Source organism: Planococcus salinarum, assembly GCF_007004625.1.
Classification (GTDB): Bacteria; Bacillota; Bacilli; order Bacillales_A; family Planococcaceae; genus Planococcus; species Planococcus salinarum.
The window spans coordinates 1-57,671 of record NZ_VIFV01000016.1; the positions used below are offsets into that span (position 1 = coordinate 1).

Below are 57,671 nucleotides of genomic sequence, written 5' to 3' on the forward strand. Positions count from 1 at the left end.
CGTTTATCCAGTTTTGAGGGCGCAAGCACTCAAAAAAACCAGTCCAGTGACGATGGCAAAGAGGCCACACCCGTTCCCATCCCGAACACGGCAGTTAAGCTCTTTTGCGCCGATGGTAGTTGGGGGTTTCCCCCTGTGAGAGTAGGACGCCGCTGGGCACACACAATGAAAGGCCGTTACCGCGAAAGCGGTGGCGGCTTTTTTTAATGATTCTAATGTGCACCTCAAGTAATCGCAAAAGTTTCTTCTATATAACTTATGAGAAATCATATGAGAGATGAATAGGTTCGTCCGCTAAGGGCTAAAATGTGCTTCATTGCCAACCATATTTTATTCAACTCAGAGGTGACCGGGTATGTGAAATAAGCTATCCGGGATCTATGGTATTTGAGTAGTCTTGGAAGACCTTTCATCCTTGCTTTATATGGAAAGTTCGACTAATATGAAATTTAATTCTTATGGGGAAATGAAAGGGTGTACGAAGTGGAAATAAATCCTTGGTTAATGGTAATCATCATTTTCTCAATCAATATTGTCTATGTCACGTTTTTTACAATTCGGATGATTATGACTTTAAAAGGCTACCGTTATTTGGCGGCCGTGGTTAGTATGGTAGAAGTAGTAATTTATATAGTAGGTCTTGGCTTGGTACTGGATAACTTGGACCAAATCCAAAATCTTGTGGCTTATGCACTCGGTTACGGTTCCGGAGTAATAGTCGGTTCCAAAATAGAAGAGAAGATGGCCCTGGGCTACATTACGGTAAACGTTATAACCAGTGAGCAAAATCAACATCTTCCCAACGCGCTGCGTGAAAAAGGCTATGGTGTTACTGATTGGGCAGCCAATGGCAAGGATGGCGATCGTCAGTCGATGCAGATTTTAACGCCGAGAAAAATGGAATTGAAACTATACACCACTATAAAGGAAATTGATCCAAAAGCATTTATTATCGCTTACGAACCCAAGTCTATACACGGTGGATTCTGGGTCAAGCAGGTCAGGAAAGGAAATCTGTTTAAATGAGCAAGAAAACAATATGGTTTGAAGTCCACCAGGAAGAAACTGTTGCAGAGTGTTTGGAACGTATGAAAGCAGAAGGATATATGGCTGCAGGCAGAAAAGAAGAGCCATTATTTGAAGAGAAGGATGGAAGACCGGTCCCTGTTAGGCAAATGATAAAATTTAAAGGCATTAAAATGGATGAATAATATATTTCAAGACTAAAAACCGAACTATAATATATTCTGAAAAATTATTGTTCGTATTTATATCTTGACTAGAAAATACTGAGTTGTTATGATTAATGAGGAAACCCCATATATGCAGGAGAATTGGCTTCTGCGTTTCTACCAAGACACCGGAATGTCTGGACTATGCGGGAAAGCAACTTTTGGAAATGACGCGAGGGATGTGCATATATGCCATCAGTCTATATTTCGTTGATTTTGAGGTCCTTAAGTAAACTGCTTTTCACGTAAAAGTGAGCAGTTTATTTGAGGGCTTTTTACTTTTTAAAAGGAGAGATTCGATGAATCCGAGAATCGGTGTAATCATGGGAAGTTCAAGCGATTGGGAAACAATGAAAAATGCGTGCGATGTATTGGATGAGCTGAAAATCGCTTACGAGAAGAAAGTCATTTCTGCACATCGGACCCCAGATCTGATGTTCAGCTATGCTGAAGAGGCGCGAAGCCGGGGGCTTAAGGTGCTTATTGCCGGTGCTGGTGGCGCGGCTCATCTTCCCGGAATGGTTGCAGCAAAAACCACATTGCCGGTTATAGGTGTTCCAATCCAATCCAAAGCGTTAAACGGCTTGGATTCACTGTTATCAATTGTTCAGATGCCCGGTGGAGTGCCAGTCGCTACTGTTGCTATCGGAAAAGCAGGAGCAATAAATGCGGGACTCTTAGGGGCTCAGATTCTCGGAACTACTGACGATGCAGTGGCTGAAGCGCTGCAGGCACGCAGGGACCACATTGAAGCTGAAGTTCTTAGAAGCACGGAGGATCTGATATGATGAAAACGATTTTGCCCGGACAAACCGTCGGAATCATCGGAGGAGGCCAATTGGGCCGTATGATGGCTTTGGCTGCCAAAGAAGCAGGTTTCAAAATTGCCGTCCTGGACCCAGCCATGGACTCTCCGACAGGCCAGATAGCCGATGTGCAGTTGATTGCCTCCTATAATGATCTGGAGGCATTGGAGGAACTGGCTGCTATAAGTGATGTCATCACTTATGAGTTTGAAAACATCGACGTTGAAGGGCTGAGCCATTTATGCAGCATCGCATATGTTCCCCAAGGGTCGGAACTGATCAGAATAACGCAGAATCGAGTTTATGAAAAAGAGGAAATTGAAAAAGCGGGTGTTCCGGTAGCCCAATATATCGTTGCGGCTAGTTATCAGGAGCTGCTTGAAAAAAGTACAACACTCAGCTATCCACTCGTCGTCAAAACGGCAAGAGGCGGCTATGATGGAAAAGGCCAGCAGACGATTCGGTCTGAGCAGGAGCTGCCACTTGCTGAGCCATTGTTCAGCAATGGTGAATGCGTAGCAGAAGAATTTGTGGCATTTATGAAAGAAATTTCCGTAATTGTTCAGCGAAACGGGTTGGGTGAAACGGCAATACTTCCGATAGGGGAGAATATACACAAAGATCACATCTTGCATGAAACGATTGTTCCGGCACGGGTGGAAAGTTCGACGATTGAAAAAGCAACGAAGGCGGCAGTAGCAATTGCTGAACATCTCAAAATGGTCGGCACATTGGCGGTTGAGATGTTTGTGCTGCAAAATGGCGACATCATGGTCAACGAACTTGCGCCCCGTCCACATAATTCAGGGCATTACTCGATAGAAGCGACAAACAGTTCGCAATTTCACCAGCACATCCGGGCAATCTGTGGATGGCCGCTGCGCTCACCCCGATTATGGTCAGATGCGGTAATGGTTAATGTACTGGGTGAACATGTGGCTCCGCTGACTTCCAAAATCGCGCATTATCCGAATTGGTCGATTCATTTATACGGAAAAGACGAAGCAAAATACAAAAGAAAAATGGGCCATGTCACCATATTGACGGCTGATATAGAAGGCACCCTTGAAGAAATAGAAGCGTCTGGCATTTGGGCGGACAAACTGGAGGAAATTTGATGATAGCACGTTATACAAGACCTGAAATGGGCACGATCTGGACAGAAGAAAACAAATACCAAGCCTGGTTGGAAGTCGAAATACTGGCTTGTGAAGCCTGGTCGGAACTGGGGGATATCCCGAAGGCAGATGTGGCGTTGATTCGAAAAAATGCTTCATTTTCAGTGGATCGCATCCTTGAAATTGAGGAAGAGACGCGCCATGATGTGGTGGCATTTACCCGTGCAGTATCGGAAACACTGGGTGAAGAACGCAAATGGGTGCACTACGGCCTGACATCGACAGACGTTGTGGATACTGCATTGTCTTACTTGTTGAAACAGGCAAATGAAATCATTTGCAAAGATTTGACAAATTTTATTGAGATTTTAGCAAATAAAGCAAAAGAACATAAAATGACTGTAATGATGGGCCGTACGCACGGTGTCCATGCGGAACCGACAACATTCGGGTTGAAATTGGCCCTATGGCATGAGGAAATGAAGCGCAACCTGGAACGTTTCGAAGCAGCGGCAAAATCAATCGAAACCGGCAAGATGTCCGGCGCAGTAGGCACGTACGCCAACATTGATCCGTTTGTTGAAGAATATGTCTGCAAAGAGCTTGGACTTGCAGCTTCGCCGATTTCCACACAAACATTGCAGCGTGACCGCCATGCGCAATATTTGAGTGTACTCGCATTGATCGGTTCATCCATCGAGAAATTCGCGACGGAAATCCGCGGCCTTCAGAAATCGGAAACGCGTGAAGTGGAAGAGTTTTTCGCCAAAGGGCAAAAAGGTTCGTCGGCGATGCCGCATAAACGCAATCCGATCGGTTCTGAGAACATGACGGGTCTTGCCCGTTTGATCCGCGGCTATATGTTGACTGCCTACGAAAACGTTGCCCTATGGCACGAACGCGATATCTCGCATTCATCCGCAGAACGCGTAATCCTGCCGGATGCCACGATTGCCTTGAACTATATGCTGAACCGCTTTGGCAATATCGTGAAGAACCTGACGGTGTTCCCGGAAAATATGAAGCGCAATATGGATTCGACACTTGGACTCATTTATTCACAGCGCGTCTTGTTGACGTTGATCGACAAAGGCATGGCACGCGAAGCAGCCTATGATACGGTGCAGCCATGCGCAATGGAAGCGTGGGAAAACCAGACGCATTTCCGCAAAGTCGTGGAAGCGAACGACACCATAACTTCCCAGCTGTCTAAAGAAGAATTGGACGATTGCTTTGACTATAACCATCACTTGCAGCAAGTGGACATGATTTTCAACCGACTTGGATTAAACTAAACGGGGGCTTCTAACATGGAAAAAGGTCAGTTATTGTACGAAGGCAAAGCAAAACGCTTATATGCAACGGACGAACAGGATATTTTATGGGTGGAATACAAAGACTCAGCTACAGCTTTTAACGGTGAAAAGAAAGCCGAAATCGCCGGCAAGGGCATGCTGAACAATAGGATTACATCATTGATTTTCGAAAAATTGCAGGCGGCGGGCATTGCTTCCCATTTCGTCAAACAATTGTCTGACCACGAACAGCTTGTGCGGCAAGTTTCAATCATTCCGGTCGAAGTGGTGACACGGAATGTTGTTGCCGGCAGTATGGCAAAGCGGCTCGGTTTGGAAGAAGGAACGGTTTTGAAGCATCCGATCGTTGAGTTCTATTACAAAGATGATGCACTTGGCGATCCGATCATTACAGAAGACCATATTGAGATGCTTCAATTGGCATCTGAGCAGGAAGTTCAGGAGCTGCGCAAGAAAGCTTTGCACGTGAATGAAGTGCTGATTGGATTCTTCAAGGAAGTCGGTGTGGATCTGGTGGACTTTAAGATTGAATTTGGACGCGACGGGCAGGGCAATGTTTTATTGGCCGATGAAATTTCACCGGATACTTGCCGGCTGTGGGATGCAAAAACGAAACAGAAACTTGATAAAGATGTATTTCGCCGGGACCTTGGGGATTTAACAGAAGCATATCAACTCATTTTGGCTAAACTGGGAGGACAACATTCATGAAAAAGGTAAAAATCTACGTCACTTTGCGCGAAAGCGTATTGGATCCGCAAGGGTCTGCGGTAATGGGTTCTCTTCATAAAATGGGATACGGCGATGTTGCAGATGTTCGCATCGGCAAATACCTCGAACTTCTGATCTCAGACGATACACGTGATATTGATGCTTATGTAAATGAAATGTGTCATAAGTTGTTGACGAACACGGTAATTGAAGATTACCGTTTCGAAATTGAGGAGGCTGTTTCGCAATGAAATTCGCAGTAATCGTGTTTCCGGGATCAAACTGTGACTTGGATATGTATCATGCGGTCAAGGATGAACTGGGTGAAGAAGCGGATTATGTATGGCACGATTCAACAGATTTGAGCAGCTATGACGGCATCCTGTTGCCAGGTGGATTTTCTTATGGGGATTACTTGCGCTGCGGAGCAATCGCCCAGTCATCGCCGGTAATGGATGAAGTGAGAAAAGCGGCTGAAGCAGGAAAACCGGTTCTCGGCATCTGCAACGGATTCCAGATTCTTACGGAAGCGGGCATTTTGCCAGGTGTGCTGCTGCGCAACAAAAACCTGAAATTCATGTGCCGCACTGTCAGTTTGAAAGTTGAAAATGCCAACACACAATTCACCAATGAATATGCTGAAGGGGAGGAAATCCGGATTCCGATTGCTCATGGCGAAGGAAATTATTATTGCGACGATGCGACTTACGAACAATTGAAGAAAAACAATCAAATTGTCTTTTCATATGCCGATGATTTTAACGGCAGCCGCAACAATATTGCAGGGATCATCAATGAACGCGGCAATGTGCTGGGCATGATGCCCCATCCGGAACGTGCTGTATCCGATTTGATCGGCGGCAGTGATGGCTTGTCTTTATTCAAATCAATCGTCAAACAGTGGAGGGAAGCAAATGTCAGTCACGCTTGAGCCAAATACTGAGCAAATCAAACAACAGAAGATATATCAGCAGATGGGATTATCCGATTCAGAATTCGCCATGGTCGAAAAGATTCTGGGCAGAACGCCGAATTATACGGAAACAGGCCTGTTTTCTGTCATGTGGTCGGAGCATTGCTCTTATAAAAACTCCAAGCCCGTACTGGCAAAATTCCCGACAAAAGCGCCGCGCGTCCTCCAGGGACCTGGCGAAGGTGCAGGGATTGTCGACATCGGCGATGGCCAGGCTGTCGTTTTTAAAATGGAATCGCATAATCATCCTTCAGCAATCGAACCTTACCAGGGAGCTGCAACAGGTGTCGGGGGCATTATCCGCGACGTTTTCTCGATGGGTGCCCGTCCGGTTGCTCTGTTGAATTCACTGCGCTTTGGTGAATTGACAACCCCCCGCGTCAAGTACCTGTTTGAAGAAGTGGTTGCCGGTATTGCCGGATATGGCAATTGCATCGGCATTCCAACAGTCGGCGGAGAAGTTCAATTTGATGCGTCCTACGATGGCAATCCATTAGTGAATGCCATGTGTGTCGGCTTGATAGACCACAAGGATATCCAGAAAGGCATTGCTTCAGGTGTCGGTAATCCAGTGATGTATGTGGGAGCCAAAACGGGCCGCGACGGTATTCACGGAGCGACATTCGCTTCTGAAGAATTGACGGAATCCTCGGGTGACAACCGTCCGGCCGTTCAAGTGGGTGATCCATTCATGGAGAAATTATTGCTTGAAGCGTGTCTCGAGCTGGTGAAATCCGATGCATTGATCGGCATACAGGATATGGGAGCGGCAGGGCTGACTTCTTCGTCTGCTGAAATGGCTTCAAAAGCCGGATCCGGAATCGAAATGGATCTGGATCATATCCCGCAGCGCGAAACAGGGATGACAGCTTACGAAATGATGCTGTCAGAATCCCAGGAACGCATGCTGATTGTTGTGAAAAAAGGACGCGAACCTGAGATTGTTGAGTTGTTTGAGAAGTACGGACTGGACGCTGTCACGGTTGGCAAAGTGACGGACGATTCAACTTTGCGCCTCCTCCATAAAGGCGAAGTGGTAGCAGAAGTACCGGTTGATGCACTGGCGGAAGATGCGCCGGTTTACCACAAACCTTCAAGTGTGCCGGCTTATTTCAAAGAGTATCAGCTGATGGACAACGTGGAACCGGCAGTGGAAGACTTCGGGGGAACGCTGACGGCTTTATTGAAACAGCCGACCATCGCTTCGAAAGAATGGGTTTACGATCAATACGATCATCAGGTCCGCACGAGCACAGTCGTCAGTCCCGGATCGGATGCAGCAGTCATCCGTGTGCGCGGAACGAACAAAGGGCTGGCCATGACGACGGATTGCAACTCGCGCTATATTTACCTCGATCCGGAAACCGGCGGGAAAATCGCAGTGGCGGAAGCGGCGCGCAATGTCGTGGTATCAGGTGCAAAACCGCTCGCCATTACCGATTGCCTGAACTTCGGAAATCCGGAAAAACCGGAGATTTTCTGGCAGTTGGAAAAAGCGGCAGATGGCATGTCGGAAGCGTGTACGATTCTCGATGCGCCGGTTATCGGCGGCAACGTTTCTTTATACAATGAAACAAACGGCACTGCAATTTACCCGACACCGACAATCGGTCTGGTGGGCCTTGTCGAAGACCTTGCGCATGTAACTACGCAAGATGCGAAGGATGCCGGCGATCTGGTTTACCTGATCGGTGAGAGTTTTACGGAATTCGGCGGCAGCGAACTTCAGAAAATGGTAGAGGGACGCATCTTCGGAAAAGCACCGTCCATCAATTTAACTATAGAAGCACAGCGCCAGCAGCAAATTCTGGCAGCGATTCAAAAAGGGCTTGTTGCCTCCGCTCATGATGTGGCAGAAGGCGGTGTCGCAGTAGCGCTTGCAGAAAAAGCATTCGGCAACGGCTTAGGGTTGGATATTGCACTAACCGGTTCAGCCACTACAGCCCTTTTCAGTGAATCGCAATCACGCTTCATCCTTACAGTTTCCCCAGGCAACGCGTCACAATTCGAAGAGATCGTTAGAGATGCCAGACAAATCGGAACAGTCACAGACACTGGAGAATTAACGATCAAAAGTGAAGACGGCGACGTCTGGATCAATGATTCAGTCGAAACGCTTCGCTCAGCTTGGAAAGGGGCAATACCATGCTTGCTGAAATCAGAAGTTTAAACGAAGAATGCGGCGTCTTTGGAATCTGGGGCCATGAAAATGCATCACAGATTACGTATTACGGCCTTCATGCACTCCAGCACCGGGGGCAGGAAGGGGCTGGAATCGTAACGACAGATGGAGAAACCCTGAAACCGGTAAAAGGGGAAGGGCTTGTCAATGAAGTTTTCACACCGGAGAAGCTTTCGAAAATGGCGGGGAACGGAGCAATCGGACACGTCCGTTATGCGACGGCTGGAGGCAGCGGGATTGAAAATGTCCAGCCGCTGCTGTTCAATTCCACTACCGGCAGCCTGGCAATTTCCCATAACGGCAATCTTGTGAACGCAAATCACTTAAAAGAGCACCTTGAACGCCAGGGCAGCATTTTTCAGACGACTTCGGATACAGAAGTATTGGCCCATCTGATCAAACGGAGCGGTTATGAAAATTTCGAGGAAAAAATAAAAAATGCTTTGTCTCTGCTGAAAGGGGCATTTGCCTGTGCAATCCTGACGGAAGAAGCGATGTATATCGCTCTCGATCCGAATGGCCTGCGTCCGTTATCAATCGGCAAACTCGGGGATGCCTGGCTGGTGGCTTCGGAAACTTGTGCATTTGATATTGTCGGAGCAGAATTTGTCCGGTCGGTAGAACCGGGAGAATTTATAGTAGTCGATAAAGATGGCATGCGTGCTGATCGGTTTGCCTATCCGAACGAACGCTCGATCTGCACAATGGAATATGTATATTTTTCGCGTCCCGATTCGGATATCGACGGCATCAACGTTCACTCTGCACGGAAACGCCTGGGCAAACAATTGGCCAAAGAAATTCAAATTGAAGCGGATGTCGTAACAGGTGTTCCCGATTCCAGCATTTCGGCTGCCATCGGTTATTCCGAAGAGAGCGGCATTCCCTACGAACTCGGTTTGATAAAAAACCGCTACGTGGGCCGGACCTTTATCCAGCCTTCACAGGATCTGCGGGAGCAGGGGGTCAAGATGAAATTGTCGCCGGTTCGCCAGGTTGTAGCGGGCAAACGTGTCATCATGGTCGATGATTCCATCGTGCGAGGCACAACTTCACGGCGGATTGTCAGGCTCTTGAAAGAAGCAGGAGCAACGGAAGTACACGTGGTCATCAGTTCTCCCCCAATCAAAAATCCTTGTTTCTACGGCATTGATACGAGTACATCAGGTGAGTTGATCGCCGCCAATAACACAGTGGAAGAAATGCGGGAACAGATTGGGGCGGATTCGCTGACTTTTCTGTCCGTGGATGGAATGGTCCAGAATATCGGACGCACCGATCCAGGTTCCAAATGCGGCCATTGCCTGGCTTGTTTTACAGGGGAATATCCTACGGATATCTATCCTGATACTGTTCTGCCGCACCAAAAAGAATTCAGCTGATAGGAGGAACCGATTTGTCTAAAGCATACGAACAAGCAGGGGTTAATATTGAGGCAGGCTATGAAGCTGTTAGCCGAATGAAATCCCACGTGGAACGAACTGCAAGAAAAGGCTTGATGGGAACTTTCGGCGGCTTTGGCGGCATGTTCGATTTGTCCCAGTTGAATTTGAAGGAACCGGTTCTGATTTCTGGAACGGATGGAGTCGGCACAAAGCTGAAGTTGGCATTTCTGGCAGACCGGCACGACACAATCGGCATCGACTGTGTCGCGATGTGCGTCAATGATATTGTTGCTCAGGGAGCGGAACCGCTTTTCTTCCTGGATTATATTGCAGTCGGCAAGGCAGTTCCTGAGAAGATTGAGAGTATCGTAAAAGGCGTTGCGGATGGCTGCGTTCAAGCGGGAGCTGCGTTGATTGGCGGGGAAACGGCTGAAATGCCGGGCCTTTACGAAGAAGATGAATACGATATCGCGGGCTTTGCGGTTGGCGCGTGCGAAAAATCAAAAGTAGTCACCGGTGAAAAAATTGCCGAAGGCGATGTGTTGATTGGTCTTGCTTCAAGCGGCATCCATTCGAACGGCTATTCGCTGGTCCGCAACATCGTTTTCGAGCAGAATCATTTCCAGCTCGATCAAATTATTGAAGGATTTGAAGACCTCGGTCCACTTGGCAACGAACTGCTGACACCTACAAAAATTTATGCGAAGACTGTCGCGGCCATTGCGGAAAACACAGAAATCCATGGCATGGCCCATATCACGGGCGGCGGTTTTATTGAAAACCTGCCCCGTATGATGCCGGAAGGTTTGGGAACCCAAATTGAACTTGGCAGCTGGCCGGTTCTGCGCGTTTTCGAAATGCTGCAGGAAAAGGGCGGGTTGACAGATCGCGACCTGTTTTCCGTTTTCAATGCGGGCATCGGTTTTGTGCTCGCGGTATCACCTGAAGATGCCGGACAGGTATTGGCTTCAGCTGAAGCGTGCGGCGACCGGGCGTATGTGATTGGCCGTGTATCCAATCAGACCGGGGTTCAATTCGAAGGTGAACAGGATGGAACACTCAATGAAGAATAAGACAAAAATTGCCGTTTTCGCTTCTGGAAACGGCTCTAATTTTCAGGCGATTGCCGATGCAATCCAGGCAGGGCAATTGGATGCGGAAATCATGTTGGTGGTAACGGACCGACCCAATGCTTTTGTTCTCGAACGTGCAAAAATCAAAGGGATCAGTTGTTTTGCTTTTCAACCAAAAGACTATGATTCCAAAAAATCGTATGAAACAATGCTGAAAGAAAAGCTGCGAGTCCTGGAAGTGGATTGGATTGTCCTGGCCGGTTTCATGAGGCTGATTGGGCCTGTTCTTTTGGAGGCTTATGATAATCGCATCGTTAACATCCATCCCTCAATGCTGCCCGCATTTCCAGGGAAAGATGCCATTGGCCAGACAATGGCGTCCGGTGCAGAAACAGCCGGAGTGACGGTTCACTTTGTTGACGCGGGCATGGATACCGGAAACACCATCATCCAGCAGTCGTTTTCCGTAAATGGCCGTGACCGTGAGGCTGTGGAAAAAGAAATCCATGCAATTGAGCACCAACTTTATCCGGCAGCGTTGCAGCAATTATTCAAAGGCGAACGCACTTGAATCGGATTTTTGGCCGCAGTCGGCAACAGGTTTAAAAAGCAATTCATTCATTACTTCTGTACAATAAAAATTATCTGCAGTATTCCATAGGAGGATTCAACTTGAAAAAGAGAGCTTTGCTAAGTGTATCGGATAAATCAGGCATTTTGGAGTTTGCTCAGGAATTGGCAAAATTGGATTATGAAATCCTGTCGACAGGTGGCACGAAACGCTTTTTGGAAGAAAACGGCGTTGCCATTACAGCAGTAGATGAAATCACGAAATTCCCCGAAATACTGGGTGGGCGCGTAAAAACCCTGCATCCATTAGTCCACGGCGGTCTTTTGGCTAAACACGACGATGCGGAGCATCAGCGTGAAATGGCCGAAAACGGCATCTCCCCGATTGATATTGTCTGTGTCAATTTATACCCTTTCCGTGAAACAATTTCAAAGCCGGACGTTACGGCTGACGATGCCATTGAGAACATCGATATCGGCGGCCCGACAATGCTTCGTTCCGCTGCAAAAAATCATGCATACGTCACAGTCATCGTCGACGCTGAAGATTATACGCAGGTTGTAACCGAGTTGCGCGGAGAGCAAGGAGCCACTTCATCGGAAACAAGACGGCGTCTGGCAGCGAAAGTTTTTCGCCATACGGCAGCTTACGATTCCTATATCTCAAATTATTTAACGGAACTGACCGGTGAAGAATTCCCGGCTCAACTGACGCTTACATACGAGCTTCAGCAACCACTCCGCTATGGTGAAAACCCGCATCAGAAAGCGGCCTTCTACCGGAGCCCCCTTGGATCGGATTTCTCCATTGCCAGTGCAGAACAACTGCACGGCAAGGAAATGTCGTATAATAATATACAGGACGCGAATGCCGCGCTGCAGATCATCAAAGAATTCAAGAATCCGGCAGCAGTTGCCGTCAAGCATATGAACCCATGCGGTGTCGGGACAGGCGAAACGATCGCTGATGCGTTCAATAAAGCCTATGAAGCCGACGCCACTTCCATTTTTGGGGGCATCGTAGCGCTGAACCGCGAGGTGGATGCTGCGACAGCGGAAAAGCTGGCTAAAATTTTCCTTGAAATTATAATTGCACCAGCGTTTTCACAGGAAGCGTTGAACATTTTAACGCAGAAGAAGAACATCCGTTTATTGAGGATTCCGTTTGACCAGGTGAAACAGGAAAAATGGAATACGGTTACTGTAGAAGGCGGCTTGCTGGTTCAGCAGCCCGACACCTTAGGTTTTAAAGATGCTGACCTGCAAATTGCCACAGACCGCAAACCAACAGCACAGGAAATGGAAGCCATGAAACTTGGTTGGAGCGTAGTGAAGCATGTGAAATCCAATGCCATCGTTGTCTGCGATCCGGCTATGACCCTTGGAATCGGAGCAGGCCAGATGAACCGTGTCGGATCCGCTAAAATTGCGCTGGAACAAGCAGGCGCACGCGCCGCGGGAGCAATCATGGCTTCGGATGCATTTTTCCCGATGTCTGATACGGTCGAAGCTGCGGCCAGAGCCGGGATCAAAGCGATTGTTCAGCCCGGTGGTTCGAAAAGAGATCAGGAGTCCATCGAGAAAGCTGATGAATACGGCATAGCCATGGTCTTTACCGGCATCCGTCACTTTAAACATTAAGCCGGAAGGGGAAGAAATATGAAAGTTTTAGTTGTTGGAAGAGGCGGGCGTGAACATGCCATCGTGCGACAGTTCTCAAAATCCGCTTCAGTAGAGACAGTATACGCTGCACCGGGGAATGACGGAATGCGGCTGGAATCGGAACTTGTATCCATTGATGAAATGGACTTTGCTGCTCTTGCCGATTTTGCAAAAGAGCAAGGGGTGGACTGCACTTTTGTGGGTCCCGAGCAACCATTGACCGAAGGGATTGTTGACTTTTTTGAAAGCAAGGGCCTGCGGGCGTTTGGCCCTTCAAAAGCAGCTGCGCAAATTGAAGGAAGCAAAACATTCGCCAAGGAATTGATGGAAAAGTATCACATTCCGACAGCAGCATATGAAACATTTTCAGAAATTTCTCCTGCGGTTGATTTTATCCGTCAGAAGGGAGCTCCGATTGTTATCAAAGCGGATGGCCTGGCCGCAGGCAAAGGAGTTGTCGTGGCAAAGACTGAAGAAGATGCCATTGCCGCAGTGCAGGATATGCTGGGAGATCGGATGTACGGAAAATCGGGCTCCAATATCGTAATAGAAGAGTTCTTGGATGGCGAAGAATTTTCGTTCATGTCGTTCGTCTACAAGGGAGCCATTTATCCGATGGTGATTTCCCAGGATCACAAACGCGCCTATGATGGCGATCGGGGTCCAAATACGGGCGGGATGGGTGCCTATTCACCCGTACCGCAGATTTCCCGGGAAATAATCGACAACACGTTAAATACAATCGTGAAACCGGCAGTCGAAGCGATGGCTGCAGAAGGAACGCCATTTAATGGAATTCTTTATGCCGGAGTTATTTTGACGCCGGAAGGGCCAAAAGTCATTGAATTCAATGCCCGTTTCGGAGACCCGGAAACCCAGGTCGTACTGCCTCGCATGAAATCGGATTTCGGTAAATTCATGAACGCTCTTCTGGAAGGGAATTCCTATGAATTGGAATGGAACGACCAGGCGGTATTGGGCGTTGTAATCGCTGCTGAAGGGTATCCCAATCAACCCCTGAAGGGCCAAGTACTGCCGAATCTGGCGGGGCTATCGGAAGTGGATATATTCCATTCGGGTACGAAAGCGACAAGTGAAGGTTTTGTTGCCAATGGCGGCAGAGTGCTTTTTATATCTTCTGACGGGGCAACTGTTGAAGAGGCACAAAAAAAACTTTATGCGCAGATCAATTCATTGTCGTGGAGCGGTTTTATGTACCGAACTGACATCGGATGGCGTGCATTAGGCTAAATTACATGGTATAATAACTAATGACACAAATTCGACAAGAACTGTGTCATTTTTTCTTTCCTTGCCGTTAAATTGGATAAAAGAAAAGAAGAGGATTTTCAACAGCCCACGTTTACCTCTATTTAAACTCCAGAATCAAAGATTCATCATTACCCCGTCAACAAAATCAGCAGGGCATTCAAAATTCGAAAGGAGAAATATTCATGAATTGGTACGAAAAGTTAAATCAGTATTTTCCGATTGAGGAAATGAAGTCAAAAGAGCACATGGATACCTTATTAAAGGAAAAAGGCAGTGTCTATTATAAAGACGAGGGGCCGTATCATGTGTTGATGTATGCCGAATTCCCGAATTTCACATTCGTGGATTACCTGTTTGTTTCGAAGGAATCCCGCGGCATGGGCCTCGGCAGCAAGACACTTCAAATGCTGAAGGACAAGAACAAGCCGATCATCCTGGAAGTCGAGCCGGTAGACTATGAAGACACAGACTCGGAAAAGCGTCTGCGCTTCTATTCACGTGAAGGTTTCGAACATGCGAACTCCATCGGCTACAACCGCCGTTCGATAGCGACCGGAGAAGAAAATTCGATGGAGATCCTTTACTGGACACCGAACAATGAAACCGAAGAAGAGATCTTCGAAGCGATGAAAACAATGTATGAAAACATCCACACTTACAAGGATGAGCATTTCTATGGCGAATCCTATGATTCGGTTGATGATGTGCTGACATTCAAAGAGAATGAGAAGAAAGATGTTCTCGAACAATTCAATAAACCTGTGAACAATTAATCACAGCCATTCCAAAACCCTCAATAAAGCAGAAAAGCCGGGATTGATGAAAGTACTGCACCTTTCATCCCCGGCTTTTTTCTGCTTTATTTTTAGAGGTTAAAGTATCAGAATGTTCCATTTACTCGCCGGCGCGGCTGTATTTAAAAGCATTACTATGCTAGTATATAAAGTATTATATATGCAACGGAAAGGAGCGGGCTCATGGATAATCCACTCTGGAAAAATATCGAATTGCGCAATCAGCTGAAAATCATCACGAAGGAAAAGGCGCCGGATCTCGTTCTGAGCAATGCCTATTATTTGCATGGCATCTATAAAAAATGGATGACCGGCAATATCTGGATCCACGACGACCGGATTGTCTATGCAGGGCAGGAGATGCCACTGATCGGTGAAGTGACGGAAGTTGCAGACATGTCAGGGAAATTCATCGTTCCCGGTTATATTGAACCTCACGTACATCCCTTCCAGCTTTATAACCCTCAATCATTCGCGGATTATGCAGCACAATTGGGAACCACCACATTCATATCGGATAATCTGACCTTGTTTTTATCACTGGAAAATGAGAAAGCGTTTTCAATTCTTGACCAGTTCAATAAATTGCCGTTTACATTCTATTGGTGGACGCGCTTTGATTCACAAACAGAGTTGACGGACGAGGATATGCTGTTCACTTCAAAGTCGGTCGGCGAATGGCTGGACCGCCCTGAAGTATTGCTCGGCGGCGAATTGACCGGCTGGCCGAAGCTGATGGACGGCGATGACCAGATGCTTTACTGGATTCAAAAAGCGAAAATGACGCGCAAGAAAATCGAAGGCCATTTCCCGGGAGCTTCGGAAAAAACGCTTGCCCGCATGAAATTGCTCGGAACCGACGGCGATCACGAAGCGATGACCATTGATGAAGTTGAAATGCGGCTGCTGCACGGCTATGGCGTCACCTTAAGACATTCGTCGATCAGGCCCGATTTGCCGAGCCTGTTGAAGGGCGTTGTCGAACGCGAATTGAATGTCTATGATAAATTGATGATGACAACAGACGGTTCGACGCCTACTTTCCATAAGGATGGCGTCATGGACCTTTGTATCCGCATTGCATTGGAAGCTGGAGTCCCGGCAATCGATGCGTACATGATGGCTTCCTATAACGTGGCAAGGTATTACAATATGACCGCGCTGCACGGCCTGATAGCAACAGGGCGCTATGCCAACCTCAATATTCTTGATTCGATTGAAAATCCGGTTCCGTCCGGCGTCATTTCAAAAGGGAAATGGCTGAAGAGAGACGGAGAGAAAGTGCTTGCACTGCCGAAAATAGATTGGTCCGTATTGCCGGATCTGGAATTGGAGTTTGATCTCACAGAAGACGATTTTCAATTTTCAATGCCGTTCGGGCTTGACATGGTGAATGATGTCATCATCAAACCTTATTCGGTCAATATTGATACCCACGACGGCACATTGTCGAAAGAACATGACGAAAGTTTCCTGATGCTGATCGACAAGAATGGCAAATGGCATGTGAATACTCTGATCAAAGGATTTACAAGCGGAGTGGAAGGATTCGCTTCTTCTTATTCAAATACAGGCGATATCATCCTGATCGGCAAAGACATCAGGCAGATGTGGCTGGCTTTCGACCGATTGAAGCAAATGAAGGGCGGCATCGTGCTGGTGGAGAAGGGTGAAACGGTTTGTGACATCCCTCTTCAGTATGGCGGCGGCATGTCCAACCTTCCGATGGAACAGATCATGGAGCAGGAAACCGTCATGAAACAGGCGCTGAAAGAACGGGGATACAAACATGGCGACGCCGTCTACACGCTTCTGTTTTTGCAGGCGACCCATCTGCCGTATGTGCGGATCACGCAAAGAGGAATTTATGACGTTATGAACAAAAAAATCCTGTTCCCCGCATTCATGAGGCAGTAGCCATGAAAAGGTGGACACTCGCAATCATAGTTTTGTTGCTGGCAATCGGGGCAGCCGGCGCTTACTGGATGATGCAACTAGAACCGGACCCAGAACCGGGAAATGGACAGGAAGAGCCTGCTGAAAGGGGCGAAGAGCCGGGCGTGCAGGCCTTTGCGCCGTTCACGGGAGTAACAGAGGGAGGTTCGTTCACAAGCCGGCCGGTGCTGGCAGTTATTAATAATCATCCGGATGCGCGGCCGCAAACCGGCTTGAATGAAGCGGACATCGTCTTTGAATTCATCGTGGAATACAACATCACGCGTTTTGCGGCTTTATATCAAAGTACTTTCCCGGAAGAAATCGGGCCGATCCGCAGCGCCCGCGATTATTTTGTCGAATTGGCCGCAGCATATGACGCCTTTTTTGTCGCACACGGCTATAGTCCGGAAGCATACGCAATGCTCGAGTCCGGTATGGTTGATCATATCAACGGCATCGACTACGACGGCTCGTTATTCCAGCGCTCGACCGACCGGATTGCTCCGCATAATTCCTATATCACATATGAGAATATTAAAATCGGAATGAAAATGACAGACACTTCACCCGATTACAGCACTAAAGCGCCTTATGCTTTCTTGAAAGGTGCTGGAAATGGTAAAATATCGGAACAGGCATCGACGCTTGAAGTGAAATACGGGCAAAACCCGAATTTCACAAGTTCCTTTACGTACGATGAAACAGCTCAGCGCTACAAGCGGTCTTCGGGAGGACTCCCGACAGTCGATAAAGAAACGCTGCAGTAAACCGAAGTTGCTAATGTCCTGGTGTTCGAGACGGACCACGAGACGATTGACGCCAAAGGGAGGCAGTCAATAGACCTTGAAAGCGGAGGAGAAGCGCTGCTTTTCCAAAGCGGCGCTGTCCGTGAGATAAAGTGGATTTCACAAGGCGGCATGCTCATCCCGACCGCTGACGGCGAGACGATCGAACTCGTTCCGGGGAAGACGTGGATTCACATCGTGCCGACGAATCCCGGAATGGGACAATCGGTCAGCTACACGCCTTGAAAAAAGAACAGAAATGAAAGGACGGTAAAGCTGAATGCAAGTAGATAAAATCCGAGGTCCACAAACTGATCAACTGATTGATGCTATATTGGCATTGAAAGACCGGGAAGAAGCTTATCGCTTTTTGGATGATCTTGCCACGATCAGTGAAATCCAGTCATTATCCCAACGGTTTGAAGTTGCGCGCATGCTGCGGCTGAAAAAAACGTATGAAAAGATAAAAAATGAAACCGGCGCAAGCACCGCAACAATATCCCGCGTCCGCCGCTGCCTGAACTACGGCAATGAGGGGTATGATGAAATGCTTGGGCGACTGTATCCGGAGGAAAAACCATTTCAATTGCCGAAAGATTGACTTCGGTTTAGTGGCTGACAGGGCCGGATGAATTTTCTTTTATGGCCCCGTAAAGTGAAGACTGTCCATTAAGTCTGTGATAAGGCTTAATGGACAGTCTTTTTCTGTCCAGACTCCAGCCCTTGTCGGTGCTGGATGTGCGCTTGCGCTTTTCTTTGTTATAATGAAAAGATGAAAATGATATGAAGTCAGGTGAAGCGAAGTGGAGTATCAATCATGGCGGCATGTGTTCAAATTGGACCCGGCCAAGGAAATTACCGATGGACATTTGGAACGAATTTGTAAATCTGGGACTGATGCCATCTTGATAGGCGGCAGCGATGATGTCACACTCGAAAATGTACTCGATTTAATGGCACGCGTCGACCGTTTCACCGTTCCGGTCGTCCTGGAGATTTCTACAGTCGAATCGGTGGCACCGGGGTTTGATTTATATTTTATCCCGACAGTTCTGAACAGCCGGGATCCAAAATGGATCAAAGGCCTTCACCATGAAGCAATCCGTGAATACGGTGATCTGATGGATTGGGAAGAGCTGATTCCGGAAGGCTATTGCATATTGAATCCTGACTGCAAGGCGGCACGGTTAACCGATGCCGACACTTTGCTCAATGACGACGATGTGGTGGCATATGCCCGGCTGGCTGAGCATTTTTTTAAATTGCCGATTTTTTACATGGAATACAGCGGTATTTACGGCAATCCGGAATTAGTTAAAGAAGTAAAGGGGCATTTATCCGGTACCCGCCTGTTTTACGGAGGCGGCATCGACTCCGCGGAAAAAGCGCGGGAAATGGCGAAGTTCGCTGATACAGTCGTTGTAGGGAATGTCATTTACTCAGATATTGAACAAGCGATTAGAACCGTAGAAGCGGTTGCGGAAACTGTTGATCAATCGTTATAATAAGAACAAACGTTCGAGGTGGTGCACAATGGAATTAATAACTAAGAACCTGCTTAAAGGGATGAACCCGGAGCAGGAACAAGCGGTCAAATCGACAGACGGCCCATTGCTGATCATGGCTGGTGCCGGTTCAGGGAAAACAAGGGTGCTGACGCACAGAATCGCTTACCTGGTGCTGGAGAAAAAGGTGTATCCTTCCAATATCCTGGCGATTACATTTACAAACAAAGCGGCGCGCGAAATGCGCAACCGGATTGATGGCCTGTTGGGGCATGGAACGGGCGAGCGGATGTGGGTTTCGACTTTCCACTCGATGTGCGTGCGTATTTTGCGCCGGGATATCGACAGATTGGGCTTTTCAAAGAATTTCTCAATCCTCGATATGACTGATCAATTATCGGTTATCAAAAACGTTCTGAAACAGCAGAACCTTGATCCGAAAAAATATGAACCGAGAACGATCTTAAACGCCATTTCTTCGGCGAAAAATGAATGCATCACTGCGGGTGAATTTGCAGCAAATGCCAATCCCCACAATCCTTACGAAAAAACGATAGCTGAAGTGTATGAAGGCTATGAAAAAAGACTTCAAAAAAACCAGTCACTGGATTTTGACGACCTGATTATGACAACACTGACGCTATTCAATAAAGTGCCGGAAGTATTGGAGTTTTACCAGAATAAATTCCAGTATATCCACGTGGATGAATACCAGGATACGAATAATGCACAGTATCAGCTTGTCCAGAAACTGGCAAGCAAATACAAGAATATTTGCGTGGTTGGAGACTCGGATCAGTCCATTTATCGCTGGCGCGGAGCCGACATCACCAATATTCTGTCGTTCGAAAAGGATTACCCGAATGCAAAAGTTATCATGCTCGAACAGAATTACCGTTCGACGAAACGGATTCTGCAGGCGGCGAATGATGTCATCAAGCGTAACACCAGCCGCTACCCGAAAGAACTGCACACCGATAATGCCGACGGACCGGCAATCACCCTCCATAAAGCGGGCGATGAACGCCAGGAAGCACAATATGTCGTGCAGACCATCCAAAAACTGATGGAAGAGGAAAATTACAAGACATCTGATTTCGCGATTCTTTACCGGACCAATGCCCAGTCACGGATCATGGAGGAAATGTTTGTAAAATCAAATATGAATTATACAATCGTGGGCGGAACGAAGTTCTATGATCGCAAGGAAATCAAAGATCTGCTCGCTTATTTGCGGCTGATTGCCAATAATGATGACGATCTGTCGCTGGCGCGCATCATCAATGAACCGAAGCGCGGCATTGGGGCAACTTCCTTTGAACGAATGGCCCGTTTTGCCATTGATCAGGACCGTACAATCATGGATGCGCTGCAGGAAGTTGATTTTATGGGCGTTTCACCAAAAATTGCCCAGACAGCACTCGAGTTCCGCAATATGATTGCCGGATTTACTGAAATGCAGGAATATCTGTCAGTCACTGAATTAGTGGAGGAAGTTCTGAAGAAATCCGGTTACCGCCAGATGCTTCAGAATGACAAGACCATCGAAGGCGAAAGCCGCCTTGAAAACCTGAATGAGTTCCTGTCGGTCACACAGGCTTTCGAGAAGCAGAGCGACGACAAATCGCTTGTGGCGTTCCTGACGGATCTTGCGCTGATTTCTGATATTGACTCGCTGGATGACGAAGAAGAAACGGACGGTCCGATTATCCTGATGACGATGCACGCGGCAAAAGGCCTGGAGTTTCCGGTCGTCTTTATCATCGGACTGGAGGAAAACGTCTTCCCGCATTCGCGCTCCAATAACGACGAAGAAGAAATGGAAGAGGAACGGCGTCTTGCATATGTCGGGATTACCAGAGCCGAACAAAGACTGTATCTGACGCATGCGTCTTCCCGAACCCTGTTCGGCAAGAGCAACTGGAATATGCCTTCACGTTTCATCAACGAAATCTCAGAGGAATTGATTGAACAGACGATAGCACAGCACCGCGCCGGAGCGTCCACGAACTACAAGCAGGCACCGAGGCGCGCTGCGGTATCCCGTCCGGCATATGAACAATCGGGCGGAGATAAACTTGGCTGGAAGCCCGGCGATAGAGCGAAACACAAAAAATGGGGCACAGGGACGGTTGTCGGCGTCAAAGGCGACGGCGAACAGACAGAACTGGATATTGCATTTCCGAGCCCTGTCGGCATCAAACGGCTGCTTGCCAAATTTGCGCCGATTGAAAAAGAATAACCGGGAGGTATATTATGGACCGTATCAAAGCGGAACAACGGGTGAGTGAATTGAATGAATTGCTTGGCACCTATGGCCACGCCTACTATGTGGAGGACAAGCCGGTGGTTCCCGACGCGGTTTATGATCAATTGCTCAATGAATTAATAGAATTGGAAACTCTCTATCCTGATTTGGTATTTCCCGATTCTCCCACGCAACGTGTCGGGGGAGCGGCAATCTCCAATTTTGAAAAAGTGACCCATGCCCGGCCGATGCTGAGTTTGTCGAATGTATTCGGGGAAGAGGACCTGCGTGAGTTTGATAAACGTGTACGAAACGGTGCTGGAGATGAAGTTGACTATGTCTGTGAACTGAAAATCGACGGTCTCGCCGTTTCACTTATTTATGAAAATGGCAAGTTTGTCCGGGGGGCAACCCGCGGCGATGGCCGGGTCGGGGAAGACATCACCGTCAACCTGCGGACCATCAAGTCCATTCCGCTAAAATTAAAAGAGCCGGTTTCGTTGGAAGTACGCGGCGAGGTATTTATGCCGGAAAAATCATTCCATGATCTGAACGAGCAGCGCGGCGCTAAGGGCGAGGAAGTTTTTGCCAACCCCCGCAATGCCGCTGCCGGTTCATTGCGCCAACTCGACCCAAAGATTGCGGCAAGCCGCAATTTGGATGTTTTCATCTATGGCATCGGAGGGGACGCTGAAAATTACGGCCTAGATGAGCACGATGGATCATTGACCTATTTAAGCAAACTGGGTTTCAAGACAAATGATGAACGTAAAGTTTGCCGCAGTGTCGAGGAAGTCCTTGAATATATTGACATGTGGACCGAGCAGCGCGAAAAGCTGTCCTATGAAATCGACGGCATTGTCATCAAGGTCAATCGCTTTCTTCAGCAGCAGGAGCTTGGTTTCACGGCAAAAAGCCCTAAATGGGCCACTGCCTACAAATTCCCTGCTGAAGAGGTAATGACGAAAATCCGCGATATCGAACTCAGTATCGGACGCACAGGGGCAGTGACACCCACCGCCATTCTGGATCCTGTATCGGTCGCAGGATCGACCGTTCAACGGGCCTCGTTGCATAATGAAGATTTGATCAAGGAAAAAGATATACGGATCGGAGATAAAGTCATCATCCGCAAAGCGGGGGATATCATTCCGGAAGTGGTCCGGGCTTTAACTGAACTCCGGACCGGCGACGAAGAACCGTTCCATATGCCGGAAAATTGTCCGGCTTGCGATTCGGAACTTGTGCGGATTGAAGGGGAAGTGGTGCTCCGCTGCGTCAACCCGAAATGTCCGGCACAAATAACGGAAGGGTTGATCCATTTCGTTTCACGCAATGCCATGAACATTGAAGGACTGGGCGAAAAGGTCATTGAACAGCTTTATCACGAAGGATTGATCGCAGATATTGCAGACATTTACAAATTGACAAAAGAACAGTTGCTGGAATTGGACCGGATGGGCGAAAAATCAGCATCCAACCTGGTGGCAGCGATTGATGCTTCACGCAGCAATTCAATGGAAAGATTGCTGTTCGGGCTGGGCATCCGGCATGTCGGCGAAAAAGTGGCCCGCATACTTTCTGAACATTTCGGTTCGATGGAAGATCTGATGAAAGCATCCATCGAGGAATTGAAAGACATTCATGAAATCGGCGATAAAATGGCGGATTCCATTGTTACTTATTTCGACAGCGAAGAAATGCGGGCTCTGGTGGAACGTCTGGCGAATGAAAACGTCAACCTTACTTATACCGGCAAACGGATTCAAGTGGAAGAGGGGTCCAACGCTTTTGCAGGCAAGAAGATTGTCCTGACCGGCAAACTTGAGCAGCTTACCCGGACGGAAGCGACTGAGCGCATTGAAACAATGGGCGGTAAATTATCCAGCAGTGTCAGCAAGAAAACCGATCTGCTGATTGCCGGCAAAGAAGCGGGATCCAAATTGGACAAAGCAACAGATTTGAAAATTGAAATCTGGAACGAACAGCAATTGATCGAGGAATTGAACAAATGAGGAGTTTGTTGAACATGAAACGCATTTGGTGGATCCCTGCCAGCATCCTGCTGCTTACAGCCTGTGTGCCGACTGAGACGAATGAAACCGAAGTGATCGGCACAGAAGAAGTGGAAACAGCAATTATTCCAAGCATGCAATTGGATGAACAATTTTACCGCACCCTGTTGCCATATAAACAAAGCGCCACCCGGGGAAAAATTGTCAATCGGATGAACTCGCGCTACGATATTGAAGAAGCGGAAAAAGGCCTTCTCCGCTTATCTCAAAATCAATTCTCGCCTGACGATTATTATTTTCAGGAAGGCCAGAAAATAACGGATGAAGAAGTCACTTCCTGGCTGCGCCGCTATGATGCAGAAGAAAACCCGACTGGATTGAACGCGGAAGACAACCGGAAGGCGTCCTCGGAAGAGGGGGATAAAGCAGGGGAGAATCCACCGCCTGAAATCCTGGCTCATATCATCGAACAGAATTTCCTGGTGAAAACAAACGAAGACACGATCCGGCTGGGCGGTGTGTCTGTCGGCCTTGCTTTAAATTCAATCTATTACAGTGAAAACGCTGAAGGCGTCTCCTACGAGGAAACGATTTCCCGGGAACAGCTGGAATCGGAAGGCAAACGGATGGCGGATGAAATCGTCAATCGCCTCCGGCAAAAAGAGGGGATGGCGGACATTCCGATTACTGTGGGCCTGTTCAGCCAGAAAAGCCGCAGCACGATCACCGCCGGCACTTATTTCACCTACGGAGTAGCTCCGGGTGGGGACAATGCAGTGGCCAAATGGAATCCGATCAACGAGGAATTCGTCATTTTCCCATCCTCGAATCCGGAAGAGAAGTATCGGGAAGTTGATACGGCTTTCAAAAACTTCAAGCAGGATGTCGAAGAATATTTCTCGAATTTCACCAGTGTGATCGGAACAGGGTTTTATCAGGACGATTCAATCCGAAAGCTGCAAATTGAAATTCCCATCCAGTTTTACGGTTCATCGGAAGTCATCGGCTTTACACAATATTTGACAGGGCTTGTCATGAAACATTTCCCGGAGAATATCCAAGTGGAAGTGGACGTGAATTCAGTCAACGGGGCGGAAGCGCTGATTTTGAGAAAAAACAACGAAACCGAACCGACTGTCCATATTTATGAATAAGAAGCAGCTGCCGCATTCATGGTGGCAGCCAAGGAGGCAGCCCGAGCGGCTGTCTCCATTCTTTTTATTGTCCAGACTCCAGCGCCTAGCCCCTCGAGTCGCTTCGGTTTTGACCTTCATGGCAAAGGGCGCCATGGCGGCCAAACCCTCCAGCGCTTGTCGGGGCTGAGCAGGCGCTTCCGCTTTTCTATGTCCAGACTCCAGCGCCCAGATTCTGGAGGTCATAAGCCACTTTGGTGTCTAGTCTTCAGTGCCTAGCTCTTCGGGATATAAGTCAAAACAGCTGCGTGGCAGAGAGCGCCACTCTGCTGTTTCGCCTTATACCTGTCAGAGCTGACCAGGCATTTGCGCTTTTCGAGACTTTGCGGCAAAAGACACCACTTCGCTGGTCTGCCTTATGCCTTTCAGAGCTGGACAGGCACTACCGCTTTTCGATTTAAAATGGTATGATATAGCGTATGTTTACTGATTTCGGAGGTGTAAGGAAATGGCGAAAATAACAAAAGAAGAAGTGATCGAAGTTGCGCATTTGGCGCGTCTGGCAATTACTGATGAAGAAGCGGTTCACTTTGCAGAACAATTGGAAGCCATCACAAATGCAATGGAGCTATTGAATGAATTGGATACAGAAAATGTTGAGCCGACTACGCATGTATTGCCGATGGTCAATGTAATGCGTGAAGATCAAGCGAAGGCAGGATTGCCGCGTGAAACGGTTTTGAAAAATGTTAAAGAACATATAGCGGGACAAGTAAAAGTTCCGACGATACTGGAATAACAGCGAGGAGGGAAACCATGAAATTCTATGACAAGACAGCTGCGGAATTACAGGAATTGATACATAGTAAGGACGCGACAATTACCGATATAACAAAAGAAACGTTCAAACGGATCAATGCACTTGACCCGAAAGTCGATGCTTTTCTGGCTATGAATGAAGAACGGGCTCTGGCGTCAGCAACTGAATTGGACAACACACCGATGGAACAGCGCGGGCCGCTATTCGGTTTGCCTATTGGCGTCAAAGACAACATCATGACCGAAGGCCTTGTCACTACGGCTTCAAGCCGTATTTTGGAAGGCTTTGATCCAATCTATAATGCAACGGTCGTTGAAAAACTGCGTGCCGCAGGTATGGTGATTGTCGGTAAATTGAATATGGACGAATTCGCGATGGGTTCATCGAACGAAAACTCCTATTACAAAAAGACCAGAAATCCGTGGAACCTGGATTATGTGCCAGGCGGATCTTCAGGTGGGTCGACTGCTGCAGTGGCGGCAGGCGAAGTGCCATTTACACTTGGTTCAGACACCGGTGGGTCAATCCGCCAACCGGCCGCGTTCTGCGGCGTCGTGGGCATGAAACCGACATACGGACGGGTTTCCCGTTTCGGCCTGATCGCTTTCGCTTCGTCGTTGGACCAAATTGGTACGGTGACACGCAATGTCAAAGATAATGCGTTGCTTTTGCAGGCGATTGCAGGCCATGATGAGAAGGATTCCACCTCTGCCGACGTCGAAGTGCCGGATTTTGCTGCTGCATTGACTGGCGACATCACGGGCCTCCGTATTGGTGTGCCGAAAGAATACTTTGCAGAAGGTGTCAGCGAATCAGCAAAACAAGCGGTTTACAATGCACTTGATGTATTGAAGGAAAAAGGGGCGAGCTGGGAAGAAATATCCCTGCCCCATTCAAAATATGCTTTAGCGACTTATTATTTATTGGCATCTTCAGAAGCATCTTCCAACCTATCACGCTTCGACGGGATCCGTTACGGCTATCGCACCAGCAAAGCGGGCAGCCTTCTCGAGTTCTATATGAATACGCGGGCAGAAGGTTTTGGCGATGAAGTGAAACGCCGCATCATGCTCGGAACCTATGCGTTGAGCTCAGGCTATTATGATGCATATTATAAAAAAGCGCAGAAAGTTCGTACGTTGATCAAGAAGGATTTTGACGACGCATTCGAAAATTATGATGTCATCATTAGCCCGACAACTCCGACACCGGCATTTAAAATCGGCGAAATCATCGATGATCCGTTAACGATGTATGCCAATGATATCCTGACGATTCCTGTCAACCTGGCCGGCGTACCGGCGATTTCAGTTCCTTGCGGCTTTGATGGGGATATGCCGCTTGGGTTGCAGATTATCGGCAATTACTTCGACGAGGAAACGGTTTATCGTACAGCCGATGTTTTTGAAAAAGCGACAGATTTCCATAAAAAAACTCCTCAGTTATGGGAGGGAGCAGCGCAATGAATTTTGAAACGATCATCGGGCTCGAAGTGCACGTCGAATTGAAAACCGATTCCAAAATGTTTTCACCTTCACCTGCACACTTCGGCGCAGAACCGAATACAAATACAAACGAAATCGACCTCGGCTATCCTGGGGTCCTGCCGGTAGTAAATAAACGCGCAGTGGATTGGGCGATGAAAGCGGCGCTTGCTTTGAATTGCGAAATTACGCGCCACACCAAGTTCGACCGCAAAAACTACTTCTACCCGGACAATCCGAAAGCCTATCAAATCTCTCAATTCGACCAGCCGATCGGTGAACATGGCTGGATCGAAATTGAAGTGAAAGGCGAGAAAAAACGCATCGGCATTACGCGCCTCCATATGGAAGAAGACGCCGGAAAATTGACGCATACGGACAATGGCCATTCACTGGTGGATTTCAACCGCCAGGGAACGCCATTGATTGAAATCGTTTCGGAACCGGATATGCGTACTGCGGATGAAGCTTACGCTTTCCTGGAGAAGATCAAAGCGATCATCCAATATACCGGCGTTTCCGACGTCCGTATGGAAGAGGGATCGCTGCGCTGTGATGCGAATATTTCGTTGCGTCCATGGGGCCAGGAACAATTCGGCACGAAAACGGAATTGAAAAACCTGAACTCGTTCAACTATGTACGAAAAGGAATTGAGCACGAACAGGTCCGACAGGAACAAGTACTCTTATCTGGAGGTGTGATTCCGCAGGAAACACGCCGTTATGATGAGACGACTGCCAAAACCGTGCTGATGCGCATCAAAGAAGGATCTGATGATTACCGTTATTTCCCGGAACCGGATCTTGTGGACATCGTCATCGATGATGCCTGGATCGAACGTGTCCGGGCAGAAATTCCGGAACTTCCGGATGCGCGAAAAGCCCGATATGTTTCCGAACTGGGCATGTCGCCGTATGACGCCATGGTGCTGACGTTGGCCAAACCGATTTCCGACTTTTTCGAGGCGACGGTTGCTGAAGGCGCTGACGCAAAACTTGTCTCCAACTGGCTGATGGGTGAAGTTTCTGCCTATCTGAATGCGGAACAAAAAGAATTGGCGGATACGGCGTTAACGCCGGAAGGACTTGCCGGCATGATCAAATTGATCGCTGATGGCACGATTTCGTCGAAAATCGCCAAGAAAGTGTTCCGTGAATTGATTGAAAAAGGCGGAGACGCCAATGATATTGTCAAAGCGAAAGGACTCGTCCAAATTTCGGATGAAGGCGTTTTGCGTGAATACGTAACGAATACATTGGATGCCAACCCGCAATCGATTGAAGACTTCAAGAACGGCAAAGACCGCGCAATCGGCTTTTTGGTCGGCCAAATCATGAAAGCGACGAAAGGCCAGGCCAACCCGCCGCTTTTAAATAAAATACTGTTGGAAGAAATAGGGAACAGGTAACAGGCACAAGCGAGAATGATGATGGCCCTTCAATGGGCCATCTTTTTTTATTAGAAAAGATATAATTTGAAGCTTTTGTTGAAGACAAGTAAACTGAATTTAAAGGAGATGTGATATTATGACATTGGAACAGAATTATTTCGAAAACGCGATAACACTTGAAAAATATATGTCCCAAATGGAATCCAACCAGGATAAGTCCTATTCGATTTACGAGAAGTTCAGTTTGCCGGAAGACAAAGAATTCTTCAATCTCTTAAAAGAGAAGAATCCCCATATCCTCGTCATTACTGAAGACTGGTGTGGAGATGCAATGATGAATAATGCGATTCTCCGAAAAATTACGGATGCGGGAGATGTTGAAGTCCGCTGTGTATACAGGGATGAAAATCCTGAATTGATGGACAGCTTTCCGGCAGATGAAGGACGCTCCATTCCGAAATACATCTTTTTATCGCAGGACGGGGAGCCATTGGGAGCATGGGGGCCGCGATCTGCTAAGGTCCAGCAATTCGTTGACGACCTGAAAGCAAAATTGCCGGAAGAAGAAGATCCGCAATATGATTTGCATTTCAAGACTGTCCTTGGTGAAATCACAGACGGCTTTGTTTACAGGAGTGAATTCTGGGACAGTGTCTATGGCGAATTAAAAGCAGCTTTGACAAAATCACTTTCCTAAAAATGTGAATCTGTAACCGACGGAACTTTTAACTTCTTTTATTGTCTTATTTCCAGAGTAAGTGAGAAAGGCTGAAACCCTATGAAACGAGCAAGAATTATTTACAATCCCACATCCGGCAGGGAATTATTCCGCAGGCATTTGCCGGAAGTGCTGGAAAAAATGGAAATAGCCGGGTATGAAACTTCCTGCCATGCAACAACCTGTGAAGGGGATGCCACTGCCGCCGCCATTACAGCTGTGGAAAGAAATTTCGATCTGATTGTAGCAGTTGGCGGAGACGGGACATTGAACGAAGTGGTTTCCGGTATTTCAACATTCGAGAAGCGTCCTAAGGTAGGTTTGATTCCTATGGGCACCACGAATGATTTTGCCCGGGCGGTACATATTCCCCGTGACATCAATAAAGCTGTCGATATTATTATTCAGGGCGACTCAATCCCGGTGGACGTGGGAAGAATGAACGAACGTTATTTCATCAACATTGCCGGGGGGGGCAGGATGACAGAGCTGACATATGAAGTTCCGAGCAAGTTAAAGACGGTGCTTGGCCAAATGGCTTATTATCTGAAAGGCATCGAAATGCTGCCTTCCATCCGTTCTTCACGCGTGCGCATCGAATATGACGGCGAAGTGTTTGATGATAAGGCGATGATGTTCCTGATCGGACTGACCAATTCAGTCGGCGGTTTTGAAAAGCTTGCGCCCGATGCCAGCATCAATGATGGGAAATTCACCTTGCTGATATTGAAAGAAGTGAATATGGCAGAGTTTATCCGCCTTGCTTCTCTGGCGTTACGAGGGGAGCACCTTACAAATCCGCATGTCATTTACGCAAAAGCCAGCAGGATTTCCGTCACATCGAAAGAACGGGTCATGCTGAATCTTGACGGTGAGTTCGGCGGTGTGCTGCCGGCAGTTTTCCAGAATCTCGAGAAACATATTGAAGTGCTGGTTCCGATCCAGTCTTTGACTAACAGGGACATTAATTAACAGCGAAACGGGTCCGATGTTCCCAGTAATGTCCATTCCAAAGAAAATGACAGAAAGAAGCCCGGCAGTCAGCTGACTGCCGGGCTTCTTTCTGTTTGGACACTTATTTACAAAAGTTCAATTGCTGTGTCCTGTTCCATTGCAAGTTTCGGCAGATCATCGACCGGTTCCCACCGGAACAGAAGGGTCATGCCATTGTCACGGCCACTGCTCTTGATGGTATGTTCCCACTGATCGACCTTTTCCCCCGTATATTCGAAATGGAACATATTGCGTTCGTAAACTTTGTCTTTATGTTCGGGGTAATAATTGTACTTGTGGATTTTTCCGGCAAAATCCAATACGTCCCGTGGAAGGCCCGTTTCTTCCTGGACTTCCCGGTACAGTGCATCGATGAGCATTTCTCCTTCGGCGATAGTGCCGCCGGGCACCTGAACGCCGACTTCCGGCTCTCCTTTGTACTCGAAAACCAGTAACTCACGGTTTTCTTCTGGTCCTCTGGTGATATACGCAAATACTTTTCTGCTTGTTTCCATATGAATCATCCTTTTTTTATGTTCTTTATAGAATACTAAAAATTCTGCAAAATTTCAAGGATGATTAATTATCAGGTGTCACAGCTTATTCATAGTTTTTGGAAAAACCGGGCTTCTGAAATTCCTAAGATAGGATTCCGCGGGCTTGCTTAGGGTACAATAATTGTATGAATTAAAAAGAGAAAAAACTTCCTCAGGAGGGATAAGGAAATGGGATTTGAAGATACAGTGCTTTTAAGCCGTATTCTGACATTATTGACTCTTTCATTTCACATACTTTACGCAACAATCGGAGTCGGTGTACCACTGATGATCATGATTGCCCAGTGGGTTGGGATCAAAAAGAATGATGACCATTATATTTTGCTTGCCCGCAGGTGGGCCAGAGGATTTGTAATAACTGTAGCGGTCGGGGTAGTAACAGGAACTGCGATCGGCCTGCAATTGTCGTTGCTCTGGCCGAACTTTATGCAATTGGCAGGAAATGTTATTGCTTTGCCATTGTTCATGGAAGTATTTGCCTTTTTCTTTGAAGCTATTTTCCTCGGCATTTACCTGTACACATGGGACCGTTTTGAAGACCAGCGCAAGCATTTTCTGCTGCTCATCCCTGTTGCTTTGGGAGCAGCCGCTTCTTCCGTCTTCATCACGATCGTCAATGCATTCATGAATGCTCCGCAAGGTTTTGATATCTTAAACGGTGAATTTGTCAACGTCAGCCCGCTGCTCGCGATGTTCAGTCCAGCGGTGCCGACCAAAGTCGCCCACGTCATGGCGACAGCTTTCATGACCAGCGCATTTGTACTGGCATCGATTGCCGCTCTGCGCCTGGTCCAGGGATCAAATCATATTTATCATAAAAAGGCTTTGCTGCTGACGATGAAGCTTGGCTTTGTGTTCGCAGTTGCAACAGCACTTATCGGAGATTTGTCCGGTAAGTACCTTGCCGAATACCAGCCTGAAAAGCTGGCGGCTGCCGAATGGCATTTTGAAACAGAAGGGGACGCGGAATTGATTCTCTTCGGGGTACTCGATGGAGAGGAACCAAAGTATGCAATCAAAATTCCGTATGCGCTGAGTATTCTTGCGCATGGTGACCCGACAGCCGAAGTTATCGGCCTGAATGAATTTCCGGAAGACGAAAGGCCTCCGCTCTGGATCCATTATTTATTCGATACGATGGTGACCATCGGTATGTGGCTGGCATTCTTCTCCTTTGTTTATCTTGTCGCGGAATGGCGCAGATGGCAGTTCATCACGAAAAAATGGTTCCGCTGGCTTACAGTGGCGGGAGGACCGTTGGCTTTGATCGCCATCGAAGCCGGCTGGTGGTTTACGGAAGTGGGACGTCAGCCTTGGATTCTGCGAGGGTACATGAGAACTAGTGAAGCCGCAACGACAAGCGACCAGGTTGATCTGATGATCATTCTGTTCGCAGGTTTGTATTTCATATTGGGTGTCGGAACAATTGTTGTGCTGTGGCGTATGTATAAACGCAATCCGGTGGAGAAAGAACTTGCTGACAGACAAAAGGCTGAAAAAGGCGGTGATTTGGAATGACATTAGAAATCATCGGAGTTTCAGTCCTGTGGCTGTTCCTGTTTCTGTACGTGATTGTAGCTTCCATCGATTTTGGTGCCGGCTTTTTCAACGCCTACAGCGCCTTCACCAATAAACAGCATATCCTGACCGGCATCATCCAGCGGTATCTGTCACCGGTATGGGAAGTGACGAATGTATTTTTCGTTTTCTTCTTCGTGGGGATTATCGGGTTCTTCCCCAAGACCGCGTTCTATTATGGGACGACATTATTGATTCCTGCGAGCATCGCGCTTGTGTTGCTGGCGATACGCGGTTCTTATTATGCCTTCGCCACATACGGCGCAAAGATCAATCACCGCGGTTATATCTATATGTATGGTTTATCAGGGCTCCTGCTGCCGGCGTCGTTATCTCCGGTACTGGCAATCTCGGAAGGCGGATTCATCCAAATGAACGGCAGCCAGCCGTATCTCGATTATTGGGCGCTTTTCACAAGCCCGCTGATGTGGAGCATCGTTGTTCTCAGTCTTACCGCAGTGCTTTATATATCAGCCGTATTCCTCACGTGGTACGCCAATAAAGCCGGAGATGTCAAAGCAACCGACCTGATGCGGAAATACGCACTCGTATGGGCAGGACCCGCGATTGTGACGGCGACAGGCATCATCTATGAACTGCGCGCCCACAACCCGGAACATTTCAGCCGCATCCTTGACCTGTGGTGGGCATTCGGAATTTCGTTCCTGCTGTTCGCCGGTACCGTCTATCTGATCTGGAAACGAAAAAATTACGGGCTGGCTTTTATTTTGCTGGTGGGCCAATTCTTTAGCGCCTTCTTCGCATATGGAGTCTCCCATTACCCATATCTGCTGTATCCATATTTGACGATCTACGACAGCTTTACGAATGAAGCAATGGCGATCGCATTGATCATCGCGTTTATTGCGGGCCTTGGTTTATTGCTGCCGTCACTGTACCTATTGTTTCGTCTGTTCTTGTTCGATAAGGATTATGTCAAAGGTAAATCGGATCACCATGCATAAAAGGGGGCAGTTTTCATGCAGGATTTCTTGATATTCTATGCACCGTTTCTCGTATTGATCGCTTCATTAATCTTTGGTTTCTGGTTCGCATTGAAAGATGGGCCGGTGTCGAAGGATCGTGACTGACTGCGCGTCCAGGCTTTGCCTGGCGCGTTTTTTCTATGTCCGTCGAATCCAGTTGGTCGCTTGCGCTTTTCTATAGTACAATAAACCAATGTGAAATGGAGTGAACAAATTGAAACCTGTGAACAAAAATGACCGGCTGCTGGTCCACGTGGAAGATTTGACCCACGACGGAGCAGGAGTTGCCAAAGTAGAAGGGTATCCTTTATTCATCCACGGCGCCTTGCCGGGTGAAGATGTGCATATCCATGTATTAAAAACCCTGAAATCCTACGGTTTTGCGAAACTGCTTGAGATTGAACACCCCTCGCCATTCCGCGTTGAAGCACCTTGTCCGGTATTTGATACATGCGGTGGCTGCCAGATTCAGCACCTGTCTTATGAAGGGCAGATGACCTTTAAACGGAAGCTCGTGCGTGATGCCATCACCCGTATCGGAAAACTGCCGGATGTTCCGGTACATGCCGTCAAAGGAATGGACAACCCGTGGCGCTACCGCAATAAATCGCAAATCCCTTTCGGCATGGAGGATGGGCGCGTTGTCGCCGGCTTTTACCAGCCGCGTTCCCACCGGATCGCCGATACGGATATCTGCCTGATCCAGACGCCGGAAGCTGACAGCATCATGGCCGGCATCAAACATAAGTTGACAGAGATCGGCATTGAACCTTACGAAGAAGAGACGCACCGGGGACAGCTCCGCCACGTCGTCGTCCGTAAAGCCCGTGCCACCGGAGAGGTTATGGTCGTGCTTGTTACAAAGAAAAAGAAATTCCCGCAGGCGGCTGCGGCTGTTGAACTGATCCAGTCGCTTGTTCCTGAAACGGTGTCAATCGTCCAGAACATCAACCCTGAAAAAACAAACGTTATTTTCGGTGATGAGACGATTACGCTTTGGGGCAAAGACGTCATAGAAGACCAAATCGGTGGTGTCCGTTTTGAAATCTCAGCACGCTCTTTCTACCAGATCAATCCGGAGCAGACAGAAGTGCTTTACGGACAGGCACTCGAATACGCCAATCTGACCGGTGAAGAAACTGTCATCGACGCATACTGCGGCATCGGAACGATTTCGCTGTTCCTTGCCAAGCGCGCCAAATTCGTTATGGGCGTGGAAATTGTGGCGCCTGCCATCGAAGATGCCAAACGCAATGCCGAACTCAATGGCATCAGCAATACCTTATTCGAAGCGGGACCGGCCGAGCAGGTGATTCCGCGCTGGTACAAAGAAGGCAAGAGAGCCGATGTCCTCGTGGTCGATCCGCCGCGCAAAGGATGCGACGAGCAATTGCTTCACACCATTTTGAAACAGCGCCCGGAGCGGGTTGTCTATGTATCCTGCAACCCGGCCACACTCGCCAGGGACCTCCGGATTCTTGAAGACGGCGGCTACCGCACACAGGAAGTCCAGCCGGTGGACATGTTCCCGCAATCTACCCACTGCGAAGCAGTCGCATGGTTGCAGCTCGGGGCGAAAGAATAAATTTTTATAACCTGAATCCGGACGTGAAAAGCGTCCGGATTTTTTTATTTTATTCGATAGAAAAGTTTTGTGATGTCTTAAATGGGTAAAGAATAGGGAATACTTTATAAGGAGAGAACGGACACCATGGAACAGATACCCTTATCGAAGTTCGAAGATAAACGCTCGAATGTCATCGAAGAATTGGTGGCGCAAAATGTCTTTAAAATCAATGGACGGCAATTATATGAGTTGAGCCTATTTGAATTGATGAAGGAATATACACAGAAAAGCCTTAGCTCGTAAGCTGTGGCTTTTTTATTTTTCGTCAGCCGATCTGCCGGATTACATAAACCGTGAAATTGGAGGGAAGGCTATGCATCATCAAAAGCTTGAAGTTTACCGGAAAAATAATCTTGATGAAATGACGTTTTCCGAAATGCAGGAAGAGATGCAGGCGGGGAATATCAGTTCAGAAGAGCTGGTGTTGATGTACAAGGAAAACATTTCGCTTCGGGATAAAAATGTTAATGCATTGCTGGAAATAAATCCGGATGCCCTGCAGACTGCTCAGTCACTGGATTTTGAACGTCAGCGCAAAGGAGTGAGAAGCCCTTTGCATGGCATTCCTGTTTTGGTGAAGGACAATATCGAAACCGCTGATAAAATGCATACCAGCGCCGGTTCCCTGGCACTCGAAAACCATTACGCCCTGAATGATGCGCACCTGGTAGAAAAACTGCGCAAAGCGGGTGCAGTCATATTGGGTAAAACCAATATGACTGAATGGGCCAATTTCATGTCCGATAAAATGACAAATGGTTATAGTTCCCGTGGCGGGCAGGTAAAGAATCCCTATGGCGCTTTCGATGCCGGGGGTTCAAGTGCTGGATCTGCGGCAGCGGTTGCGGCCAATCTGGCTGCTGCATCAATCGGCACTGAAACGTCGGGTTCGATCATCAACCCAGCCGCCCAGAACAGCCTGGTCGGACTCAAGCCGACAGTCGGGATGATCAGCCGGCGAGGCCTCATCCCCTTGTCACATACGCAGGATACTGCCGGTACACTGGCCCGCACTGTTGAAGATGCAGTCAAGGTTTTTTCTGTTCTTATCGGATTTGACCCGGAAGATCCAATTACCAGTCTGTCCACTGATTTTGAAGGATATGACTGGAGCGTCCACCTGAAGGAGCACGGGTTGAACAATACCCGTCTGGCGATAGCGCCGGAATTGTTCAAGGAAATCTCGGACGAGCAAATGGAAATGTTTGAGCAGGCGAAAGAACAGCTGAAGGCTTTGGGAGCTGAAATCATTGAAGATGTCGACATTGGCTCAAATCAGGAGGACCTTGGATTTGCCGTCCTGCTTCATGAGTTCAAAGCGGATTTGAACGCCTATTTGGCAAAAACAGAGCAATCGAATCCGATCAGGTCGCTGGATGACGTAATGGCCTTCAATAATGCCCACTCCGACAAAATGCTGAAGTTCGGCCAGAACCTTTTGGAGCAGGCAAACCAATTGACGGGGATGCTGACGGAAAGAGAGTATGTCGAAGCTCTTGAACGCAATCGTTTTCTTGCTGCAGAACAGGGCATCAACGCAACATTGAAAGAAATTGTGGCAGATGCCATCCTCCTGCCGCAGGATTTTGGCTGCAATGTGGGAGCGGCAGCAGGTTTTCCAGCGATTACTGTACCTTTCGGATATACCAAAACGCACGAACCCTTCAGCATCACTTTTTACGGCATGGCTTTCAGTGAACCGAAACTTATCGAATTCGCCTATGCATTTGAAAAGGCAGTAAAAGGCAGAAAGAATCCATATTGAAAAAGGCGGACCGGATTCCGGTCCGCCTTTTGAAATTGCCGGAGATTTTGAAGCCATATTATCCCTCAAAAAAGGCGCCAGAACGCCAAATATGGTACACTGAAAGCATTGAAGAGAAGGTGGAATTGAAATGACTTTTATAGAAGAACTAAATCCCGTATGGCAGGAAAAATGGAAACAGACCGGTTTCGAAACAATCATGCCGATCCAGGCGCAAATGATTCCGGAAATGATGGCGGGCAATGATATTGTGGCCCAATCCCCGACTGGTTCCGGAAAAACATTGGCTTATGTATTGCCGATTCTGGAACGTGTTGATCCGAAAAAAATGTCTACACAGGCAATGATCATTGCACCGTCGCAGGAATTATCGATGCAGATTGTAAATGTACTTCGTGAATGGACAGAAGGCACTGATATTACAGTGACCCAACTGATCGGCGGGGCGAATATGCAGCGCCAACTGGAAAAATTGAAGAAAAAACCGACGATTGTTGTTGGCACCCCAGGACGGTTAAACGAGCTGGTGAAGAGCAAGAAATTGAAAATGCATGAAATCCGTATACTGGTGCTGGATGAAGGTGACCAGTTAATGGCGCGTGAACATCGAACTGTCATGAAGGCACTGATAGAAAAGACGCAAAATGAACGCCAGCTGGTTATGGTATCAGCGACTATTACGGAAGAAGTGGAATTGGTTGCCGATCGTTTGATGCAGCATCCAACCCGTCTTCATGTTACGGCGGAAGAAATGCCGATGCAGGGAAAAGTGACGCATTCGTTCATCAAAGTTGATGAACGCGACAAAACGGATCTGCTGCGCCGCATTTCCTATATTGATGGAGTCAAGGCTCTGGCATTCGTCAATAATCTCGATCAGTTATTGATGAAGGAAAATAAATTGAAATTCCGTGATACAAAAATCGTCACGCTTCATTCTGAAATGAAAAAAGATGAGCGCAAAAAGGCGCTGGATGCTTTCCGAAACGGCGACGTTTCTGTCCTCATTGCAACGGAAGTGGCTGCACGCGGCCTTGACATCGATTCCGTTTCACACGTGATCCATGTGGATGTTCCAAGGACAATCGATCAATACCTTCATCGTTCAGGGCGCACAGGCAGAGCAGGCGCAGACGGCGAAGTTTTGACTTTGCTCGCCTACCAGGATGAACGCCATTATAAAAAGTTCACAAAAGATCTGCCTTCCAAGCCTGTGCAGAAAATCATGCACAGCGGGAAACTGGTTGAAGGTTCAAGCAAAACAGTGACCGTAAAGGGGAATAAAAAATGAATTTCCAGCAAAAAATGGAACAATATGCAGAACTGACCGTCTACGTTGGATTGAATGTCCAAAAGAATCAGCACGTGCTGATCAACACGACAACCGATACGATTGAATTTACCCGTCTGGTGGTCAAAAAAGCATATGAAGCCGGCGCGAAAAATGTTCATGTGAATTATTCGGACCCTGTCCAGACGCGCACGCATTACGAGTTGGCACCGGACGAAGCTTTTACAGAATTCCCGGAGTGGTCTGTTGTCCAGCGTGATGAAATCATCGAAAAAGGTGGGTCATTCCTGTGGATCGATGCAGAGGATCCGGATTTGCTGACAGGAATACCAGCCAAACGCCTGTCGGATTCACAAAAAACGGCCGGCAAAGCACTGGAGAGATATCGCCAGGCAGTGGGATCCGATAAAGTGGCATGGTCGATTGTCGCGATTCCTTCTGGAAAATGGGCTGCGAAGGTGTTCCCGGAACTTGAACCCGAAAAGCAGGTCGAAGCCCTGTGGGAAGCAATTTTTAATACAGTGCGTATCGGGCGGGGGGATGCCGTTTCTTTATGGAAACAGCATATCGAGTTTCTGGAGAAACGGGCAACCCAGCTGAATGATCACCGTTTTGATAAACTGCATTATACCGCTCCAGGCACTGATTTAACAATAGCGTTGCCGGACAGGCACATTTGGATGTCCGGGGCGTCAAAAACGCCTCAGGGCAACCCATTCATCGCTAATATGCCGACAGAGGAAGTCTATACCGTTCCGCTGAAAAATGGTGCCGACGGCGTTGTCCGCAACACGAAGCCGCTCGTTTATCAAGGCAATATTATCGACGGATTCACGTTGACTTTTGAAGGCGGAAAAATTATCAAAGCACAAGCGGAAAAAGGCGAAGAACTGTTGCGGGAAATGATCAGTTCGGATGAAGGGGCAGCTTACCTCGGTGAAGTGGCATTGGTTCCGCATCAATCACCAATTTCCGATTCCGGCCTTCTGTTCTTCAATACGTTATTTGATGAAAATGCATCGAACCATCTTGCTATCGGTGATTCATATCCGACCTGCTACGCGGGTGCACGCGATCTTGAACGCAGCCAATTGGCGGAAATCGGATTAAATACATCCATTGTCCATGAAGACTTCATGATCGGCAGTGCCGAAATGGATATCGATGGCATTAAAGCAGACGGTTCGAAGATTCCGGTGTTCCGCAAAGGAAACTGGGCATTCTAAGAGGTGATGAAAATGAAAAAATCAGCAGCTGTCTTATTGGTTGTATTGCTTGCCATCAGCATGGTGAACACTGCTGCAGCTGAAGTAAGAATACCAGCCGTTTATGTTGCACTGGGCGATTCACTTGCTGCAGGGCAAACCCCGGAAAGCCAGATCGATTCAGGCTACGCCGACATGATTGCCCAGGAACTGGGAAGAAGTCAGTCGATTGCCAGTTTTTCGAAAGACCTTGCATTTCCGGGGTTTACTACCGCGGATGTTCTGGAGCGGATGAAAGAAGACGGAGCGCGGGAAATTCTCGCTTCGGCCAATATTATTACATTGTCGGCGGGAGCCAATGACCTGCTGCGGCTGGTCCGGGCCAATCCCGTTGACGGCTCGCTGCAATTCGAGCGTATCCAGTCTGATTTTGCGCTGAATAAAGCAAGGCAGAATATCAGTGAAATAATGATGGAATTGGATGACGCCGCACCAAATGCGGAAATTTATGTCATGGGCTATTATTTTGCTTATCCCCATGCCCGTGAGTCGCAAAAAGAAGGCATAGCTGAGCAATTGCAGCTCCTTAATGAAATTCTTAAGAATGAGGCCGAAAAAGCAGGGGCGATTTTTGTGTCCGTCGATGAGGCTTTCGGTCAGGATGCGATTTCAAAAGTGCCGAATCCCGGGGATGTTCACCCGAATCTTGAAGGGTACCAGGCCATGGCCAACGAATTCTTTGCGCTATACCACACTGGCTGGGAAATTACTGGTGCTGAAATTCCTAAGCCGAATCCCTTAAGCTTTGAAGAGATTATGGAGGGGCAGGATCAGCAAAACGAAGGCAATCCAGATCCGGATGGAATGATCCAAGAGACAGAGCAGGATGCTGAAGAGATAGAAACTGATTTGTCTGCACAGCTTCTTCCAGACCTCAAGTCGGGGTACTTGGCTCTCCGGACGATTCTACCGATTATTTAGCAAGGTTATAGAGCAAAAAAATCCTCTCCTGAAAACACAGGAGAGGATTTTTTTATCGTTTAGACTTTTTATTTTTATATTGGTCTGAGTTGGTCTGTGCGTTGTCTTTGGATTTTTTCTTCTTCATAAATTTCCTGATGACCGGATAAGCGATAGGACCATATTTAATCGCTGATTTCAAGAGTCTTCCTACTGCCATATATATCGCTCCATTCGTTTTAGAGATAGTTTCTGGATTCCCGTTTATCGGGTCATTTAAACATTACGCTTCTGACAGCGCATGGGACAGCAAGATGTCCTTGTATTCGTGGACACTTGAAATTTCGACGTATTCTGCGTTGCCATGCCAGTCATCACCAGTCGGTCCGAATTCGATAGCGCCTTCACCGCCATTTACTGCCGCATAGTAACGGGTATCGGCTGCGCCGTGCTGGCCAAAGAGAATCGGTTCATTTCCTGTGTTGCTGCGAATGCTTTCCTGCAATGTCTGAATATAAGGGTTCTCGGCTGTCGTTGTCAGCGCCGGAGTGGTGGAAGAGCTGGACTTATAATCAAAGTCGATATTAAGTGTATCACCGAGTTCAACCATCTGGCGCGTGATTTCTTTAGGATCCTGACCTGGCATAAAGCGGATATCATAGGACATTTCACAAACTTCCGGAACCATATTATAGCGCTTGCCGGCATTGATGATGGCAAGGTTTACGGAAGGCTGCTCGTAATACTCGGTGGATTCTTTGCGGAATGGAAGTTCAGCCATGGCCATATGATATTTCATCGCCTGTTCGATGGCATTTATCCCTTCCCAGGGTCTGCTGCCATGCGCCGGTTTCCCTTTGAAAACCATGTCCATGTGAAGGATCCCTTTGGACTGAAGGCCGACTTTCAAACCGGTCGGCTCACCGCAGATGACGAAATTGCCGCTGTAGCCCTGGGATACAAGCCATTCAGAAGTATTATGGCCGCCGATTTCTTCATCGGTCACAATATGGAGATGAACTTCGCGGTTCAGACCTTCCGGATCCAATTCCGTAAATGCCTGCATCATGGCCGCTACCCCGGCTTTCATATCCGCCGAACCGCGACCATACAAGCGGCCAAGCTCTTCCATAGGGGTGAATTGCTCGTCATGGCCAGGCACGACATCGACATGGCCATTCCAGATCAGCTTTTCAGCTCCCTGTCCCTTCTCCGCTGTCAGCATCAAATATCCTTTATTGTCATGGACTTTGACGGTTTCACCTTTCTCTTCGAGCCAACGCGCACAAAAAAGAAGCGCATCGTTTGCCCCTTCTTTCGTATCACTTTTAATTTTAATCAGCTCTTTCAATAATTCGATCATATAATAACAGCAGCAATTGTTGCTGCCTTCACCGCCTTTCTGAGACATTTACTTTCTCAATACCCTAAAAGCTTCCGATGAAACGGACTTGCATCCCTTCGGTATGTTCGTTACAATACTGGTGTTGGAAACAAAACTGTATACACCACAAGGGGAGCTTTTGCTGAGAGTGAACGAGATCGTTCTTACCCTTTGAACCTGTAAGTTAACACTTGCGCAGGGATGTGGATGGAAACCTGCCCTTATGCGGCGTCAGGGTCTATCCTGGCGCCGCTTTTTGTAAGGTTTTTATTGGCGGCCCTTCTGGTGATGTGCAAACACATGGGAGGATATCATGAGAAATAAAAAATTATTGTTAATGCTCGAAATTGCAATTTTCGGAGCCCTGGGCTTCGTCCTGGACTTTATCGCGTTCAGCATGCCGCAGGGAGGATCGGTCAGTCTGGTAATGATCCCGATTATCCTGATGGCGTTCCGCCGTGGGATGGGAGCCGGAATTCTGACAGGACTTGCAGTCGGCCTGCTCCAGCTTGTCACGGGGCGTGTCTATATCGTCCCTTTATCATTCGGTTTCGCTTTTACACAAGTGACGCTGGATTATCTTGTGGCTTTCGCCAGTATAGGATTTGCCGGTATTATGCGCTCCGCTTATTTGAAGAATCTGCGGAGCGGCTCAAAAGGGAAGGCTGTATCCTCAATTGTGGCCGGCGCATTTATTGGCGCATTCCTGCGCTATATTGTCCACGTCATTGTAGGCATCTGGTTCTTCAGTGAATTTGCGACTGGAAATGTTTACCTTTATTCATTCGCATACAATGCGACATACATGATTCCTGCATTTCTTTTGACTGCATTTGTATGTTCCATCCTTTTCATCGCAGCGCCACGGCTTGTGGATGTAAAGGAGTAATAATAAAGTCCGAACCCCTGCAACGCCAATAAAGCGGCCATAAAGAGCAATTTCATGCTTTTTATGGTCGCTTTTTGAATTGGCAGTTATTAGACAGGAGTTTCTGTTATGGTATAATTTTGTGTAGAAAAGTTTGAAAGAAGGGTATTTAATGATTGCAACTAACGAAAAAGATATTGAGATGCTGAAAAAAGCCGGCCAAATGGTAGCAAAAATCCGTGAGGAAATGAGAGCTGCCACTAAACCGGGAGTTACCACCAAAGAAATTGATGAACTCGGTGGACGCCTGTTCACGGAATTGGGCGGTGTTTCTGGACCAAAATCAGAATATGATTTCCCGGGATATACCTGCATCAGTGTAAACGAAGAAGTGGCTCACGGTATTCCAGGAAAACGTGTGATTCAGGAAGGGGACATTGTAAATATCGATGTTTCCGGTTCAGTGGAAGGTTATTTTTCCGATACAGGAATTTCTTTTGTCGTCGGCGAAGGCCATCCGGAAAAGGAAAAAGTCTGCGAAGCTGCTGAAAAAGCATTTAATCGGGCAATGACAAAAGTCAAAGCCGGATCGAAACTGAATCAAATCGGCAAAGCGGTTGAACGCGAAGCGAAAGAACAAGGTTTGTTCGTGATCAAGAATCTGACCGGCCATGGCATAGGGAAATCCTTGCATGAAGCGCCGCAGCACATACTCAATTATTATGACGCATGGGAAACTACGATTTTAAAAGAGGGGATGGTTCTTGCTGTCGAGCCCTTTATCTCCCAAAAAGCGGAACATATAATTGAATCCGGTGACGGCTGGACGTTCATTACACCTGACCAGTCATTGGTCGCGCAAATCGAGCACACTGTCCTGGTGACAAAAGGCGAACCGATTCTGCTGACTAAATTAGAGGAATAGAAAAAAGCCTGCATAGCGCAGGCTTTTTTTTGTTTAAACAGCTACTTTTTCTTTATCAATAAAATGCCTGTCACAATTACACCGCTCAGGAATAAGGAAGCGGTTGTGACGAGCATTTCATCGAGGCCATGTTTGAAGGCGATGCCGATGAATGCCCATACAAAAACGGCGGCAAACGGAATGTCCGAATGATGAAAGCGGACGTGAAGCGCAAGCGCGGTTGCGACTGTAAGCATGATGACTGTCCAAAGCTCATTGCTCAGACCCCATCCGCCCCAGCTGTAAAAGGTTAGTACATAGCTGACGTTGGCGATGGTCGCGACACTGATCCAGCCCATATTCACTGAAATCGGAAGCCGCTCGCTCACTTTCCGTTCGCTGTTATTGTATTGAAGGTACAAAAGGATCAGGAAAATCAGATAGGCGACCATTGCTGCAACCGACCAGGCAAAATATTCATAATGCCAAAGCAGCAGCCAGACGATATTGGAAACGGCGCTCAAAATGAAATAATAGCTGATGGCATTGGAGGGCAAATCACGGTTCTTTTTGTAACGAATCCAAAATGCTGCAATCCAGATAGCCAATAATATGTAAATGACTGACCAGATCGAAAAGACGTAGCCGGCTGGTGTAAACAGAACAGGCACCCTATTGGAGATTTCTCCGGTAGTCTGTCCGTTGATTGGCAGAATATTGGCCAATGCGTTAACGGTTACGATGGCCAGAAATGCGATTGTCATCAAGATCAAACGGAACATCTCAGATCCCTCCTCGGTATCAGTATACCTTTCCTTGTTTGGGACAACAATTAGCTGTTTGTGCATTGGCGGAAAAATGTTTGTGAAATCGTCGATATTATGTCGGCTGTTTGTCTCTGGTATGCCCTTTTATCCATTATTCCGTAATCCGAAGAAAAATGGTATACTAATAGTTGTTTTTAGAAAATTTAGTTTATCAGGAGGCTAAGCCATGACAGTGAAATATCCGGAAGTGTGGGATTTGGATGTATTGTTCCCGGGTGGGAGCGTTTCGCCCGAATTGCGTGTACATATGGACAATGCGGTACCAAAATTAGACGAGTTCGAAAAGCTTTCAGCGAAGTTTGAGGTGCCGGCATCGGCAGACGATGCAAAAAGTGTGGCAGAAGTGCTTGAGGCAGTTAAAGATATGATGCTCCACCTACGGCAGTCCAGTGCATTTATCGGCTGTTTAATGGCTCAGAACACAGAAGACAAAAAGGCTTCATTGCTGCAAAGTGAATCCTCAAACCAAAGTGCCCGTTTCAGTTCGGCGCTTCAAAAAATCCAGCAGGATCTGACAAAGACTGATGATGCTGTGTGGAACGCGCTAATGGAAGATAAAGCATTGAAAGAATTCACTTTTGTGCTCAATGAATGGCGTGACAAAGCACGTTTGCTGCTATCTGAAAAAGAAGAAAACCTGATTACCGCACTCAGCATGGATGGTTATCATGGGTGGAGCGAACTTTACGATATGCTGGTCGGAGAAATCAAAATCAAGATCACCGTCGATGGCCAGGAAAAAACATTTTCGGTCGGCCAGGCAAATAATTTAAGTTCCCATGCGGATGCTGAAGTTAGAAAAGAATCGTATGAAAAACTGGAAGCTGCCTGGACGGAGAAAGAGGATTTTTTCGCCAAGACTCTCAATTCCATTGCTGGATTCCGCCTCGAAGTCTATAAAAAACGAGGATGGGAAAATCCGCTTCAGGAACCGCTGCAGATGAACCGCATGAAACAGAAGACACTGGACGCTATGTGGGGAGCTATTTCGAAAAATAAACACCCCTTTGTCGATTACCTTAACCGCAAAGCGCAGCTTCTCGGCAAAGACAGACTTGACTGGTACGATGTGGACGCGCCGGTAACGGAAAGTACCCAAACATTTTCCTATCAAGAAGGCGCCGAATTCATCCTGGAGCATTTCAAAAAATTTGGCCCGGAACTTGAAAAATTTTCACGCACTGCTTTCGAAAAAGGGTGGATCGAAGCGGAAGACCGGCCGAACAAACGTCCAGGAGGCTTTTGTACAGGACTGCCGATGACTGAAGAGTCACGCATATTCATGACATACAGTGGTTCGATGTCCAATGTCGCCACGTTGGCCCATGAACTGGGCCATGCATTCCATTCACATGCCCTGCGTCCTGTTCATCAAATCAACCGTTCGTACGCAATGAATGTAGCTGAAACAGCTTCCACGTTCGCTGAAATGATCGTGGCGGATGCCGCGGTAAAGAACGCGGCTTCCGATCAAGAGAAAATCGCTCTCCTCGAAGATAAAGTTCAGCGCAGTGTCGCTTTCTTTATGAATATCCATTCGCGCTTCCTGTTTGAAACGCGTTTTTACGAAGAACGGAAAAAAGGAGTCGTACCGGCGTCCCGCCTGAATGATTTGATGGAAGAGGCCCAAATGGAAGGATTTGGCGGCGGATTGAAATCCACGCATCCACATTTCTGGGCATCAAAGCTCCATTTCTATATAACATATGTGCCATTTTATAACTTCCCGTATACATTCGGATATCTTTTTTCACTGAGCGTTTACGCGAAAGCGCTTGAAGAAGGTGCAGGCTTTGAGGAAAAATACATGGCGCTTCTGCGTGATACCGCTGTCATGACGGCTGAAAACTTGGCGATGAAGCATCTGGGGGAAGACATTACACAAGAAGCATTCTGGGAAAAAGGGATTGCACTTTGCGTAAAAGATGCAGAAGAGTTCATTTCGCTGACGTCATCTGCTGAATGATATGAATCTTATTTTAAAGGGCAGGCATTGCTACCTGCGTACTTTGACCACTGATGATGCCGAAGAAATGGTGCTGTTGCTTCTCCGGAACCGGAAATATTGGGCGATATTCGAGCCGCAGCATCGAGACAGTTATTTTACGGCAGCCGTCCAACGGGAAAAAATTCGCGAATCCATTCACCAGGCGAAGGAAAATCGGGAATACAGTTTTGGAATATTTGAAGCGGCGTCCGACAAATTGGTTGGCCATATATCCATGTACAGCATCAAACGCATGCCTTTTCTCAGCGCTTTGGTCGGCTACTCCGTCGATGAACAGTACACTGGGCGGGGAATTGCAACCGAAGCGGTGGAATTGGTGGTGGCTTTTGGTTTTGAAAAACTGCAGCTGCACCGGATTGAAGCTTATGTTTCTCCACGCAATACCGGTTCGGTTCGTGTACTGGAAAAAGCGCGCTTTAATAAAGAGGGTTTGTTGAAAGAATTTCTTTTTATAAATGGTATTTGGGAAGACCATTATCATTTTGCCGTCCTGGAGAAAGATTTTTGAAAGGGCAAGGCCGCCTATAAAAAATGGTGGATAGAAATGAAAAGATGGTTATGGGAATAAAATGCTGACAGAAAGTAGGTGCCTTATTATGTTAAGAGATAAAATTTTCGCCTATCACAAATGGGCCACCCAGGAAATCCTGTCATATATAGAAAGCCAGGAAGATGACATTTACCAAAGAGAAGGAGTCAATTCCTTCTCCTCGATCAGAGATACCCTCAGCCATGTAATAATTGTGGAAAAGCTGTGGCTGCTTCGGATGACAGGAGTCGGGAAACCGGCGGTCGAACGGTTTCGGGTGGATACAGCAGCAGAGGCAAAACAGGCATTTATGCTGCTCCACGCAGAAATGGAACTCTATTTCTCCTCACTTTCGGAAAAACAGTGGCAGGAACCCATGAAGTTCACGAATCTCAAGGGGAAATCTTTTGAAGAGACCAGGGAAGAGATGCTTTTCACTTTCATCAACCATGCTTCTTATCACAGAGGGCAGATCACTTCACTGCTCCGCCAGTTCGGCAAAGAAGGCATAGCTGTCGATTATATATATTTTCCACAGGAAAACCGCTGAGAAGGTTTGGCCGAACAGCATTCGGTCGAACCTTTGCGACGAAGCTAGCGTAGCGATGCAACGCTCTTTCATGTCTCGAAGCTAGCGCAGCGATGCAGAGACAGAGACAGGAGCACGGGTTTTGTAAAGCGAAGCTGTTTTGTGAAATATTATATGTAATACTTTTTTATAAACTAGAAAACCGCTGAGAAAATTTCTCAGCGGTTTTTTTCAACGGTTTTTATTTCCGTCTACGACAAGATCCAATTTGCCGGTGGTCGGATCAATCGCCAGTCCATGTACCGGCACCTTAGCGTCCATCAGGGGATGATTGCGCACCATATTGACACTGTGGCGGACACTCTCGGTAACATCATCGAAACCTCGGAGCCACTCATCGAGGTTGACGCCGGAATAGCGCATCATATCGATCGTTTCTTCAGTAACGCCTCTGGCTTTCATTTTTTCAAGGATTTTCTGCGGTTCGATGGCAGACATCCCGCAATCGTAATGGCCAATAATATAAACTTCATCAGCGTTCAATTCATAGATTGCAACAATCAGGCTGCGCATAATGCCGCCGAATGGATGGTTAATAACTGCTCCGGCAGATTTGACGATCTTCACATCACCGTTTTTTAAATTCATGGATTTTGGCAGCAGCTCAAATAATCGGGTATCCATGCAAGTCAGGATAACCATCTTCTTGTCGGGAAATTTTGTAGTGATGAACTGTTCGTACTTTTTTTCTTCGACAAAATTCTTATTAAAGTCCAGGATTTCATTCAGCATTGACATATTTCCCACTCCTTACTTGTTAACTAACTTCTATTTTAATCGAAATTTCTGCCGATTACGAGTTTCACTCCATTCATACAAAAAAAACCGGAAGCACAAGGCTCCCGGATGGATCATTTTGAAATCTTATCAAGCTTGTTCAACATAATAAGTGAACGCCCAGTTCCAACAGCTACCGATTCAAGGGGCATCGGGGCCAAGTGGACAGGTACTGAAATTTCTTCAGACAGCCATTGCTGCATGCCTTTCAATAATGCACCGCCGCCTGTGATGACAACTCCCTGGTCGACAATATCCCCTGACAGTTCAGCCGGACAATTTTCAAGCGTTGCCCGAATGCATTCCAGGATTGCCAATAACGGTTCTTTCAGTGTTTCCTGAATTTCTGTCGAGCTTAACGTGACTGTTTTCGGAAGGCCGGTCATGATATCGCGGCCACGGACTTCCATTGTCTCTGCTTTATGGGGAATCAGCGCGTAGCCGATTTCTTTTTTGATATTCTCGGCAGTGCGTTCACCAACCAGCACGTTATAATGCTTGCGCACGTATTGGATGATGTCTTCATCCATGCGGTCACCGGCAACTTTCACGGTATTGGATGAAACGACGCCTCCGAAGGAAATGATTCCGACTTCCGTCGTCCCTCCACCGATATCCACTATTACGCTGGCAATCGGCTCGCTTACCGGCAGATCGGCTCCAATTGCTGCTGCAACGGGTTCTTCGATCAGATGCACACTTTTTGCACCGCTTTGCTTGGCGGCGTCATGAATAGCGCGGCGTTCTACGGAAGTTGCACCGGACGGCGTGCAAATCATCACATTCGGTTTCCGGTAAGCAGCTCCCATCACCTTGGCGGCTTTTTGCATAACCATTTTCAATAAATCCGTGGTCACATCAAAATCCGCAATGACACCGTCTTTCAACGGGCGCACTACGCGGATCGAAGCCGGAGTTTTACCGATCATAGCTTTTGCTTCTTCGCCGATAGCGATGACTTTGCCGGTTTTCGTATCCAATGCGACAACCGATGGTTCATTTAAGATGATGCCTTTTGATTTTGTATAAACGAGAATATTTGCTGTGCCTAAGTCGATTCCAATATCTGATGAAGAAAACATACCTTTACTCCTCCTAATATAAAACAAGTCCATTTTGAATTTTAACACGCTAAAAAAGCGGGCTTTTTCAAGATGCTTGAAATTGCAATATTACGGGGGCCTATTGACTCGCTGCAACAAATATTTATGGGACCTTAGCTGCAATATGTAATGTCTGTGCAAAAGAAATGTTTCCGAACTGTAATCTTTCAGTCATTTTAAGGTAATAAAAAAACAGGCTTTTTAATAAAAGCCTGCTTTCAGAATACACTTCAGAATTTGCGTTCCGGATGCGGATCCACATGTTCTGCATCATGCGTATGCAATTCTCTTCCAAGAAAATGAAGGAGCGTAAAGAAAAATATGAAGATTACAACCATGAAACCTAAAACGGTTACTACACCAGCCAGCATGAAAATAACTCCTCTCTCGACAATGATTATCATACTTTAGTATACATGATAATAGAAAAAATATTAAGTGTCGAATTTGTTGAGTTTTAGAATGCCCAGTTGCCGTTTCGGAAAATCGGTTCCCGTGTGCCGTCTTCCAAAATGCCATCGATGTCCATTTTTTCAGAACCGACCATAAAGTCTACATGAGTAATGCTTTGGTTCAGGCCGTGTTGGAGCAATTCTTCGGAAGACATTTTCTTGCCGCCTTCAAGGCAGAAGGAGTATGCGCTTCCGATTGCAAAATGGTTGGACGCATTTTCATCAAATAAGGTGTTGTAGAAAAGGATATTCGAAGCCGAGATAGGCGACTGATGAGGAACAAGCGCAACTTCCCCGAGATAATGGGAGCCTTCGTCTGTATCAACAAGCTGCTTCAATACATCTTCGCCCTGTTTTGCGGCAACTTCGGTAATGCGGCCGTCTTTGAATGTCACTTTGAATTCGTCAATGATGTTGCCGCCGTAACTTAAAGGCTTGGTGCTGGAAACATAACCATTAACTCCATCTTTTTGCGGAACAGTGAAAACTTCTTCCGTCGGCATATTTGCCATGAAAGCATCTCCTTTTTCATTGATGGAGCCCGCGCCGCACCAGAGATGTCCTTTTGGAAGAGCCACTTCAAGATCGGTTTCCGGAGAAGTGTAATGCAATTTCGCGTATTTTTTGCCGTTCAGATAATCGACTTTGGTATGCAGTAATTCGTCATGTTCTTTCCAGGCCTCGATAGGCTCTTCAAGATCGGCGCGGACAGCTTTCAAAATCGCGTCCCATAAAGCTTCAATCTGCTGATCTTCCGGAACATCCGGGAAGACTTTGGCTGCCCATGCTTTTGAAGGGGCGGCAAGAACAGTCCAGCTGATTTTATCGGATTGCACATACTGGCGGTATTTATTGAGCGCCTGGCCGGTTGCTTTCTGGGATGCGGCGATGCGTTTTGAATCGATGCCCTGCAAAAGATCCGGACTTTGCGAAACAATGCTCATGAATGCAGCACCTTGCTCAGCCAATTGCTCCCGTTCCTGAACTTTCCATGAAGGAAATTCCGAGAATGATTCTTCAGGTGCCATTTCGAAGCGCAACCTCGATACTGCATCATCGTTCCAGTCAACAAAAACTTGTTTTGCCCCGGTTTCGTAAGCTTTTTTTACAATCAGTCGTACCAATGGTGCCGCTTCAAGTGAAGCTGCTATGTACAGTTGCTGGTTTGGCTGGATATTAACGCCAACTTTTACTGCCAATTCAGCATAGCGCGTCAATTTATCGTTTAATGATGTCAAATGAATCTCTCCTCTCATCTCTTTATATAGTATCAATTTTCCGTCGCAGTCTGCAATGCCTGCAGGCCAAATAGCAGTTCTTTTGTAAAGTTAGTCCTGCAAACAGGCTTCCTGGACCATCTGTCCTGTCATTTTGGAAAATAAAAATTTTCTTTACAGGCAATTGGAAGCACCAATGAGGTTTTTAGCCGGTGTATTTGAGGAATACAGTAAAGAGGAGTTGAGTTTGATGAAAACACAAGTCTTTATCAGCGGCGGCGGCATCGGCGGCCTGGCTTTGGCACTTAAGCTTGTTCAGCGGAACGTCGACGTGGTGATGGCGGAGCGCTTGAAAGCAAAAGCTCCTACTTATAAGGGAGAGTTGCTGCAGCCGAAGAGCATGCAGATTTTCGAAGGCTTGGGCTTATACGATGAAATCACTGAGCGCAGCAATGAAATAAAAATCCTCGATATGCTTGAATTGTCCAGTTCGCTGCAGGTCAGAGAACAGACATTTATGGATTACAGCGTGTTACCCGGAAAATATAATGCAGCCTTCATGGCGCATCATGAGGAACTCAAAGACATTTTGTTGAAAGCCGCATCCGAATATAAAAATTTCCGGTATCTCTCCGGAACATCCTGCACAGGATACACTGAAAATAAGGCTTTGCTCAAAACCGGCAAAGAGCAGCTGGAAGTGGAAGCCGATTTCTTTTTCGGAGCGGAAGGGAGAGCTTCTGTTACGAGGAAGCATATGGAGATTGAAATCAAGCAGAACACCTATAACCATCATTTCCTGACAGTTTCCTTCCCGAGACCGGAGAGCTTCACCGATGGGCAGATCATCTCTACATACAATCGTTTCCTGGGCCTTTTTCCGCTGCCGGATAAACAGGTCCGTTCGGTCTATCTAATACCGGAAGGAGATTATAAAAAACTCAAGGAAAAGCCGATCAGCCATTTTCATAAGCTGTATACCGACCTTGCTCCGACAATGGATGGCTACGTACAACAACTTGTGGACTGGAAAAAAATCCAACTGATGATACCTGTTATGTTTCATGCTCCATCCTACGTAAAACATAACAAAGCAATTATTGGGGACGCAGCGCATGCTGTCCATCCAATGGCGGGAGAGGGCATGAATATGGCGATACAGGATGCAGACATACTGGGTGAGCTGACCGCTGATATGATTGAAAACCATAAAAAAAATCCAGACAATCTGACATGGTATGAAAAAGTCCGCCACAAAAGGGCCGATCATGTTATCCAACTAAGCCACCTGGCTGCGCTGGCCTATTCCTATCCGTTCAAGCCGGTAAGTTTCCTGCGGCAAAAGACATTCGAACGCATGGAAGAAGATCCAATCCTTCATTTTAAACAGATGCTGAATGTGTCAGGTCTTGGCATGTGGAAAGAAAGCGTTCGTGACCGTTTTATCCAGGGAGGCATCATACCGGTGCGCTTGAGAAACCTCCCCAAAGAATCAAAAGAGCTGAGATATTATACGCGGGAAGACGATTACCCATGGAAGGATGAGGGATTGCTATGATAGATGTAATGAAGATGTTTAAAGCCAGAATGTATATGAAAAGAAATGAGCCTTTTTTATATAGTTGGCATGCCTATGTGGGATACGAACTTGATCTGTTCAAAGCTTTCGAGCGACCGATGGCGAAAGAAGATGTAGCGGATGCTTTTGGACTTGATGAAAAACTGCTCGAGCAATGGGTGGTGATCGGAGTTTCCATTGGCCATCTGAAAGAAGCGGGCAGAGGACGTTATAAGATTGCCAATGCCTGGAAGCTTCCAAAAACAAAAGGCGATAATTCGTCCGGAGTGTTGTTGAAAGAGATGATGGAACTGCATATCCCGACTTTGCTGCATTACCCGGAAATGATGCGTAATCGCAACCGGCTTCATTACGACGAAGAAAAACATGCAGGCACTGTCGCTGAAACCAGTCGGCTGCTGGAAGTCCTGGCCATGCCGAAAATGGCGAAGCGGATTCGCGAGATCAATGCGAAGACTGTATTGGATATCGGGTGCGGAGAAGGGGGATATATCAAGAAACTGGCAAGGCGATTTCCTGACACACAGTTTAACGGCATCGAAATCAGTGAAGAAGTGACCCGAAAAGCGAAGCGTCTTACCGAGGAAGACGACAATATCATCGTTGAAAATGCCAACCTTTGGGATTATAATCCGTCCGAGCCTTTTGATATGGTGATGATGAATAATGTCCTGCATTATATTGACCTCGAGAAGCGGAAAGCACTGATATTCGAATTGGCAGGCTGGGTCAGTCCTGGGGGCATCCTTTCCATCGTGACGCCGATTGCAGGAAACAGCGAAGATCCACCTTTTGCCAATGTCTTCAATAGTTTCTTTTCATCCTTCGATAATCTTTACCGCCTACCGACAAGGGAAGAATTGAAGGGCTGGGGGGCAGCAGCCGGACTTGAAATGCTTGGCATCCACACCGTCATCAAAGAGGGCGGATGGTATATCACCCAGTACAGGAAACCGGAATGAAATTTGCTGCCGAAATAATGATTGAAACCGCATAGAAAAAGCCCCTGAATAAATTCAGGGGCTTTTCCAGCTTGTTGAGAAACTAAGGTTTCATCGAGTTTGCTCTTAGTTGATTTGTGAAAAAACAAAAGATCATGAAGTTTTTAGACCCTTCTGCTTAGCAGAAGGGTCATTTTTTTAATGTTCTGCGCTGCTGCTGTCAGATAAGCCTGTTCTTGGACGGACTTGCGCCCTCGTCGCCTTGCGTAGCGGAAACTATGGAGTTCTTTCGCATCGGCGAAACTCCGTTCGATGGTCTGGCTTCTTAATTTATATAGTTTTTTTCCGCTAGGCGTGCGCTTGTTGGCGCGCACCTTGTCTTTTTCGTCTTCCCAGATGTGCCGGAAAATCGATCGGTGCTTGCTTTTCGCGGAAAAACAATCCGAGCGCAGTGGACAGTTTTCACAATCCTGTGTTCGGCTTTTATAATGACGATATCCTTCTCGATCCGTCGTCGCATAGGATAACTTGCAGCCCATAGGGCATGCATAGGCGTCTAATGATGAGACATACGTAAATAAACGTTTCGGGACTTTGGGATTCCCACCTTTGAAACGGCGAGCGCCCATGACCACAAACGTTCCAGCTTGATTTAAGGTCTTGCAGATATGGCCGGTAAAATAACCGGCATCCAAGGCGGCCGCTTCCACCGGAAAATTGAATTTATGTTTTTGGACAGCGAGCCGGTCCAGATAAGGGACGGCGTCGTGGACATTACCAGCCGTGATGAAGGTATCCGTGATGAAATTGTATTTGGCATCCACCGTCCGGTGGTCGAGATAGAAGAATCCCTGGGGTTTTTGGTTTCGCATGAGGAAGCCGCTATCCGGATCGGTCACGCTTTCGCGGGTCATCGCCGGTTTGGTTTTGGAAACCGGCCGAACCCTCTTCGGCTTCAGCGCTTTTTTCCATGAGCCTCCCGATCAGCTTCGACAGCTTGTTCTAGTTCTCCCAGGTAGCTGACCACTTTTTCGGGTTTTGCCTTACGGATAAACTTGTTCTTATTGGCATTGGCTTTGATATGGGTGGAATCTGATAGAAGCAGACGTCCATTCACCATGCCGTGAGCTTGCGCCTGGCGGACGGTTTCGTCGAAAATTTGTTCGAAGACCGTGGTGTCTTCAAATCGGCCTTTCCGGTTAAAACTGATGGTGGAGTGATCGGGAATGCGATCGGTGAGTGAATAACCCAAGAACCAGCGATAGGCATTGTTCATCTGAATTTCCTTTTCCAATTGGCGTTCGGACCGGATGCCATAGAAATAACCAATGAATAACATCTTAAACAATGTGATCGGTGGAATGGCCGGACGGCCGTTATCTGGACAATAATAGGGTGAAGCAATGTTTTCAATGAAAGAAAAATCGATAAGGGCATCGACGGTACGGAGAAAATGATCTTGCGGTACGAGTTCATCAATTGAGACGGTGACCTGTTCATGTCGGTGGTTTTTAACGGGACCAATCATGGGACCTCGCTCCTTCATTTTCTTTCAGTTTACATCAAAAAAGTGTTCAAATAAACAAAAAATGGCTGTCGAGAGGGTTTCTCGACAGCCTGAAAAAGCCCCTGAATAAATTCAGGGGCTTTTCATATTGTCCAGACTCCAGCGGCCCAGCTCTTCGGGTCATAAGCCAGCCCAGCTATGCGGCAAGAAACGCCGCTTTGCTGTTCTGTCTTATGCCTTTCAGAGCTTAACGGGCCCTGTCGCTTTTCTTACTTGCGCAATGCGCCAAGTTCTTGGGCGATTGCCTGCATCTCATTTGGAGTGATGTTATCACGCTTTTTGACCATTTCATAAAGATCGCGCAAATCTTCATATTGGGAGGCATTGAAGTGCTCGGCTTTCATAGCATCGACATTGACCATCCGCAATTTCGTTTTGATTTCCTCGATCATAAAGTTGACGTTCTCTGGAGACTGTTTTGATAAGTCCATGATAGGTTCCTGCCTTTCGGTATGGTATGCCTTATCATTTCACTTATCAAAAAAAAAGTCAATTTCCTGAACGAGCAAGTTCAGCTTTCGTTTCTTTTTCTTCTTTGGCTTTTGCAACGATTCTCTTCGTCTCATACACGATGACTCCTGACAGGCCAAGAAGGCCGATCAAATTCGGAACTGCCATTAAGCCGTTCATAACGTCAGAGAACGTCCAGACGACAGTAAGTGAAGCAGTAGCGCCAAGGAAGACGGCTGCAACGAAAAGAACACGATAAACAATCAGCAGGCTTGGACTTTTAAATAAATACTGGAAACATTTTTCCCCGTAGTAAGACCAACCGATAATTGTTGAAGAGGCAAAGAAAATTAAACCTATCGCTACAACATATGGACCGAAACCTCCAAGATACTGAGCAAATGCAGCACTTGTCAGAGGTGCGCCTTCAAGGTCACCGCCTATATAAAGACCTGACATGACAATGGTGATACCAGTAATCGAACAAACAATTAATGTATCAAATAAAACCTGTGTCATTGAAACCAAAGCCTGGCGCCCAGGCATATCTGTTTTCGCAGCAGCAGCAGCAATAGGAGCTGAACCAAGTCCTGCTTCGTTTGAGAAAACCCCTCGGGCAACGCCATAACGGATTGCTGCCCCGATTGCTCCCCCAGCAGCAGCTTCACCTGTAAAGGCAGCGCTGAAAATTGTACCTAAAGCAGCAGGAATCAAATCAATATTCATGACCATAATGATTAAGCCGGCAAAGACGTAGAATATGACCATAATCGGTACGAAAAATGCAGTAACTTTCCCGATTGTTTTTATTCCGCCCAAAATTACCAGTGCAGCAAAAACTGTAAGGATGAGTCCTGTAACCCAAGTAGGTACACCGAAAGTATCGACAGTAATTGCCGCAACAGAATTGGATTGTGTCATGTTACCTATACCAAAAGCAGCGATTGCACCGAAAATTGCAAAGAGAACAGCAAGCCATTTTTGCTTGAGGCCATGTTCCAAATAATACATTGGTCCACCAGCCATTTTTCCTTGCGAGTCAGTGATGCGGTATTTTACAGCCAACACAGCTTCCCCGTATTTAGTCGCCATCCCGAAGAAGGCGGAAAGCCACATCCAAAATATTGCACCTGGACCACCGAGGACAACAGCTGTTGCAACACCAACGATGTTACCCGTACCTACAGTTGCTGCCATTGCAGTGGAAAGTGCCTGGAAATGGGATATATCCCCTTCGGAATCTTTGTCAACATTTTTGGTAAAAGTTAATTTAAGTGCATAAGGCAATAAGCGAAGCTGTAAGAATCCTAAACGTAAAGTAAGATAAATCCCTGTTCCGACAATCAGGATAAGAAGTGGAACCCCCCAAACATATCCACTGATCGTTCCCAATACTTCTTCGATTCTTTGCATTAATTCTCCCCCTCAAGCATATCATTCTGTTTTCCTGAAATAATTTTGCACCCCCTGTTGATTTAATATTCCGAAAGTTATCGCAAAGAGTCAAGGTTTTTTTAAAAAAATAAAATACAGAGAAGTTTAAATATGGAGAGATTAGGGAAAAATTCAAAAGACACATCAGAACAAACTATTCATTGGGAGGAATTCAGAATGAGCCAAAACAAATTGATGACAGGATTATTAGTGGGTGCTGCAGTAGGGATTATTGTATCCTTATTTGACCGCAACACGAGAGAAGATGTTATGCAGAAATCGAAAAAGGCATCAGAGAACGCAAAATATTACGCGAGCAATAAAGATGAACTGAAATCTGCGGTCCAACAGCAGGCAAGTAAATTTCAGAACCTTTATGAGCGCGTTTCTGAAGATGCTTCCTACGTAGGCGATAAAGTCAATGAAATCAAAGAGCTGACTCCTCAGGTGAAAGATATGGCGATGGAGACGAAAGAGGCTTTTGTCGATACGAAAGAAGCTGTGGTTGATTCGACTCAAGATGTCAAATCAGCACTTAAAGAAGACAATCCATCGGCATCGTCATCACTGACTGATGAAAATGACAAGTCTTCAGACAATAACTCAAACCGCGATGCGGAATATGGGAAAAAGCAATAATTCCCTGAAAAATTTCCGGAAAACAGAAGAGGATATCCGGCAGAACAGTCCGGAAGCAAAGGGACCCAGTTATGATGTCACTAGGTCCTCCGGCTTTCTGAAGGAATTATGGAAAAGAATCAACGACGTGGATGTCACGGGTCTTGGAGCGCAATTAGCGTTCTTTTTCCTGTTGTCCATTTTTCCTTTATTGATATTTCTTATCACACTTCTGCCTTATTTAAATATTGCTGAAGAGCAAGTGTATCTCTTCATGTCGAATGTCGTGCCGGGAGAAGTCTATATTCTTATTGAAGAGACTTTAAAAGAG

56 protein-coding genes, 1 rRNA gene, 1 pseudogene and 2 riboswitches (1 of these 60 running past the window's edge) are annotated in these 57,671 nt (G+C 47.0%); of the genes and pseudogenes, 47 read left to right on the top strand and 11 right to left on the bottom strand.

What is annotated here, in order from left to right; translation table 11 throughout:
* Window positions 1-42 precede the first annotated feature (42 nt).
* From rrf to DIJ65_RS10705, 29 genes and pseudogenes are all read left to right on the top strand, one after another.
* Window positions 43-158, top strand: a 5S ribosomal RNA gene (gene rrf / locus DIJ65_RS10570).
* A 346-nt stretch (window positions 159-504) separates the two neighbouring features.
* Complete coding sequence (locus DIJ65_RS10575; RefSeq protein ID WP_071152366.1) at window positions 505-1,026, top strand: DUF2179 domain-containing protein; 522 nt, start codon at window positions 505-507, stop codon at window positions 1,024-1,026.
* The gene (locus DIJ65_RS10580; RefSeq protein ID WP_071152362.1) at window positions 1,023-1,211 is read left to right on the top strand and encodes an NETI motif-containing protein; all 189 of its coding nucleotides are present in this window, start codon (window positions 1,023-1,025) and stop codon (window positions 1,209-1,211) included. The genes DIJ65_RS10575 and DIJ65_RS10580 overlap by 4 nt, the downstream gene beginning before the upstream one ends.
* Before the next feature lie 86 nt (window positions 1,212-1,297).
* Window positions 1,298-1,397, top strand: a riboswitch (purine riboswitch).
* A 134-nt stretch (window positions 1,398-1,531) separates the two neighbouring features.
* A complete protein-coding gene (purE, locus tag DIJ65_RS10585) occupies window positions 1,532-2,020 on the top strand; it encodes a 5-(carboxyamino)imidazole ribonucleotide mutase (protein WP_071152361.1) in 489 nt (162 codons plus the stop codon).
* A complete protein-coding gene (purK, locus tag DIJ65_RS10590; RefSeq protein ID WP_071152360.1) occupies window positions 2,017-3,156 on the top strand; it encodes a 5-(carboxyamino)imidazole ribonucleotide synthase in 1,140 nt (379 codons plus the stop codon). The genes purE and purK overlap by 4 nt, the downstream gene beginning before the upstream one ends.
* Window positions 3,156-4,451 (top strand): adenylosuccinate lyase, encoded by a 1,296-nt coding sequence (purB, locus tag DIJ65_RS10595; RefSeq protein ID WP_071152359.1) that lies wholly within the window; start codon window positions 3,156-3,158, stop codon window positions 4,449-4,451. Before purK ends, purB begins: the two co-directional genes overlap by 1 nt.
* Before the next feature lie 15 nt (window positions 4,452-4,466).
* Entirely contained in the window at window positions 4,467-5,183 is a 717-nt protein-coding gene (purC, locus tag DIJ65_RS10600) for a phosphoribosylaminoimidazolesuccinocarboxamide synthase (protein ID WP_071152358.1), read from the top strand.
* The gene (purS, locus tag DIJ65_RS10605) at window positions 5,180-5,434 is read left to right on the top strand and encodes a phosphoribosylformylglycinamidine synthase subunit PurS (RefSeq protein WP_071152357.1); all 255 of its coding nucleotides are present in this window, start codon (window positions 5,180-5,182) and stop codon (window positions 5,432-5,434) included. The genes purC and purS overlap by 4 nt, the downstream gene beginning before the upstream one ends.
* On the top strand, window positions 5,431-6,114 hold the full coding sequence (gene purQ / locus DIJ65_RS10610) for a phosphoribosylformylglycinamidine synthase subunit PurQ (RefSeq protein WP_117302103.1): 684 nt from the start codon (window positions 5,431-5,433) through the stop codon (window positions 6,112-6,114). Before purS ends, purQ begins: the two co-directional genes overlap by 4 nt.
* Window positions 6,098-8,326 carry a phosphoribosylformylglycinamidine synthase subunit PurL gene (purL, locus tag DIJ65_RS10615; protein ID WP_071152356.1) on the top strand — a complete coding sequence of 743 codons (2,229 nt, stop codon included), beginning with the start codon at window positions 6,098-6,100 and terminating at the stop codon, window positions 8,324-8,326. Before purQ ends, purL begins: the two co-directional genes overlap by 17 nt.
* The gene (gene purF / locus DIJ65_RS10620) at window positions 8,302-9,720 is read left to right on the top strand and encodes an amidophosphoribosyltransferase (RefSeq protein ID WP_117302101.1); all 1,419 of its coding nucleotides are present in this window, start codon (window positions 8,302-8,304) and stop codon (window positions 9,718-9,720) included. Before purL ends, purF begins: the two co-directional genes overlap by 25 nt.
* Window positions 9,721-9,734: 14 nt before the next feature.
* Window positions 9,735-10,796: a phosphoribosylformylglycinamidine cyclo-ligase gene (gene purM / locus DIJ65_RS10625; RefSeq protein ID WP_117302099.1), complete on the top strand. Its 1,062-nt coding sequence runs from the start codon at window positions 9,735-9,737 to the stop codon at window positions 10,794-10,796.
* The gene (gene purN / locus DIJ65_RS10630) at window positions 10,786-11,367 is read left to right on the top strand and encodes a phosphoribosylglycinamide formyltransferase (protein WP_117302097.1); all 582 of its coding nucleotides are present in this window, start codon (window positions 10,786-10,788) and stop codon (window positions 11,365-11,367) included. Before purM ends, purN begins: the two co-directional genes overlap by 11 nt.
* 101 nt (window positions 11,368-11,468) lie before the next feature.
* Complete coding sequence (gene purH, locus DIJ65_RS10635; RefSeq protein ID WP_117302095.1) at window positions 11,469-13,007, top strand: bifunctional phosphoribosylaminoimidazolecarboxamide formyltransferase/IMP cyclohydrolase; 1,539 nt, start codon at window positions 11,469-11,471, stop codon at window positions 13,005-13,007.
* 18 nt (window positions 13,008-13,025) lie between these two features.
* A complete protein-coding gene (gene purD / locus DIJ65_RS10640) occupies window positions 13,026-14,279 on the top strand; it encodes a phosphoribosylamine--glycine ligase (RefSeq protein ID WP_117302093.1) in 1,254 nt (417 codons plus the stop codon).
* Window positions 14,280-14,482: 203 nt separating this feature from the next.
* Window positions 14,483-15,073: an N-acetyltransferase gene (locus DIJ65_RS10645; protein WP_117302091.1), complete on the top strand. Its 591-nt coding sequence runs from the start codon at window positions 14,483-14,485 to the stop codon at window positions 15,071-15,073.
* A gap of 204 nt (window positions 15,074-15,277) precedes the next feature.
* The gene (locus DIJ65_RS10650; RefSeq protein WP_117302089.1) at window positions 15,278-17,011 is read left to right on the top strand and encodes an adenine deaminase C-terminal domain-containing protein; all 1,734 of its coding nucleotides are present in this window, start codon (window positions 15,278-15,280) and stop codon (window positions 17,009-17,011) included.
* Window positions 17,012-17,013: 2 nt separating this feature from the next.
* The gene (locus tag DIJ65_RS10655) at window positions 17,014-17,799 is read left to right on the top strand and encodes a DUF3048 domain-containing protein (protein ID WP_230321392.1); all 786 of its coding nucleotides are present in this window, start codon (window positions 17,014-17,016) and stop codon (window positions 17,797-17,799) included.
* A 15-nt stretch (window positions 17,800-17,814) separates the two neighbouring features.
* A pseudogene (locus DIJ65_RS16575) lies at window positions 17,815-18,063 on the top strand (DUF3048 C-terminal domain-containing protein); the annotation flags it as partial.
* A 34-nt stretch (window positions 18,064-18,097) separates the two neighbouring features.
* The gene (locus DIJ65_RS10660; RefSeq protein WP_117302087.1) at window positions 18,098-18,418 is read left to right on the top strand and encodes a YerC/YecD family TrpR-related protein; all 321 of its coding nucleotides are present in this window, start codon (window positions 18,098-18,100) and stop codon (window positions 18,416-18,418) included.
* Between the two features lie 202 nt (window positions 18,419-18,620).
* Window positions 18,621-19,322 (top strand): heptaprenylglyceryl phosphate synthase, encoded by a 702-nt coding sequence (gene pcrB, locus DIJ65_RS10665; protein WP_071152319.1) that lies wholly within the window; start codon window positions 18,621-18,623, stop codon window positions 19,320-19,322.
* 28 nt (window positions 19,323-19,350) lie between these two features.
* Window positions 19,351-21,564, top strand: a complete 2,214-nt coding sequence (pcrA, locus tag DIJ65_RS10670; protein ID WP_071152318.1) for a DNA helicase PcrA — start codon at window positions 19,351-19,353, stop codon at window positions 21,562-21,564.
* A gap of 14 nt (window positions 21,565-21,578) precedes the next feature.
* Window positions 21,579-23,585, top strand: coding sequence for an NAD-dependent DNA ligase LigA (gene ligA, locus DIJ65_RS10675; RefSeq protein WP_117302085.1), 2,007 nt, complete (start codon window positions 21,579-21,581; stop codon window positions 23,583-23,585).
* Between the two features lie 14 nt (window positions 23,586-23,599).
* Window positions 23,600-24,739, top strand: a complete 1,140-nt coding sequence (locus tag DIJ65_RS10680; RefSeq protein WP_117302083.1) for a CamS family sex pheromone protein — start codon at window positions 23,600-23,602, stop codon at window positions 24,737-24,739.
* Window positions 24,740-25,226: 487 nt separating this feature from the next.
* The gene (gatC, locus tag DIJ65_RS10685) at window positions 25,227-25,517 is read left to right on the top strand and encodes an Asp-tRNA(Asn)/Glu-tRNA(Gln) amidotransferase subunit GatC (RefSeq protein WP_117302081.1); all 291 of its coding nucleotides are present in this window, start codon (window positions 25,227-25,229) and stop codon (window positions 25,515-25,517) included.
* Between the two features lie 17 nt (window positions 25,518-25,534).
* Window positions 25,535-27,004, top strand: a complete 1,470-nt coding sequence (gatA, locus tag DIJ65_RS10690) for an Asp-tRNA(Asn)/Glu-tRNA(Gln) amidotransferase subunit GatA (RefSeq protein WP_117302079.1) — start codon at window positions 25,535-25,537, stop codon at window positions 27,002-27,004.
* Window positions 27,001-28,431, top strand: coding sequence for an Asp-tRNA(Asn)/Glu-tRNA(Gln) amidotransferase subunit GatB (gene gatB, locus DIJ65_RS10695; RefSeq protein ID WP_117302077.1), 1,431 nt, complete (start codon window positions 27,001-27,003; stop codon window positions 28,429-28,431). Before gatA ends, gatB begins: the two co-directional genes overlap by 4 nt.
* A gap of 118 nt (window positions 28,432-28,549) precedes the next feature.
* Window positions 28,550-29,110, top strand: a complete 561-nt coding sequence (locus DIJ65_RS10700; protein ID WP_117302075.1) for a thioredoxin family protein — start codon at window positions 28,550-28,552, stop codon at window positions 29,108-29,110.
* Between the two features lie 81 nt (window positions 29,111-29,191).
* Window positions 29,192-30,103: a diacylglycerol kinase gene (locus DIJ65_RS10705; protein WP_117302073.1), complete on the top strand. Its 912-nt coding sequence runs from the start codon at window positions 29,192-29,194 to the stop codon at window positions 30,101-30,103.
* A 107-nt stretch (window positions 30,104-30,210) separates the two neighbouring features.
* Here DIJ65_RS10705 and DIJ65_RS10710 read toward each other — a convergent pair whose 3' ends face one another.
* Complete coding sequence (locus DIJ65_RS10710; protein WP_117302071.1) at window positions 30,211-30,639, bottom strand: NUDIX hydrolase; 429 nt, start codon at window positions 30,637-30,639, stop codon at window positions 30,211-30,213.
* 210 nt (window positions 30,640-30,849) lie between these two features.
* Between DIJ65_RS10710 and DIJ65_RS10715 the strand changes: the two genes are divergently transcribed.
* From DIJ65_RS10715 to DIJ65_RS10750, 9 genes are all read left to right on the top strand, one after another.
* Window positions 30,850-32,199: a cytochrome ubiquinol oxidase subunit I gene (locus tag DIJ65_RS10715; RefSeq protein WP_117302069.1), complete on the top strand. Its 1,350-nt coding sequence runs from the start codon at window positions 30,850-30,852 to the stop codon at window positions 32,197-32,199.
* Window positions 32,196-33,224, top strand: a complete 1,029-nt coding sequence (locus DIJ65_RS10720) for a cytochrome d ubiquinol oxidase subunit II (protein WP_117302067.1) — start codon at window positions 32,196-32,198, stop codon at window positions 33,222-33,224. Before DIJ65_RS10715 ends, DIJ65_RS10720 begins: the two co-directional genes overlap by 4 nt.
* A gap of 15 nt (window positions 33,225-33,239) precedes the next feature.
* Entirely contained in the window at window positions 33,240-33,350 is a 111-nt protein-coding gene (cydS, locus tag DIJ65_RS16720) for a cytochrome bd oxidase small subunit CydS family protein (protein ID WP_391527602.1), read from the top strand.
* Between the two features lie 109 nt (window positions 33,351-33,459).
* Window positions 33,460-34,830 (top strand): 23S rRNA (uracil(1939)-C(5))-methyltransferase RlmD, encoded by a 1,371-nt coding sequence (rlmD, locus tag DIJ65_RS10725; RefSeq protein ID WP_117302065.1) that lies wholly within the window; start codon window positions 33,460-33,462, stop codon window positions 34,828-34,830.
* 126 nt (window positions 34,831-34,956) lie between these two features.
* Window positions 34,957-35,115 carry a Fur-regulated basic protein FbpA gene (locus tag DIJ65_RS10730; RefSeq protein ID WP_084226091.1) on the top strand — a complete coding sequence of 53 codons (159 nt, stop codon included), beginning with the start codon at window positions 34,957-34,959 and terminating at the stop codon, window positions 35,113-35,115.
* Between the two features lie 70 nt (window positions 35,116-35,185).
* Window positions 35,186-36,637, top strand: a complete 1,452-nt coding sequence (locus DIJ65_RS10735; RefSeq protein ID WP_117302063.1) for an amidase family protein — start codon at window positions 35,186-35,188, stop codon at window positions 36,635-36,637.
* 130 nt (window positions 36,638-36,767) lie between these two features.
* Window positions 36,768-37,928 carry a DEAD/DEAH box helicase gene (locus DIJ65_RS10740; RefSeq protein WP_071152187.1) on the top strand — a complete coding sequence of 387 codons (1,161 nt, stop codon included), beginning with the start codon at window positions 36,768-36,770 and terminating at the stop codon, window positions 37,926-37,928.
* Window positions 37,925-39,154 carry an aminopeptidase gene (locus DIJ65_RS10745; RefSeq protein WP_071152186.1) on the top strand — a complete coding sequence of 410 codons (1,230 nt, stop codon included), beginning with the start codon at window positions 37,925-37,927 and terminating at the stop codon, window positions 39,152-39,154. The genes DIJ65_RS10740 and DIJ65_RS10745 overlap by 4 nt, the downstream gene beginning before the upstream one ends.
* 12 nt (window positions 39,155-39,166) lie before the next feature.
* The gene (locus DIJ65_RS10750; RefSeq protein ID WP_071152185.1) at window positions 39,167-40,114 is read left to right on the top strand and encodes an SGNH/GDSL hydrolase family protein; all 948 of its coding nucleotides are present in this window, start codon (window positions 39,167-39,169) and stop codon (window positions 40,112-40,114) included.
* Between the two features lie 52 nt (window positions 40,115-40,166).
* Here DIJ65_RS10750 and DIJ65_RS16340 read toward each other — a convergent pair whose 3' ends face one another.
* Both DIJ65_RS16340 and DIJ65_RS10755 read right to left on the bottom strand, forming a co-directional pair.
* Window positions 40,167-40,313: a hypothetical protein gene (locus DIJ65_RS16340; RefSeq protein WP_185959542.1), complete on the bottom strand. Its 147-nt coding sequence runs from the start codon at window positions 40,311-40,313 to the stop codon at window positions 40,167-40,169.
* 63 nt (window positions 40,314-40,376) lie between these two features.
* Entirely contained in the window at window positions 40,377-41,504 is a 1,128-nt protein-coding gene (locus DIJ65_RS10755; RefSeq protein WP_391527603.1) for a M20 family metallopeptidase, read from the bottom strand.
* 92 nt (window positions 41,505-41,596) lie between these two features.
* Window positions 41,597-41,696: riboswitch (TPP riboswitch) on the top strand.
* A gap of 94 nt (window positions 41,697-41,790) precedes the next feature.
* Here DIJ65_RS10755 and thiT point away from each other — a divergent pair.
* Together thiT and map are read left to right on the top strand one after the other, a co-directional pair.
* A complete protein-coding gene (thiT, locus tag DIJ65_RS10760) occupies window positions 41,791-42,366 on the top strand; it encodes an energy-coupled thiamine transporter ThiT (protein WP_117302061.1) in 576 nt (191 codons plus the stop codon).
* Window positions 42,367-42,517: 151 nt separating this feature from the next.
* Window positions 42,518-43,270: a type I methionyl aminopeptidase gene (gene map, locus DIJ65_RS10765; protein ID WP_117302059.1), complete on the top strand. Its 753-nt coding sequence runs from the start codon at window positions 42,518-42,520 to the stop codon at window positions 43,268-43,270.
* Between the two features lie 41 nt (window positions 43,271-43,311).
* Here map and DIJ65_RS10770 read toward each other — a convergent pair whose 3' ends face one another.
* Complete coding sequence (locus tag DIJ65_RS10770) at window positions 43,312-44,031, bottom strand: tryptophan-rich sensory protein (protein WP_117302057.1); 720 nt, start codon at window positions 44,029-44,031, stop codon at window positions 43,312-43,314.
* A 211-nt stretch (window positions 44,032-44,242) separates the two neighbouring features.
* On the opposite strand from DIJ65_RS10770, the gene DIJ65_RS10775 reads away from it, so the two are divergent.
* The 3 genes from DIJ65_RS10775 to DIJ65_RS10785 all read left to right on the top strand — a co-directional run bounded on the left by DIJ65_RS10775 (window position 44,243) and on the right by DIJ65_RS10785 (window position 47,163).
* Window positions 44,243-46,042 carry a M3 family oligoendopeptidase gene (locus DIJ65_RS10775; protein ID WP_117302055.1) on the top strand — a complete coding sequence of 600 codons (1,800 nt, stop codon included), beginning with the start codon at window positions 44,243-44,245 and terminating at the stop codon, window positions 46,040-46,042.
* Window position 46,043: 1 nt separating this feature from the next.
* On the top strand, window positions 46,044-46,592 hold the full coding sequence (locus tag DIJ65_RS10780; protein WP_117302053.1) for a GNAT family N-acetyltransferase: 549 nt from the start codon (window positions 46,044-46,046) through the stop codon (window positions 46,590-46,592).
* Window positions 46,593-46,680: 88 nt separating this feature from the next.
* A complete protein-coding gene (locus DIJ65_RS10785) occupies window positions 46,681-47,163 on the top strand; it encodes a DinB family protein (RefSeq protein WP_117302051.1) in 483 nt (160 codons plus the stop codon).
* A 210-nt stretch (window positions 47,164-47,373) separates the two neighbouring features.
* Here the strand turns inward: DIJ65_RS10785 and DIJ65_RS10790 are convergent, their stop codons facing one another.
* The 4 genes from DIJ65_RS10790 to DIJ65_RS10800 form a co-directional block, all read right to left on the bottom strand.
* Window positions 47,374-47,940, bottom strand: a complete 567-nt coding sequence (locus DIJ65_RS10790; protein WP_117302049.1) for a beta-class carbonic anhydrase — start codon at window positions 47,938-47,940, stop codon at window positions 47,374-47,376.
* Between the two features lie 113 nt (window positions 47,941-48,053).
* Window positions 48,054-49,061, bottom strand: a complete 1,008-nt coding sequence (gene mreBH, locus DIJ65_RS10795) for a rod-share determining protein MreBH (protein WP_117302047.1) — start codon at window positions 49,059-49,061, stop codon at window positions 48,054-48,056.
* Window positions 49,062-49,312: 251 nt separating this feature from the next.
* Window positions 49,313-49,453: a hypothetical protein gene (locus DIJ65_RS16345; RefSeq protein ID WP_185959543.1), complete on the bottom strand. Its 141-nt coding sequence runs from the start codon at window positions 49,451-49,453 to the stop codon at window positions 49,313-49,315.
* 86 nt (window positions 49,454-49,539) lie between these two features.
* Complete coding sequence (locus DIJ65_RS10800; RefSeq protein WP_117302045.1) at window positions 49,540-50,772, bottom strand: aminopeptidase; 1,233 nt, start codon at window positions 50,770-50,772, stop codon at window positions 49,540-49,542.
* Window positions 50,773-51,001: 229 nt separating this feature from the next.
* Here DIJ65_RS10800 and DIJ65_RS10805 point away from each other — a divergent pair, with 229 nt between their 5' ends.
* Window positions 51,002-52,309, top strand: a complete 1,308-nt coding sequence (locus DIJ65_RS10805) for an FAD-dependent oxidoreductase (RefSeq protein ID WP_117302043.1) — start codon at window positions 51,002-51,004, stop codon at window positions 52,307-52,309.
* Complete coding sequence (locus DIJ65_RS10810; RefSeq protein WP_117302041.1) at window positions 52,306-53,292, top strand: class I SAM-dependent methyltransferase; 987 nt, start codon at window positions 52,306-52,308, stop codon at window positions 53,290-53,292. Before DIJ65_RS10805 ends, DIJ65_RS10810 begins: the two co-directional genes overlap by 4 nt.
* Before the next feature lie 143 nt (window positions 53,293-53,435).
* On the opposite strand, the gene DIJ65_RS10815 is transcribed toward DIJ65_RS10810, so the two are convergent.
* The 3 genes from DIJ65_RS10815 to DIJ65_RS10825 form a co-directional block, all read right to left on the bottom strand.
* Window positions 53,436-54,799 (bottom strand): IS1182 family transposase gene (locus DIJ65_RS10815; RefSeq protein ID WP_230321389.1). Its coding sequence is split into 2 segments (ribosomal slippage): window positions 53,436-54,227 and window positions 54,230-54,799, totalling 1,362 coding nucleotides; the frame shifts between segments, so codons are not numbered across the junction.
* Between the two features lie 248 nt (window positions 54,800-55,047).
* A complete protein-coding gene (locus DIJ65_RS10820; RefSeq protein ID WP_117302039.1) occupies window positions 55,048-55,269 on the bottom strand; it encodes a DUF1128 domain-containing protein in 222 nt (73 codons plus the stop codon).
* Window positions 55,270-55,327: 58 nt separating this feature from the next.
* Window positions 55,328-56,701, bottom strand: a complete 1,374-nt coding sequence (locus DIJ65_RS10825; RefSeq protein WP_117302037.1) for an alanine/glycine:cation symporter family protein — start codon at window positions 56,699-56,701, stop codon at window positions 55,328-55,330.
* Between the two features lie 198 nt (window positions 56,702-56,899).
* On the opposite strand from DIJ65_RS10825, the gene DIJ65_RS10830 reads away from it, so the two are divergent.
* Both DIJ65_RS10830 and DIJ65_RS10835 read left to right on the top strand, forming a co-directional pair.
* Entirely contained in the window at window positions 56,900-57,361 is a 462-nt protein-coding gene (locus DIJ65_RS10830) for a YtxH domain-containing protein (protein ID WP_230321387.1), read from the top strand.
* On the top strand, window positions 57,345-57,671 hold the 5' portion of the coding sequence (locus tag DIJ65_RS10835) for a YihY/virulence factor BrkB family protein (RefSeq protein WP_117302035.1). It continues 618 nt past the right edge of the window; only the first 327 of its 945 coding nucleotides appear in the window; the start codon lies at window positions 57,345-57,347; its stop codon lies beyond the right edge, outside the window. Before DIJ65_RS10830 ends, DIJ65_RS10835 begins: the two co-directional genes overlap by 17 nt.

Coding starts and splice junctions, on each gene's coding strand:
- DIJ65_RS10750 (WP_071152185.1), top strand. CDS start 39,167: ATGAAAAAATCAGCAGCTGTCTTATTGGTTGTATTGCTTGCCATCAGC.
- DIJ65_RS10700 (WP_117302075.1), top strand. CDS start 28,550: ATGACATTGGAACAGAATTATTTCGAAAACGCGATAACACTTGAAAAA.
- purS (WP_071152357.1), top strand. CDS start 5,180: ATGAAAAAGGTAAAAATCTACGTCACTTTGCGCGAAAGCGTATTGGAT.
- purN (WP_117302097.1), top strand. CDS start 10,786: ATGAAGAATAAGACAAAAATTGCCGTTTTCGCTTCTGGAAACGGCTCT.
- DIJ65_RS10745 (WP_071152186.1), top strand. CDS start 37,925: ATGAATTTCCAGCAAAAAATGGAACAATATGCAGAACTGACCGTCTAC.
- DIJ65_RS16345 (WP_185959543.1), bottom strand. CDS start 49,453: ATGCTGGCTGGTGTAGTAACCGTTTTAGGTTTCATGGTTGTAATCTTC.
- cydS (WP_391527602.1), top strand. CDS start 33,240: ATGCAGGATTTCTTGATATTCTATGCACCGTTTCTCGTATTGATCGCT.
- DIJ65_RS16340 (WP_185959542.1), bottom strand. CDS start 40,313: ATGGCAGTAGGAAGACTCTTGAAATCAGCGATTAAATATGGTCCTATC.
- ligA (WP_117302085.1), top strand. CDS start 21,579: ATGGACCGTATCAAAGCGGAACAACGGGTGAGTGAATTGAATGAATTG.
- DIJ65_RS10715 (WP_117302069.1), top strand. CDS start 30,850: ATGGGATTTGAAGATACAGTGCTTTTAAGCCGTATTCTGACATTATTG.
- DIJ65_RS10580 (WP_071152362.1), top strand. CDS start 1,023: ATGAGCAAGAAAACAATATGGTTTGAAGTCCACCAGGAAGAAACTGTT.
- DIJ65_RS10730 (WP_084226091.1), top strand. CDS start 34,957: ATGGAACAGATACCCTTATCGAAGTTCGAAGATAAACGCTCGAATGTC.
- DIJ65_RS10755 (WP_391527603.1), bottom strand. CDS start 41,504: ATGTCTCAGAAAGGCGGTGAAGGCAGCAACAATTGCTGCTGTTATTAT.
- DIJ65_RS10790 (WP_117302049.1), bottom strand. CDS start 47,940: ATGTCAATGCTGAATGAAATCCTGGACTTTAATAAGAATTTTGTCGAA.
- DIJ65_RS10770 (WP_117302057.1), bottom strand. CDS start 44,031: ATGTTCCGTTTGATCTTGATGACAATCGCATTTCTGGCCATCGTAACC.
- gatA (WP_117302079.1), top strand. CDS start 25,535: ATGAAATTCTATGACAAGACAGCTGCGGAATTACAGGAATTGATACAT.
- purQ (WP_117302103.1), top strand. CDS start 5,431: ATGAAATTCGCAGTAATCGTGTTTCCGGGATCAAACTGTGACTTGGAT.
- DIJ65_RS10655 (WP_230321392.1), top strand. CDS start 17,014: ATGAAAAGGTGGACACTCGCAATCATAGTTTTGTTGCTGGCAATCGGG.
- DIJ65_RS10805 (WP_117302043.1), top strand. CDS start 51,002: ATGAAAACACAAGTCTTTATCAGCGGCGGCGGCATCGGCGGCCTGGCT.
- DIJ65_RS10575 (WP_071152366.1), top strand. CDS start 505: ATGGTAATCATCATTTTCTCAATCAATATTGTCTATGTCACGTTTTTT.
- purD (WP_117302093.1), top strand. CDS start 13,026: ATGAAAGTTTTAGTTGTTGGAAGAGGCGGGCGTGAACATGCCATCGTG.
- map (WP_117302059.1), top strand. CDS start 42,518: ATGATTGCAACTAACGAAAAAGATATTGAGATGCTGAAAAAAGCCGGC.
- DIJ65_RS10820 (WP_117302039.1), bottom strand. CDS start 55,269: ATGGACTTATCAAAACAGTCTCCAGAGAACGTCAACTTTATGATCGAG.
- DIJ65_RS10705 (WP_117302073.1), top strand. CDS start 29,192: ATGAAACGAGCAAGAATTATTTACAATCCCACATCCGGCAGGGAATTA.
- DIJ65_RS10650 (WP_117302089.1), top strand. CDS start 15,278: ATGGATAATCCACTCTGGAAAAATATCGAATTGCGCAATCAGCTGAAA.
- DIJ65_RS10660 (WP_117302087.1), top strand. CDS start 18,098: ATGCAAGTAGATAAAATCCGAGGTCCACAAACTGATCAACTGATTGAT.
- purE (WP_071152361.1), top strand. CDS start 1,532: ATGAATCCGAGAATCGGTGTAATCATGGGAAGTTCAAGCGATTGGGAA.
- purL (WP_071152356.1), top strand. CDS start 6,098: ATGTCAGTCACGCTTGAGCCAAATACTGAGCAAATCAAACAACAGAAG.
- DIJ65_RS10735 (WP_117302063.1), top strand. CDS start 35,186: ATGCATCATCAAAAGCTTGAAGTTTACCGGAAAAATAATCTTGATGAA.
- DIJ65_RS10720 (WP_117302067.1), top strand. CDS start 32,196: ATGACATTAGAAATCATCGGAGTTTCAGTCCTGTGGCTGTTCCTGTTT.
- DIJ65_RS10780 (WP_117302053.1), top strand. CDS start 46,044: ATGAATCTTATTTTAAAGGGCAGGCATTGCTACCTGCGTACTTTGACC.
- thiT (WP_117302061.1), top strand. CDS start 41,791: ATGAGAAATAAAAAATTATTGTTAATGCTCGAAATTGCAATTTTCGGA.
- purK (WP_071152360.1), top strand. CDS start 2,017: ATGATGAAAACGATTTTGCCCGGACAAACCGTCGGAATCATCGGAGGA.
- gatC (WP_117302081.1), top strand. CDS start 25,227: ATGGCGAAAATAACAAAAGAAGAAGTGATCGAAGTTGCGCATTTGGCG.
- DIJ65_RS10825 (WP_117302037.1), bottom strand. CDS start 56,701: ATGCAAAGAATCGAAGAAGTATTGGGAACGATCAGTGGATATGTTTGG.
- DIJ65_RS10810 (WP_117302041.1), top strand. CDS start 52,306: ATGATAGATGTAATGAAGATGTTTAAAGCCAGAATGTATATGAAAAGA.
- gatB (WP_117302077.1), top strand. CDS start 27,001: ATGAATTTTGAAACGATCATCGGGCTCGAAGTGCACGTCGAATTGAAA.
- DIJ65_RS10775 (WP_117302055.1), top strand. CDS start 44,243: ATGACAGTGAAATATCCGGAAGTGTGGGATTTGGATGTATTGTTCCCG.
- DIJ65_RS10785 (WP_117302051.1), top strand. CDS start 46,681: ATGTTAAGAGATAAAATTTTCGCCTATCACAAATGGGCCACCCAGGAA.
- purF (WP_117302101.1), top strand. CDS start 8,302: ATGCTTGCTGAAATCAGAAGTTTAAACGAAGAATGCGGCGTCTTTGGA.
- DIJ65_RS10680 (WP_117302083.1), top strand. CDS start 23,600: ATGAAACGCATTTGGTGGATCCCTGCCAGCATCCTGCTGCTTACAGCC.
- DIJ65_RS10830 (WP_230321387.1), top strand. CDS start 56,900: ATGAGCCAAAACAAATTGATGACAGGATTATTAGTGGGTGCTGCAGTA.
- DIJ65_RS10710 (WP_117302071.1), bottom strand. CDS start 30,639: ATGGAAACAAGCAGAAAAGTATTTGCGTATATCACCAGAGGACCAGAA.
- DIJ65_RS10740 (WP_071152187.1), top strand. CDS start 36,768: ATGACTTTTATAGAAGAACTAAATCCCGTATGGCAGGAAAAATGGAAA.
- pcrA (WP_071152318.1), top strand. CDS start 19,351: ATGGAATTAATAACTAAGAACCTGCTTAAAGGGATGAACCCGGAGCAG.
- mreBH (WP_117302047.1), bottom strand. CDS start 49,061: ATGTTTTCTTCATCAGATATTGGAATCGACTTAGGCACAGCAAATATT.
- DIJ65_RS10645 (WP_117302091.1), top strand. CDS start 14,483: ATGAATTGGTACGAAAAGTTAAATCAGTATTTTCCGATTGAGGAAATG.
- purB (WP_071152359.1), top strand. CDS start 3,156: ATGATAGCACGTTATACAAGACCTGAAATGGGCACGATCTGGACAGAA.
- purC (WP_071152358.1), top strand. CDS start 4,467: ATGGAAAAAGGTCAGTTATTGTACGAAGGCAAAGCAAAACGCTTATAT.